The sequence below is a fragment of the Chitinophaga sp. MM2321 genome (assembly GCF_964033635.1).
GTDB lineage: Bacteria > Bacteroidota > Bacteroidia > Chitinophagales > Chitinophagaceae > Chitinophaga.
Genome location: NZ_OZ035533.1, coordinates 1,672,468 through 1,730,138, shown reverse-complemented (window position 1 = coordinate 1,730,138; position 57,671 = coordinate 1,672,468). Strand labels below are relative to the sequence as shown.

Annotated in this window: 49 protein-coding genes (2 of these 49 only partly in view); 13 read left to right on the top strand and 36 right to left on the bottom strand. The window is 45.3% G+C overall.

What is annotated here, in order from left to right; translation table 11 throughout:
• The 3 genes from ABQ275_RS06685 to ABQ275_RS06675 form a co-directional block, all read left to right on the top strand.
• Nucleotides 1-88, top strand: the final stretch of a protein-coding gene (locus ABQ275_RS06685; RefSeq protein ID WP_349317500.1) for a nucleotidyltransferase family protein. 608 nt of this gene lie to the left of the window's left edge; 88 of the gene's 696 nt are visible here — the last part of the coding sequence; its start codon lies off the left edge, out of view; its stop codon occupies nucleotides 86-88.
• A gap of 66 nt (nucleotides 89-154) precedes the next feature.
• A complete protein-coding gene (locus ABQ275_RS06680; RefSeq protein WP_349317499.1) occupies nucleotides 155-676 on the top strand; it encodes an HAD-IIIA family hydrolase in 522 nt (173 codons plus the stop codon).
• Nucleotides 677-703: 27 nt separating this feature from the next.
• Nucleotides 704-1,678: a hypothetical protein gene (locus ABQ275_RS06675; RefSeq protein WP_349317498.1), complete on the top strand. Its 975-nt coding sequence runs from the start codon at nucleotides 704-706 to the stop codon at nucleotides 1,676-1,678.
• 117 nt (nucleotides 1,679-1,795) lie between these two features.
• Here the strand turns inward: ABQ275_RS06675 and ABQ275_RS06670 are convergent, their stop codons facing one another.
• The 8 genes from ABQ275_RS06670 to ABQ275_RS06635 all read right to left on the bottom strand — a co-directional run bounded on the left by ABQ275_RS06670 (nucleotide 1,796) and on the right by ABQ275_RS06635 (nucleotide 14,881).
• Nucleotides 1,796-3,547, bottom strand: a complete 1,752-nt coding sequence (locus ABQ275_RS06670) for a RagB/SusD family nutrient uptake outer membrane protein (RefSeq protein WP_349317497.1) — start codon at nucleotides 3,545-3,547, stop codon at nucleotides 1,796-1,798.
• A 24-nt stretch (nucleotides 3,548-3,571) separates the two neighbouring features.
• Nucleotides 3,572-7,042 (bottom strand): TonB-dependent receptor, encoded by a 3,471-nt coding sequence (locus tag ABQ275_RS06665; protein WP_349317496.1) that lies wholly within the window; start codon nucleotides 7,040-7,042, stop codon nucleotides 3,572-3,574.
• A gap of 172 nt (nucleotides 7,043-7,214) precedes the next feature.
• A complete protein-coding gene (locus ABQ275_RS06660) occupies nucleotides 7,215-8,231 on the bottom strand; it encodes a FecR domain-containing protein (protein ID WP_349317495.1) in 1,017 nt (338 codons plus the stop codon).
• A 62-nt stretch (nucleotides 8,232-8,293) separates the two neighbouring features.
• A complete protein-coding gene (locus ABQ275_RS06655; protein ID WP_349317494.1) occupies nucleotides 8,294-8,887 on the bottom strand; it encodes an RNA polymerase sigma-70 factor in 594 nt (197 codons plus the stop codon).
• 232 nt (nucleotides 8,888-9,119) lie between these two features.
• Nucleotides 9,120-11,651, bottom strand: coding sequence for a DNA gyrase/topoisomerase IV subunit A (locus ABQ275_RS06650; protein WP_349317493.1), 2,532 nt, complete (start codon nucleotides 11,649-11,651; stop codon nucleotides 9,120-9,122).
• Between the two features lie 17 nt (nucleotides 11,652-11,668).
• Nucleotides 11,669-12,073: a hypothetical protein gene (locus ABQ275_RS06645; RefSeq protein WP_349317492.1), complete on the bottom strand. Its 405-nt coding sequence runs from the start codon at nucleotides 12,071-12,073 to the stop codon at nucleotides 11,669-11,671.
• Entirely contained in the window at nucleotides 12,070-12,939 is an 870-nt protein-coding gene (locus ABQ275_RS06640; RefSeq protein ID WP_349317491.1) for a DUF1835 domain-containing protein, read from the bottom strand. Before ABQ275_RS06640 ends, ABQ275_RS06645 begins: the two co-directional genes overlap by 4 nt.
• Before the next feature lie 37 nt (nucleotides 12,940-12,976).
• Complete coding sequence (locus ABQ275_RS06635; RefSeq protein ID WP_349317490.1) at nucleotides 12,977-14,881, bottom strand: DNA topoisomerase IV subunit B; 1,905 nt, start codon at nucleotides 14,879-14,881, stop codon at nucleotides 12,977-12,979.
• 339 nt (nucleotides 14,882-15,220) lie between these two features.
• On the opposite strand from ABQ275_RS06635, the gene ABQ275_RS06630 reads away from it, so the two are divergent.
• Complete coding sequence (locus ABQ275_RS06630; protein ID WP_349317489.1) at nucleotides 15,221-15,370, top strand: hypothetical protein; 150 nt, start codon at nucleotides 15,221-15,223, stop codon at nucleotides 15,368-15,370.
• 383 nt (nucleotides 15,371-15,753) lie between these two features.
• Here ABQ275_RS06630 and ABQ275_RS06625 read toward each other — a convergent pair whose 3' ends face one another.
• Both ABQ275_RS06625 and ABQ275_RS06620 read right to left on the bottom strand, forming a co-directional pair.
• Nucleotides 15,754-16,422 (bottom strand): response regulator transcription factor, encoded by a 669-nt coding sequence (locus ABQ275_RS06625; protein WP_349317488.1) that lies wholly within the window; start codon nucleotides 16,420-16,422, stop codon nucleotides 15,754-15,756.
• Between the two features lie 47 nt (nucleotides 16,423-16,469).
• Nucleotides 16,470-19,541 (bottom strand): triple tyrosine motif-containing protein, encoded by a 3,072-nt coding sequence (locus ABQ275_RS06620; protein ID WP_349317487.1) that lies wholly within the window; start codon nucleotides 19,539-19,541, stop codon nucleotides 16,470-16,472.
• 179 nt (nucleotides 19,542-19,720) lie between these two features.
• Here ABQ275_RS06620 and ABQ275_RS06615 point away from each other — a divergent pair, with 179 nt between their 5' ends.
• The gene (locus ABQ275_RS06615) at nucleotides 19,721-20,812 is read left to right on the top strand and encodes a YCF48-related protein (protein ID WP_349317486.1); all 1,092 of its coding nucleotides are present in this window, start codon (nucleotides 19,721-19,723) and stop codon (nucleotides 20,810-20,812) included.
• Nucleotides 20,813-21,126: 314 nt separating this feature from the next.
• Entirely contained in the window at nucleotides 21,127-23,529 is a 2,403-nt protein-coding gene (locus tag ABQ275_RS06610) for a glycoside hydrolase family 31 protein (protein ID WP_349317485.1), read from the top strand.
• Nucleotides 23,530-23,959: 430 nt separating this feature from the next.
• On the opposite strand, the gene ABQ275_RS06605 is transcribed toward ABQ275_RS06610, so the two are convergent.
• The 20 genes from ABQ275_RS06605 to ABQ275_RS06510 all read right to left on the bottom strand — a co-directional run bounded on the left by ABQ275_RS06605 (nucleotide 23,960) and on the right by ABQ275_RS06510 (nucleotide 44,560).
• Complete coding sequence (locus tag ABQ275_RS06605) at nucleotides 23,960-24,115, bottom strand: hypothetical protein (RefSeq protein ID WP_349317484.1); 156 nt, start codon at nucleotides 24,113-24,115, stop codon at nucleotides 23,960-23,962.
• Nucleotides 24,116-24,283: 168 nt separating this feature from the next.
• Nucleotides 24,284-24,880 (bottom strand): hypothetical protein, encoded by a 597-nt coding sequence (locus ABQ275_RS06600; RefSeq protein WP_349317483.1) that lies wholly within the window; start codon nucleotides 24,878-24,880, stop codon nucleotides 24,284-24,286.
• Between the two features lie 106 nt (nucleotides 24,881-24,986).
• Nucleotides 24,987-25,898 carry a DUF4382 domain-containing protein gene (locus tag ABQ275_RS06595; RefSeq protein WP_349317482.1) on the bottom strand — a complete coding sequence of 304 codons (912 nt, stop codon included), beginning with the start codon at nucleotides 25,896-25,898 and terminating at the stop codon, nucleotides 24,987-24,989.
• Between the two features lie 320 nt (nucleotides 25,899-26,218).
• Nucleotides 26,219-28,156, bottom strand: a complete 1,938-nt coding sequence (gene glgB, locus ABQ275_RS06590; RefSeq protein ID WP_349317481.1) for a 1,4-alpha-glucan branching protein GlgB — start codon at nucleotides 28,154-28,156, stop codon at nucleotides 26,219-26,221.
• A 147-nt stretch (nucleotides 28,157-28,303) separates the two neighbouring features.
• Nucleotides 28,304-30,109 (bottom strand): DEAD/DEAH box helicase, encoded by a 1,806-nt coding sequence (locus ABQ275_RS06585; protein ID WP_349317480.1) that lies wholly within the window; start codon nucleotides 30,107-30,109, stop codon nucleotides 28,304-28,306.
• Between the two features lie 165 nt (nucleotides 30,110-30,274).
• Nucleotides 30,275-31,582: a 30S ribosomal protein S12 methylthiotransferase RimO gene (gene rimO / locus ABQ275_RS06580; RefSeq protein ID WP_349317479.1), complete on the bottom strand. Its 1,308-nt coding sequence runs from the start codon at nucleotides 31,580-31,582 to the stop codon at nucleotides 30,275-30,277.
• A gap of 282 nt (nucleotides 31,583-31,864) precedes the next feature.
• Complete coding sequence (locus tag ABQ275_RS06575; RefSeq protein WP_349317478.1) at nucleotides 31,865-32,743, bottom strand: cupin-like domain-containing protein; 879 nt, start codon at nucleotides 32,741-32,743, stop codon at nucleotides 31,865-31,867.
• 211 nt (nucleotides 32,744-32,954) lie between these two features.
• Nucleotides 32,955-33,917 (bottom strand): signal recognition particle-docking protein FtsY, encoded by a 963-nt coding sequence (gene ftsY, locus ABQ275_RS06570; RefSeq protein WP_349317477.1) that lies wholly within the window; start codon nucleotides 33,915-33,917, stop codon nucleotides 32,955-32,957.
• Between the two features lie 275 nt (nucleotides 33,918-34,192).
• Nucleotides 34,193-34,363: a DUF4295 domain-containing protein gene (locus ABQ275_RS06565; RefSeq protein ID WP_349317476.1), complete on the bottom strand. Its 171-nt coding sequence runs from the start codon at nucleotides 34,361-34,363 to the stop codon at nucleotides 34,193-34,195.
• Nucleotides 34,364-34,435: 72 nt separating this feature from the next.
• Entirely contained in the window at nucleotides 34,436-34,618 is a 183-nt protein-coding gene (gene rpmG, locus ABQ275_RS06560) for a 50S ribosomal protein L33 (RefSeq protein ID WP_074238941.1), read from the bottom strand.
• Nucleotides 34,619-34,649: 31 nt separating this feature from the next.
• Nucleotides 34,650-34,886: a 50S ribosomal protein L28 gene (gene rpmB, locus ABQ275_RS06555; protein ID WP_349317475.1), complete on the bottom strand. Its 237-nt coding sequence runs from the start codon at nucleotides 34,884-34,886 to the stop codon at nucleotides 34,650-34,652.
• Between the two features lie 193 nt (nucleotides 34,887-35,079).
• Entirely contained in the window at nucleotides 35,080-35,667 is a 588-nt protein-coding gene (locus tag ABQ275_RS06550; RefSeq protein ID WP_349317474.1) for a carboxymuconolactone decarboxylase family protein, read from the bottom strand.
• A gap of 161 nt (nucleotides 35,668-35,828) precedes the next feature.
• Nucleotides 35,829-36,383: a peroxiredoxin gene (locus ABQ275_RS06545; RefSeq protein WP_349317473.1), complete on the bottom strand. Its 555-nt coding sequence runs from the start codon at nucleotides 36,381-36,383 to the stop codon at nucleotides 35,829-35,831.
• Nucleotides 36,384-36,803: 420 nt separating this feature from the next.
• Nucleotides 36,804-37,709 carry a serine hydrolase gene (locus ABQ275_RS06540; protein ID WP_349317472.1) on the bottom strand — a complete coding sequence of 302 codons (906 nt, stop codon included), beginning with the start codon at nucleotides 37,707-37,709 and terminating at the stop codon, nucleotides 36,804-36,806.
• 604 nt (nucleotides 37,710-38,313) lie between these two features.
• Nucleotides 38,314-39,042, bottom strand: a complete 729-nt coding sequence (gene bshB1, locus ABQ275_RS06535; protein ID WP_349317471.1) for a bacillithiol biosynthesis deacetylase BshB1 — start codon at nucleotides 39,040-39,042, stop codon at nucleotides 38,314-38,316.
• A 47-nt stretch (nucleotides 39,043-39,089) separates the two neighbouring features.
• Entirely contained in the window at nucleotides 39,090-39,593 is a 504-nt protein-coding gene (locus ABQ275_RS06530) for a hypothetical protein (RefSeq protein ID WP_349317470.1), read from the bottom strand.
• A gap of 125 nt (nucleotides 39,594-39,718) precedes the next feature.
• Nucleotides 39,719-40,342 carry a DUF4294 domain-containing protein gene (locus tag ABQ275_RS06525; protein WP_349317469.1) on the bottom strand — a complete coding sequence of 208 codons (624 nt, stop codon included), beginning with the start codon at nucleotides 40,340-40,342 and terminating at the stop codon, nucleotides 39,719-39,721.
• Nucleotides 40,343-40,435: 93 nt separating this feature from the next.
• A complete protein-coding gene (locus ABQ275_RS06520; protein WP_349317468.1) occupies nucleotides 40,436-41,440 on the bottom strand; it encodes an alpha/beta fold hydrolase in 1,005 nt (334 codons plus the stop codon).
• Nucleotides 41,441-41,559: 119 nt separating this feature from the next.
• Nucleotides 41,560-44,043, bottom strand: a complete 2,484-nt coding sequence (gene ccsA, locus ABQ275_RS06515; protein WP_349317467.1) for a cytochrome c biogenesis protein CcsA — start codon at nucleotides 44,041-44,043, stop codon at nucleotides 41,560-41,562.
• 118 nt (nucleotides 44,044-44,161) lie between these two features.
• Entirely contained in the window at nucleotides 44,162-44,560 is a 399-nt protein-coding gene (locus tag ABQ275_RS06510; protein ID WP_349317466.1) for a cytochrome c maturation protein CcmE, read from the bottom strand.
• Between the two features lie 237 nt (nucleotides 44,561-44,797).
• Between ABQ275_RS06510 and ABQ275_RS06505 the strand changes: the two genes are divergently transcribed.
• The 3 genes from ABQ275_RS06505 to ABQ275_RS06495 all read left to right on the top strand — a co-directional run bounded on the left by ABQ275_RS06505 (nucleotide 44,798) and on the right by ABQ275_RS06495 (nucleotide 47,863).
• Nucleotides 44,798-45,841 (top strand): agmatinase family protein, encoded by a 1,044-nt coding sequence (locus ABQ275_RS06505; RefSeq protein WP_349317465.1) that lies wholly within the window; start codon nucleotides 44,798-44,800, stop codon nucleotides 45,839-45,841.
• A 16-nt stretch (nucleotides 45,842-45,857) separates the two neighbouring features.
• The gene (locus tag ABQ275_RS06500; RefSeq protein ID WP_349317464.1) at nucleotides 45,858-46,445 is read left to right on the top strand and encodes a hypothetical protein; all 588 of its coding nucleotides are present in this window, start codon (nucleotides 45,858-45,860) and stop codon (nucleotides 46,443-46,445) included.
• A 122-nt stretch (nucleotides 46,446-46,567) separates the two neighbouring features.
• Complete coding sequence (locus ABQ275_RS06495) at nucleotides 46,568-47,863, top strand: radical SAM protein (protein WP_349317463.1); 1,296 nt, start codon at nucleotides 46,568-46,570, stop codon at nucleotides 47,861-47,863.
• Nucleotides 47,864-47,866: 3 nt separating this feature from the next.
• Here the strand turns inward: ABQ275_RS06495 and ABQ275_RS06490 are convergent, their stop codons facing one another.
• Nucleotides 47,867-48,787 carry an AraC family transcriptional regulator gene (locus ABQ275_RS06490; RefSeq protein ID WP_349317462.1) on the bottom strand — a complete coding sequence of 307 codons (921 nt, stop codon included), beginning with the start codon at nucleotides 48,785-48,787 and terminating at the stop codon, nucleotides 47,867-47,869.
• 287 nt (nucleotides 48,788-49,074) lie between these two features.
• Here ABQ275_RS06490 and ABQ275_RS06485 point away from each other — a divergent pair, with 287 nt between their 5' ends.
• From ABQ275_RS06485 to ABQ275_RS06475, 3 genes are all read left to right on the top strand, one after another.
• On the top strand, nucleotides 49,075-49,959 hold the full coding sequence (locus tag ABQ275_RS06485; RefSeq protein ID WP_349317461.1) for a hypothetical protein: 885 nt from the start codon (nucleotides 49,075-49,077) through the stop codon (nucleotides 49,957-49,959).
• A gap of 101 nt (nucleotides 49,960-50,060) precedes the next feature.
• Entirely contained in the window at nucleotides 50,061-51,530 is a 1,470-nt protein-coding gene (locus ABQ275_RS06480) for a DUF5723 family protein (protein ID WP_349318790.1), read from the top strand.
• Between the two features lie 9 nt (nucleotides 51,531-51,539).
• Nucleotides 51,540-52,829, top strand: coding sequence for a folylpolyglutamate synthase/dihydrofolate synthase family protein (locus ABQ275_RS06475; protein WP_349317460.1), 1,290 nt, complete (start codon nucleotides 51,540-51,542; stop codon nucleotides 52,827-52,829).
• Between the two features lie 7 nt (nucleotides 52,830-52,836).
• Here ABQ275_RS06475 and ABQ275_RS06470 read toward each other — a convergent pair whose 3' ends face one another.
• The 5 genes from ABQ275_RS06470 to fbp all read right to left on the bottom strand — a co-directional run bounded on the left by ABQ275_RS06470 (nucleotide 52,837) and on the right by fbp (nucleotide 56,470).
• The gene (locus ABQ275_RS06470; protein WP_349317459.1) at nucleotides 52,837-53,388 is read right to left on the bottom strand and encodes an NUDIX hydrolase; all 552 of its coding nucleotides are present in this window, start codon (nucleotides 53,386-53,388) and stop codon (nucleotides 52,837-52,839) included.
• Between the two features lie 16 nt (nucleotides 53,389-53,404).
• Nucleotides 53,405-53,932 (bottom strand): YfiT family bacillithiol transferase, encoded by a 528-nt coding sequence (locus ABQ275_RS06465; RefSeq protein ID WP_349317458.1) that lies wholly within the window; start codon nucleotides 53,930-53,932, stop codon nucleotides 53,405-53,407.
• 12 nt (nucleotides 53,933-53,944) lie between these two features.
• Nucleotides 53,945-54,709 (bottom strand): ABC transporter ATP-binding protein, encoded by a 765-nt coding sequence (locus tag ABQ275_RS06460; protein WP_349317457.1) that lies wholly within the window; start codon nucleotides 54,707-54,709, stop codon nucleotides 53,945-53,947.
• A 154-nt stretch (nucleotides 54,710-54,863) separates the two neighbouring features.
• On the bottom strand, nucleotides 54,864-55,352 hold the full coding sequence (locus ABQ275_RS06455) for a CAP domain-containing protein (protein WP_349317456.1): 489 nt from the start codon (nucleotides 55,350-55,352) through the stop codon (nucleotides 54,864-54,866).
• Nucleotides 55,353-55,459: 107 nt separating this feature from the next.
• Nucleotides 55,460-56,470, bottom strand: coding sequence for a class 1 fructose-bisphosphatase (gene fbp, locus ABQ275_RS06450; protein WP_349317455.1), 1,011 nt, complete (start codon nucleotides 56,468-56,470; stop codon nucleotides 55,460-55,462).
• Between the two features lie 157 nt (nucleotides 56,471-56,627).
• Between fbp and ABQ275_RS06445 the strand changes: the two genes are divergently transcribed.
• Nucleotides 56,628-57,671, top strand: partial view of an aspartate kinase gene (locus ABQ275_RS06445; RefSeq protein WP_349317454.1) — the 5' portion only. 225 nt of this gene lie beyond the right edge of the window; only the first 1,044 of its 1,269 coding nucleotides appear in the window; its start codon is at nucleotides 56,628-56,630; the stop codon falls past the right edge of the window.

The window sequence follows — 57,671 nt, the reverse complement described above, 5'->3', positions numbered from 1 at the left end:
GCTTTACGGCTTCGTAAGCGACACTTATTTTATTGATATTGGCATTCCTGAAGACTACGAAGCAGCCCAAAAAGTGTTGCAGACCTAGTTAATAAACAACAGATTATAAAACGCGACAACCGTTAAAGAATAATAGCTAAAAAGTACGCAATTCATGTATTTGTTCCTCGACAGAGATGGTGTTATAAACGACGAAATACACAACGGCTACGTGTTGCATCCCGATATGTTTCACTTCAGCGAAGGCGTGCTGGCCGCTATGCCATTGCTGGCAAAGCATTTCAAGCGCATCGTTGTTGTGACCAATCAACGGTGCATAGGCCGCGGACTTTTAACGACAGCAGGATTACAGGATATTCATGCCCACATGCTGCAACAAATTAACGCGCATGGCGGGCGTATTGATAACATTTATTTTTGTCCGGATGTAGAAAGCAATAGTCCCTGCCGGAAACCGGCCGGGGGCATGGCCTTACAGGCAAAACAGGATTTCCCGGAGATTGATTTCAAAAAGGCCGTCATGGTAGGCAATACGCTGAGTGATATGCAGTTTGGCAGAAGCCAGGGCATGCAAACCGTATTTATCCCTTCCACACTGCCGGAAACCGTTTTTCCACATCCCCTGATAGATCAACGGTTTCCAAACCTGCTGGCATTTGCACAGGCGATACAATAAATTAATGTCAGAACCGTATTATAGATAATGGTAAAAAAACTACTACTGTCACTCCTCCCCCTGCTTACCGGCCTGTGTGCACTCGCACAAAAGCCGGATGCCGCCGGTTATGCCCGGCTACAAAAAGACCAGGACACGCTGCAATACCTGAGCCAGGAAATATTCAGTGGAAAAGGAGATGAAGGCCGCGGAAAAGCGGTAGACCAGTTTATACCAACACTGGTACGCGCGCTGAAAACACCACATTCCTTCCGGTTTCCCTTCGATTCGCTGAAGGCTGTCTCTATACAATACCCGCAAGACAGCACCTTCCGCATCTTCTCCTGGGCACTGGAAGCCGAAACAGGCTTCTACCGCCACTTTGGTGCTATACAAATGAATACCGCGGATGGACAACTAAAACTCTTCCCTTTATTCGATGTATCTGATTATATCACCAACACGGATAGTATTACCAACAACAAAGCCTGGTACGGTTGCCTGTATTACAACATCATTCAAAGACATTATTTCAACCAGGAATTTTATACGCTCTTTGGCTGGGATGCCAACAATCCCCGCAGTCAGAAAAAAATAGTGGAAATGCTGACGTTCAAAAACGGAGAACCCGTATTTGGCGGGCCTTTCTTCAGTTTTTCAGAAGACAGCGTAAAACAGCCTACCCGCAACCGTTTTATTATTGAATACAAAAAAGAAAGTACGGCTACCCTCAACTACAATAAAGAACTGAATATGATCGTATACGATCACCTGATCTCTGAAACCAACGAGCCGGCAAAAAAATTCACGTATGTATCAGATATGGACTACGAAGGCTTTACATGGAAGGCTGGAAAATGGGTGCACGTGAATAAAATATTTCATGATGCCATCCCGGTAGGGAAAGGCGCCCCCGCTCCTATGCCACTGGATCAGAAAAAGAAAAGCATGACCCACCCCAAGTCTGTGGAAGACTTTAATACAGACCAGCAGAAGGCAAAGCAACCCAGGAAAAAACAATAAATATTTTCGGATTTTTTGATTTACGAATTTAGGGATTTGAAATGCAGCGAAGATTTTCGCGTAGATCTTCGCTGCATTTCAAATCCCTAAATTCGTAAATCAAAAAATCCGAAAATGTTATAGTCCGTCATTCCAGTTCGGATTCTGTGTCAGGTTTTTATTCAGCGTACGTTCCTGGATAGGCACCGGATACAGGTAATCCCGGTTTTCATTAAACTCTTTGGGGATGCCAGGATTAATAACGATTGATCCGCCCGCATTACCGTTTTCCAGGTTTATTTCTGTACCTAATTTCAGGTAGGCAGGACCTTTGGGGCCATTGGGCTTGGTGCCTTCATAGATCACTACGTCTATATTACCATCATTATCCAGGTCGAACTGGCCTACGCCGGGGAAGTACATGCCTTTGAATTGCTTTGTCAGCATCGGGCCTTCTTTCCAGCGGCAGATATCATGCCACCTGAAATTTTCAATAACCAGCTCAATTCTGCGTTCACGGCGTATTTCGAGCAATACACCACTAATTGTTTTATTGTTGTAGCGTGCGGCCTCATATGCATCGGGATGGGCATTGGCTGCGGCTACATCGAGGTTAGGCATGCCTACGCGATCTCTCAGCAGCTTGATGGACAGATCGATGTCGGCCTGTGTAAGCTGGCCCAGTTCTGCTTTAGCTTCTGCATAGTTCAGTAATACCTCTGCATAGCGGAATACCGGCATATCGTTGTCGTTCTTTACATAAGAGTCCTGGGTTTCATCCGTCACATATTTGATCAGCTGATAGCCGGTTACGGCTGCACCAAAATCAGGTACCAGCCTGTTGGTATTGCCAATACGGGTATAGCCCGGTGTACGGATCGTTTGCGCCAGACGTGGATCGCGGTCCTGGCACTCATTATAAAACTGGATCTTATTATAATCAGGTTTATCTGTAAAACGGCTGCCATCCTTCATCAGGTAGCTGTTAACGAAACTCTTTTCCAGGCCGGGCTGACCATAAGACGCCGTTATCGTATAGTAGTTGGCGTTATGATATATCTGCAACGTAGCACTGAATTTTCTGCTTAAAATAATTTCATCGGGATTGGCATCTTTCATAGAAAAAAGTTCCCGGTAAGCGTTGTCAGGTGTACTGGTGTAAAGATGATACTGTCCGCCTGCCATCAACTGCGCTGCTGCATCAGCTGCTGCCTGCAGGAATTTATTTTCATCCGGCAGGTTGAAGTTGGCTTCCTTGTGATACTTCCTGAAGGTGCCTTCGAACAGTCCTATGCGCGATTTAAGCGCCAGCGCCGTCCACTTGGTTACCAGCTCATTACTTTTGGTAGCATCCAGCGATACGATAGCCGAATCAATATCTGCGAGTACAGAGTCCATTATCATCTTACGGGGGTCACGAGCCTTGGTCAGCAATGCTTCGTCATTCACATCCAGCGGGGTATTGTACCAGGGCACATCACCAAACTTCTTTACCATCTCAAAATAAAACCAGGCACGGAAAAATTTAGCAGCGCCTACATATTTGCGGGTAGTGCTATAGGGTAATGTTTTATTGCAGTTCACCAGGAAATAATTGATCTTCCTTAACTCTGTCCAGCCCCAGCCGCCACCGGTAACAGGTACCTGGCGTCTGCCGGTAAGAAATTCTGACAGACTTGATTTCACCACATTATCCAGGTCTTCATTATAAATACCTTCTGCATCAGGCACCATGGAATACATGGAGTTGATATATAATTTCAGATCTTTCTCCGTTTTAAAATAACTTTCAGGAGAAATTTTCGCCATCGGCTCCCGGTCCATGAACTTGCTGCATGAGCTAAAACCCAATACCAGCAAGCAAACTATAAGTATATTAATCTTTTTCATTTTCATTTCGTTTACAGCGATTCATTAAAAGGTGACGTCCAGTCCTATAGCGTATGACTTACTGAAAGGATATACGCGGCCATTGGCATCGGTTTGCACAAGGTTAGGATCGCTGGACAGCTGTTCAGGGTCCAGGTATTTACTCTGTAGTTTGGTGAAGGTGAGCAGATTTTCTCCGCTGAAATAAATGCGGCAACGGGTAAGTTTGATGCGCTGCATGATCGCCATAGGCAGTGAATAGCCCAGTATCAGGCTTTTCAGGCGTATGTACGCGAGGTCCTGTACATACTTATCATTGTTCTCTTTCAGCGAACCGTTGTCGTTCAATGCAATATATCCTCTCAATCTTGGGAAATAAGCATCGGGGTTTTCAGGGCTCCATAATTTGCTTTCAAAATCTGTCGGGATGAACGACATATAAGGACGGGAGAATGGTCCCCAGAATTTATCCGCATTATTGCCCGGATACCAGTTCTGCCGGCCTACACCCTGGAAAAACACGCTGAAATCTATACCATTCCAGTCAGCACCTCCCCTGACACCGAAAGTATATCTTGGCAGTGAGTTGCCAATGATCTTCAGGTCACCATGGTCAGCCAGTGTATTCTGACCTTTACTGATCTTGTTATCTCCATTGATGTCTACAAATTGCAGATCACCGGCGCGGAGCTTACCCCATTCACCTGGTGCAGAGAAGATGTTATTACCTACCTGGGTCTGATCCACTTTCCAGTCAGCTGCATCTTTGTCTGATTTGAAATAGCCAGCAATACTGTATCCCCACATATCACCCAGCTGTTTCCCTTTATAATAATCGCTCAGAATTTGATTGGGGTTATCAAACCTGGTTATTTCTGCTTTAAAATCGCCTACGTTAAACCCAACATTATAGTTCAGGGCTCTACCTGCTACCACTGCACTGTTGCGCCATTCCATATTTACTTCCCAACCCTGAGATCTAAGGTCGGCGGCATTTTGTTTAGGCTCTGCTGCCCCGAAAACGGCCGGTAATGTCATGCCTTTGGTGAGCATGTCTTTGGTATTCCTTACATACCAGTCGAAGGTTACATTCAGGCGGTTGCGCAGGAAGCTCATGTCTGCACCGAAGTTGGTGGAGTTAACTTTCTCCCAGGTAAGACTGGGTGTGATAGGGGTTGGCAGAGATACGTACTGCGTACGTTTTCCGTTGGTGATATAAGACGTAGTGCCTACACCGAGGATGGGGATGTAAGGATAGAAATTATTTTTCACATCCTGGTTACCCAGAGCACCGTAGGAAGCGCGCCATTTAAAGTCGTTCACTACATTCTTTACAGGTGAGAAAAATGCTTCTTCACTCATGCGCCATCCCGCAGATACAGAAGGGAAAAAACCAAAACGTCTGCTGGCAGGGAAGCGGGAAGATCCATCATAACGGCCATTAAATTCTACCAGGTATTTATCAGCATAGTTATAGGCTACACGTCCGAAAGCGCCCAGCAGGGCCAGTTCCTGGTTGTTGCTATTTACGGTGGCATCACCGGTTCCCAGTGCCACTTCATTCAGGTCTTCCGACAACAGATCCGTACGTTCTGAGTACAGCATTTTTTCCCGCTGCAATTCCTGGTTCACACCAGCTGTCAGGTTGAGGGTATGCTTACCGAAATGTTTGTTGTAGTTGCCATATACATTCACCACATGTATCAGCCTGTTATCATCCTGCTGCCACAGATCATCATTATTCACGTAGCTGATCACACCGGGATAAATAGACCACGGTGCTGCTGTTTGCCGGTGGAAGCTGTTACCATTGAGAACAGTGAGCGTATAGTTGGCATTAATATTAAAGTCCGGATTTATTTTAAAGGTAGCTCCCACCGTATTTACCAGTTCAAACTGTTTGGTGGCGCCTTTGCTTTTACCATGCAGCAGATCGGCATAGATACCATCACCAATGGTGTAATTGTTCAGCTCCGTCCGGTAGGTAGCCGTACCATCAGGGTTGACCGGCACGTATGACGGTAACGCATGTACGCTTACGGATACAAAGTTGCTGTTAACCCCGGAACCAGGATACGTATAGTCGTTAGCGTTAAACTGCGTATTACTGGTCAGCACCAGCCATGGCTTTACTTCTGCTTCTACTTTTGCCCGGAAGTTATAGGAATTATAAACATCCTGCGATATCCGCATCATCCCTTTCTTCTGATATAAACGGCCGGATACCATATAGTTTATTTTATCTGTACCACCGCTGATATTCAGGTTATGTTCCAGGGAAGGCATGTTATCACGGAACATTACTTTCCACCAGTCTGTATTACCATAGTACACATACATATCTTTCCCTTTGCGATTCTGCACCACCACAGATGGCAGGGAAGGATCTGTTTTCCTTTTCAACAGCTCTGCATAATCTTCATCGGTGTAGCCAGTGTAAGTCTTCCCCAGCGTGATTTTGAAAGCATCATCATTGAGGATGGCAGCATCATAACCGTTGGTAATAAAATCAGTACTGGTTGTTTGTCTGCTCATGCTATAGTTAGTACCATAGCTCACCTGCATCCTGCCGGCTTTTCCTTTTTTAGTGGTCAGCAGCACTACGCCAAAAGCGCCGCGGGCGCCGTAAATAGCGGCGGAAGCTGCATCTTTCAATACAGATATTGATTCTATATCGCGGGGGTTTACGGTATTAATATTGCCGGGGATACCATCTATCAGTACCAGCGGACCACCACCGGAAATGGAGGTAAAACCACGGATATTCAGCGTAGCAGTACTACCCGGACGACCATCACCAAAATTTACGTTCAGGTTGGGGATAGCTCCCTGTAAAGCCTGGCCCACATTGGCTACGGGGCGGCTATCAATCACAGCGGCATCTACCTGGCTTACGGCGCCGGTCAGGTTCACTTTCTTTTGTGTACCATAACCTACTACCACCACATCTTTTATTTTAGAACGGCTGCTCACTAACGGAATCGTCAGGAAAGCATCCTTTGAGATCACCACTTCTTTGGTTTCATAGCCTACATAGGAGATGATCAGCACATCTCCGGGTTTTACGGAAGCCAGGGAAAATCCGCCACTGGCATTGGTAACGATCCCTCTTTTGGTGCCTTTCAAAAAAACAGTTACGCCTATCAGCGGTTCTTTATTTTCCCCGTCAATAACTTTTCCTTTCAGCCCGAATTCCTGCTCATCCTTACGATATACCACCAGCAGATCCTTTACAACCCGGTACGCCAGCGGCGTGGGGGCCAGTAAGGAATCCAGCAGATCATCCGCAGCACGGGCGTTGGTATCCAGTGAATCCATGTTGTAATTGTCGCTGGCAGCTGCATCGTAAACCAGGTGGTAATGCGTTTGACGCGCCACCTGTATTAATACCTGGTTAAGTGTGGCACCGGAGGTTTTCAGCGTGATGCTTCTTTTTAAATTTTGTCCCTCCAGATTTTTAGCCCACAAGGAGAGACTTACAGCGGCCAAGCATGTTGTCAGTAGACTAAGGCGCATAAGATAACGGATTGTAGAATTTCTTACTACATTTTTCATAAATTTGAACAGTTTTTATTAAGTATTAAAAACACGCTGCCACATCCGGTAATGAGCATTACGGAAAGGATGCTGTCAGCAAAACATTGGACCGGTTATGTTAGCGCATAACCGGTTTTCTTATGTACTTGATTTAATAGATGAAATAATTGTCCCCCTTTTTTTTATAAGTGAGCCGGTGTACCAGGCATAATGCATCTAATACCTCCGTTACAGTGTGGTTGGCACTGAAGTCACCGGAAACACGGTAACGCTCCAGAGCAGGCGTCATCAGGCGGATATGCACCTGGTATTTACTTTCCAGCGCCATCACCACTTCCGGGAGGATATGCTGGCGAAATACCAGCGTACCCCTGCACCAGGAGATAGCAATGTCTGCTGACTGTGAAAAAGTGTGTGTTTTATTGTTCGCTGTGTTTATTTCTATGCCATGGTCGGGGGTGATCAGCTTGGCGCTGTCCAGCCCATGCAGATCTGCTGCCACTTTTACTTTACCGGTTTTCACGACTACCCTGACGGTATTGCCGGGGTGGTTCATTCGAATATTAAAAGAGGTGCCCAACACGCTGGTAGCGGTTTTTCCCGCATATACCAGGAAGGGTTTTGTGGCATTTTTCTTTATCTCAAAAAAAGCTTCTCCTGCATCCAGGTATACTTCCCTGTTCTTATCGCCAAAAGGAAGATGATAATGCAGGCTGCCGGAACGGTTCAGCGTCACCACAGAACTGTCGGGCAATATGATCCTGCGTACCTGTGTGGTGGCAGCAGCTGTCATCCGGTATTGCTTCCCGGTTGCGGCCGGAACGGGTCTGTCTGCTGCTACCGGCAAATTTTTCAATGGTAATGAATGCAGGTAAAACATACCATATATACCGGCAATAAGTGCAATGATAACGGCTATACGTTGTAATGCAGGCCAGAGGCGCCGCACGGGTGTTTCATTCATCTCATCAGGAACAGGCAAATAAGCTGCCTGATCCCGGATATTTGTGAGCATGTCTGCTTTTATTGCCTGCAATGCCTTCTCAGACAGATCCACCGGATCTTTTTCTGTGGCGGCAAACCAATCTTCCAGCAGCGCCTGCTCTGCAGCGGTGGCCTCTCCTTTCAGATACCTGTCGGCAATATGGCTAAGTTCCTGGTTATGCATGGATAGTTTGTGCTGTAGTGAAGCATCAAAAACAAGCAATGAGTACCATGCCCATTTGTTAACTAATTGTTAAGGAAAAATATAATGCCCGGAAGCAAGGCTGGAATAACAGCGGCATCTTTCAGGTGTACACGCAGTCGCAGCAAGGCTTTGGATAACTGATTCTTCACTGTCTGCTCCGAAATACGCAGCTCCGCCGCTATCTCCGCAATCGACTTATGGTAATGCCTGCTAAGCAGATATATTTCTTTCATTTTTTCCGGGAGCCTGTCTACCGCCCCCGCCAATGCCGACCTCAACTCCTTCTCATTCAGCATATCCATTGTGGCCGCGTCCTCCGACAACGGAAGAAGCGCCATATCGTCGCTCCCGGTCGTCTTTTGAGACTGCGCAATATTCTTCAGGACTTCATACCTCACCGCTGTAAACAGGTAAGTACGTAAAGAAGCGGTTAACTGCAACGTAGCCCGGCGTTTCCATAAATTAATAAATACATCCTGCACCGCATCCTTTGAAGGAGCTGCATGCCTGAGACGCTTGTACGCAAATAAAAAAAGTGGTTGCCAATACCTGTTATACAACACCTCATATGCCCCTGCATCATCCACAGCGACAAGTTGTAATAATTCAGCTTCAGTTAAATATTGGTACTTCATTTAAACAATAAAAATATGGAACCGGGTGCAAATTAAACATCAGTATTAAGATAGCGTTTTATTTTATTGTTAAGAGAAAAGGAATAAAAATTTACGGATTTAGGAATTTACGGATTTAGATATTTAAAATGCAGCGGAGATTACCATATATAATGTAATCTCCGCTGCATTTTAAATATCTAAATCCGTAAATTCCTAAATCCGTAAATTCTTTTCCTGAAACAGCTGCTGTTTAGAACAACTCGCCTTGTAGTTGCCCATCTTCGTTAGGGTCGGGGTCTTCATCTTCTGACAAGAGTTCTGCACTTACGAGGTCATCGCCTGCAATCCTTGTCCCTACTGCTTTCCAGCCGGTCACTTCCACAAATTCGGAGAGGTCTATTTCTTCTTCCTCAGGACTGCGTTTCTTACCTGTTTTCAGTAATACCACCGGTTGTGTATGTGTGGTTACCATTTCCAGGTAGTTATGTGCGCCTTCTTTGATAAAGTGGAATTTGTTATTCAGCGTCTGGGTTTCAATACGGAAACGTTTTACATTAAACTGCTTCTTATCCGCATCAAAATAAATGGCTGTTACAATTTTATCGGGGTTGAATTTCTCTATATATACAACATCGTTCGATTCATAACGATTCGTCAGCTCGTAATTGGTGAGTTCGTAAGTACCGTTTTTAAAGGCGGCGAAGATCTTGTCTTCTCCTTCAAAACTACCGATGTATACGCCGCGTTCTTCTGTGTTGAGGCGGCCGGTTTCTGCATCAAACCAGATCTTTTGTCCAGCCAGGGTGGATACGCCTTTTTCCTTGAATTTCACGCTGCGGATCGGGTACTTCGTCACCTGGTTACCCATGGAGATCCTGCCCTTGATAGCAATCGTTTCAAAGAACATGTCAAATTCCTTGTTGCGGGCCGAACAGTTCGGGCTCAGCTTGATCGTCACCACTTCTGCTTCCCCGTTAGGGTTTGCGGAGAAGTAATGTACTTTGGAATTCTTCTCTCCTTTATGCGCCAGTTCGTATTCCTTGTCGCGGGTCACGCCGGTTACGTTAAAACGCTTGGCATAGCTCACACCCGTTTTACCTTCTACATAGATCATGTTATAGGTAGTACGTTCATCATTTTTGCGGAATACATCTACATGAATGATATCCTTTCCTACAAAGGTTTTGTCGGCTACCTTGGTCACCAACATTTTACCATCCCGGCGAAACACGATGATATTGTCCAGGTCAGAACAATCTGCCACGAACTCATCTTTTTTGAGGGAGGTACCGATAAAGCCGTCTGCACGGTTCACATATATTTTGGTATTGGCAATCGCTACCTGTTGTACCTGGATGTTATCAAAGGTTTTGATTTCGGTATGCCGCTCACGGCCCTTGCCATATTTCTTCAGCAGGTTATCGTAGTAGGCTACGGTGTAGTCTACCAGGTTAGCCAGGTCATTTTTCACCTGTTTGATATCCCCTTCAATCCCTTTGATCTGTTCATTCAGTTCATTGATATCCAGGCGGTAAATGCGACGTACAGGCTTCTCCGTTAGCTTCACAATATCGTCGCGGGAAATTTCACGTTTCAACTGTTTCTTATACGGTGTAAATCCTTTGTCTATCGCTACCAGTACAGTTTCCCAGTCTTTATGCTTTTGTTCCAGTTCCTTGTAGATCTGTTTTTCAAAGAAGATCTTTTCCAGGGAAGTATAATGCCATTTTTCCTGTAACTCTGCCAGCTTGATTTCCAGTTCCTGTTTCAACAGGTCTTTGGTAAAGTCGGCAGATGATTTCAGCAGATCCGACGCGGTCAGGAAATGTGGTTTATCGCTGACGATTACGCAGGCATTGGGTGAGATGGAAATTTCGCAATCCGTAAATGCATACAATGCATCGATGGTGATATCCGGTGAAATGCCCGGCGCCAGCTGTACTTCGATTTCCACAACTGCAGCGGTATTATCTACTACTTTCTTGATTTTGATCTTACCGTTATCATTGGCTTTTACGATAGACTCCATTACCTGCGTGGTAGTAACGCCATGCGGTACGTCTTTGATGAGCAGGGTCTTTTTATCTTTCTCTTCAATGTGTGCGCGTACCCGTACTTTCCCACCCCGTTTACCATCGTTGTAGTTGGCTACATCTATCATACCACCGGTGATAAAGTCGGGGTAGAGTTCAAATTTTTTGCCCCTGAGATATTTTACAGAAGCATCTATCAGTTCACAAAAGTTATGCGGTAATATTTTGGTAGATAACCCCACCGCGATACCTTCCGCGCCCTGTGCCAATAGCAGCGGGAATTTCATGGGCAATGCCAGCGGTTCGTTTTTACGGCCGTCGTAGCTAAGCTGCCAGGAAGTTGTTTTAGGATTAAAAGCCACATCCAGGGCAAATTTAGAGAGGCGCGCCTCAATATACCTGGCTGCTGCTGCATCATCGCCTGTTCTTACATCACCCCAGTTACCCTGCGTTTCGATGAGCAGGTCTTTTTGACCCAGGTTTACAATCGCATCACTGATGGAAGCATCCCCGTGGGGGTGATACTGCATCGTTTGGCCGATCACGTTAGCCACTTTATTAAAGCGGCCATCATCCATTTCTTTCATGGCGTGCAGGATACGGCGCTGTACGGGCTTCAATCCATCTTCCACGCTGGGCACCGCCCGCTCCAGGATCACATAGGATGCGTAATCGAGGAACCAGCTCTCATACATGCCCCCAACGTGGATGACATTGTGCAGAGATTCATCTGATGTTATATTTTCCATATCCATGTATAATACACTTACGATTTTTCGTTAATCATTTTTTCAAAATCCTCCCTCCATACACGTACACTGTCTTGCTGTACGTCTGCTACGGAGTTCAGTTCTATAAAGCAGCAATCGGTGACGGCTATCAGTTGATGCCATACATTAATGGGCACTTCCACCCTTACCGGTGCTGTTATTTCCGTAGTGATGATCTCCTTACCTTCCAGCGGGCACCAATGAATGAGTGCTTTGCCGGTGAACAGGTACATCACTTCCGGATTCTTGTTGTCGCTTTTACCTTCGTGGTAGTGCTGACCGCTGCTGCTGCCGGCATGCCGGTAGCACAGCATAAAGTCACCACTTCTGCTGCTGTTCCACAGGTAGTTGCTGCCACGATCATCTTCCCCTACAAGTTGTATAGGCGTTACCGTTATCATACTGTAGCTGGATTTTCTGCGTTTTCACCCGGGAGCTTTACCTCGAAATCACGGATGGTTTTTAATTCTCCTTTGCTTTCCAGCTTCCCTTCCCTGATCAGCTCTTTCAATCGCCAGCCCATGAACTGGTCCATCACAGGGTATTTAAGTTTACCGGTTACCTGCTGCACCACACGCCATGCTTTCACAAATTCCTTCCCGCTTTGCGCCAGTAATTCTTTATCGTAGAAAAGCGTGGGTTCTCCCTTGATCTTCTTGCCACCTTCCAGCATGCGGATGCCTGCATTTTCATTCATCAACCGGAACCACTCCTCTCCATCCAGCTCAAATTCAGCCAGCGAAACAGGACGGGCAAGTTTCTTTGCTTTCAGAAATTCTTTGGGCAGGATCTGATGCAACTGGGTAGGATAAAACACCGCTCCCTTTTCATTAAGGAAAGGCAGGTTATTAAGGTAGATGATATGAATACGGCCTGCATAATCATACAACAGGCTTGCCAGCCAGTAGTAGCCACATACATCCCGGGCATTTTGTCCGGCCCATAACCACACTTCCAGCGCAGGATCTTCTTTAAGTTGTGCTTTCAGGGTGTTAACACGATCTGCATCACCGGGAGGTTCCGCTTCCGGCTCCGCGGCTTCCAGTCCCTGTATTTCCGGTACCGGTTGCGGCTGTGTGCCTGATAATTGCTGCCACCATAGCCGGCGGCTGGCCTGTCCTTCTTTGGTATCCAGGATAAACAGTGGTCCTACAGACAGATCATCTTCAAAATAAAGGATCTCCCCCTGCATCTTCTCATCCATCCCTATGGCTTCTGCCAGCACCGGAACGGAAGGCTGACCGAATACTACGTGTATAAGACTCATACAAACTTTAGTTACGTATTACGGATTTGTAATTGATTTATACTTCTTCAATCAGATCCTTTTCATACCGCAGGTTATTAATAATAAACTCCTGACGGGTCTGGGTATTTTTACCCATATAATATTCCAGCAATTTCTGGATATGAACCTCTTTTGATAAAATGATCGGTTCTATACGGATGTCGTCACCGATAAAACGTCCGAACTCATCGGGAGAAATTTCTCCCAATCCTTTAAAGCGGGTGATCTCCGGCTTATTACCCAGTTTCCTGACTGCTTTCTGTTTTTCTTCTTCTGTATAGCAGTAAATAGTTTGCTGCTTGTTACGTACGCGGAACAGCGGTGTTTCCAGGATGTATACGTGACCATTCTTCACCAGGTCAGGAAAAAACTGCAGGAAGAACGTCAGTAATAACAGGCGGATGTGCATCCCGTCCACATCGGCATCGGTGGCCACCACAATGTTATTGTAGCGCAGTCCTTCCAGGCTCTCTTCAATGTTCAGGGCGTGTTGCAACAGGTTAAATTCCTCGTTCTCGTATACGATCTTTTTGGTCAGACCGTAACTATTCAGCGGTTTACCCCGCAGACTGAATACTGCCTGAGTCTCCACGTTGCGCGACTTGGTAATGGAACCACTTGCAGAGTCACCTTCCGTAATGAAGATGGTTGTTTCCAAACGGCGTGCTTCCTGTTCTACTTTATCCTTACCGGTAAATTCATCGGTCAGGTGAAAACGACAGTCACGCAGTTTACGGTTATGCAGGTTGGCTTTCTTTGCTCTTTCATTGGCCAGCTTTTTAATACCAGCCAGTTCTTTACGTTCACGCTCACTTTGTTCGATCCGCTTTTTCAGTGCGTCAGCAATAGTGGGATTGCGGTGCAGGTAATCATCGAGGTGTTTGGCCAGGAAGTCCAGTACAAATGCTTTTACAGAAGGGCCGCCATCATGAACGATGAGAGAGCCCAGCTTTGTTTTTGTCTGCGATTCAAAAACCGGTTCCTGTACCCTGATAGATATAGCTGCGCAGATAGATGCCCGGATGTCTGTGGCTTCGTAGTCTTTCTTATAAAAATCACGTACCGTTTTCACAAATGCCTCGCGGAAAGCCGCCAGGTGCGTACCACCCTGTGTGGTATGCTGCCCGTTTACGAACGAATAATATTCTTCCCCATACTGACTTTCATGCGTGATAGCTACTTCTATATCCTCTCCTTTCAGGTGGATAATGGGGTAGCGCAGTTCTTCCTCATTGGTTTTGCGTTGCAGCAGATCCAGCAGCCCGTTTTTGGAGATATACTTTTTCCCGTTGAAACTAACCGTAAGACCTGCATTGAGGAAGCAATAATTCCATATCTGGTTTTCCAGGAATTCCGGAATGTAGCGGTAGTTTTTAAAAACCGTGTCATCCGGTATAAAGGTCACCAGGGTGCCATTAGGTTCCGTTGTAGCCGTTTCTTTGTGTTCCTTGAGCAGTATGCCCCGTTCAAACTCAGCCACCTTCATACGCCCATCACGAACGGATTGTACCCGGAAGTAGCTGGACAATGCATTGACCGCCTTGGTACCCACGCCGTTCAATCCTACTGACTTCTGAAAAGCCTTGCTATCGTATTTGGCGCCGGTATTTATTTTACTTACTACGTCCACCACTTTCCCCAGGGGAATGCCGCGGCCGAAATCCCGGATGGTGACATTGTGTTCAGTTACTTTAATATCCACCTGTTTACCGAATCCCATCGTGTGCTCATCGATACAGTTATCAGTCACCTCTTTCAATAGTATATAGATACCATCGTCCATACTGGAACCATCTCCCAGTTTACCTATATACATACCAGGCCGGAGGCGGATATGCTCCCGCCAGTCCAGCGACCGTATGGAGTCTTCCGTATAGGAAGCAAATAGATCCTTGTTATCCGTTTTTTCCGTGTTTGCCATAATATATTAAAGTTTCCTAAATATTTATATTCGTTGGGTCAATCATTATTCTGCAAGGATACTAAATCTTTTAGCAAAATCAGATTATGGGCAAAAATAAAGGATTCAGTGAATCATCCCAAGTATAAGTTATGCACTATGCTTAACTTATTACCCATCAATTAATTAAAGCTTAAAAAAAATGTATGTTGGAGAGATGCTGATCACTTTTTTAAGACCTGGATATTTTTTCAAAAGATATGTAGAATAAATAGCATTTAAAATACACGCTATATTAAAGAATTCATTATATTTACAAAAGACAACGATTTCATCAGTATCCTAACCTATGTCCCTATTATGAAAACACTATGCCTTATCGTGCTAATGGTGATGCTTGTTGCCGCACTCATAGCTACTTATTTTATCCGTAAAGAACAGGAACAAAGTATTGGAAAGAAATTCCTGCAACTCCTCAAGAAATTTGATTCGTGGCAGATGATGCGTTAAGCAACGGTATCACAAACATCTTATAAAATCCCTGACACCTGAAACGGAACTATCCGGGTTCTCATCAATATCATCAGCAAATAATCAGCAGTATGGCCGTGGTCATGGGGGAATATGATGTCCGATTCAACAGATTTATTTATTAATGTATTAATCCCTATCCTATGAAAACTGGCTTTTTATTCAAACTGGCTTGCCTCCTGATTGCTGCAATGGTATTGTCCGTACACCTTATTAAAAGAACATACCAACACCAAGATTAACACCAGGATTAAAAGATTAAAGGATTTTGCCTGATGGGTGTTTTGTTGTTTGAAAATTTTCAAATACTAAAAACAACAAAACACCCATCAGGCAAAATCCTTTAATCTTTTAATCCTGGTCTATCGGTTGTAATATTTATTTACCGCGTCTGTTCTGCTGCGTACATGCAGCTTTTCATAGATATTATGCACATGCCTTCTCACTGTTTCAATACTGATAAACAGGTTGCTGGCAATCTCCTTGTATAAGTAGCCTTTCGACAACTGATCCAGGATTTCTTTTTCACGCGTGGTTAATGCTTCGAGCGCCGGATTAGGCTTTGCCTGTTTCTGGAAAAAAGCAACTACCCTTCTCGCGATCTGAGAACTCATCGGAGAACCGCCTTCGTGTAAATCACGGATAGCTTCCAGCAATTCACCAGGGGAAGTTTTCTTCAGAATATAGCCACTCGCACCTGCTTCCAATGCCATGAAAATTTTGTCGTCATCTTCATATACCGTGAGCATCATAAATTGCATGTCCTGGTATTCCGATTTCAACCGCGCAATACATTCAATACCATTCATACCACCAGGGAGATTGAAATCCATCAGCACTACGTTTGGTAATAAATGAGGGATTTGTTCCAGGGCGGTTTCTCCATTATTGAAAGTACCGACACAGGCGTATCCGTCAGAACCATTAATCAGCAATTCCATAGCCGTGCGAATATCATGGTTGTCTTCTACTATCGCAATAGAAATGATGTCCATGTTATCCTGGGACTTTTTCTTTGAGTATACCGTCATGTTTATAGGAATTATAACACTTATATGTTACTTAAAACAAAAGTATGTTAATTAAGTGGGATATCGAGAAAAACTATTGTACCATTATTCGATGAAATGTCAGCATTACCGCCCACTGCCAGCATTCTTTTCTGAATATTTTTCAAACCATTTCCGAACAACCGAACCTTCTCCTGGTCAAATCCTTTCCCATTGTCTTTGATCATTATCGTCATGTTTTTATGCATTTTCACTTCTATAATTACTTCCGTTGCCCTGGCGTGTTTCATCACATTATGCAACGACTCTTTTACTGCCAGGTAAATGTTTCTGCGTGTACCGCCACTGAGTTTTATATCCGGAATAGCATCCGGAATAAAGAACTGATGTGTAATATGTGCATGCTCTAAAAAGTCGGCCGCAAAACTTCTCATATAGGCGATCAGGTTAGCCAGGGAATCATTGGAAGAATTCATCGCCCAGATGATTTCACTCATCTTGTCAATCATCTCTCCTGCTGTTTCTGAAATCCGCTCTATCTCCTTTGTTTGCGAAGTATCCGGAATTTTTCTTTTGGCAATTTCACTGAGTAAACGGATCGTAGATAATCCCGATCCCAGGTCATCATGCATATCGCTGGAAATACGCGCCCGCTCCTGATCTACTGCCTGCTCTTTTTCCAGCTTCAGTTTCTCATGACGGATCTTGTAATCCAGGTATAAGGTAGAAAAATAATAGGCAATTCCCAGCAACAGTAACAATAATAAAAAACGGAACCACAACGACTGCCAGAAAGGTATCCTGATCAGGATGTCCAGCGAAGTAGGCGTGGTGTTCCACGTATCATCATTATTCGATGCCTTTACTTTAAAGGTATAGCTACCCGGATGCAGATTTGTATAGCGCGCCATCCTGAATGCACCCGCTTCCACCCAGTCTTCATCAGCGCCTTCCAGTTTATACTGCACCTTGTTTTTCAACGGATTGGTATACTCCAGCGGCACAAATTCTATCGCAATCGTATTCTGATTATACGGGAGCTCTACCCGCTTCAGCAAAGAAATGGCCGTATCTGATTCATACGGTTTATCCAGCACTTCCATCCGGCGGATAATCACTTTGGAGTAGAAAGGATTTTTGCGGAAATTTTTTGGATAAAAACCATTCACACCGCGTATACCGCCAAAAAACAATTCACCATCAATCGATTTATAATAGGCGCCGGTATTGAACTCGTTGTACTGTAAACCATCTTCATAATTAAAAGTAGTGATCTCGTTTGTTACCGGATTAATCTGTGTTAATCCTTTGTTGTGGCTCACCCAGATCCTGTCTTTATCATCCAGCAATACGCCATACATATAATCATTGATCAGTTTCGGATAGTCGTAACTGTTATAGTGTACTTTGATATGCTCCTGTGCATCAAAAATATAAAGTCCTTTATTGGTTGCTACCAGCAACTCTTTATGGGGATTTTTATTGATGGCTTTTACCGATGTACCATCGGGTAAATCCACATACTTCCAGCGGGAACCGGAGGCATGTTTTATATACAACGCAGATTTCGTACCCACGTACTGGTTACCCATATAATCTTCGTAATAGCAGGTCAGCAATTCATCCTTGAAATCGTGTACCACCGCTACTTCATACCCGGTGCGGGTATCATCAAAAAGCAGCAGGTAACGTCCGTAGTTGAAATATAACTCTCCATTGGTACGTTTAAACAGGAAAGGGAACGGGTCTGTTTGCGGTGGTAAACCCAATGCCTTTACCTTTCCAGTCAGATCACGGAATGCTTTTGTCTGCACATTGAATAACCCGATATGCATGCCGGCAAAGTGCAGCCACAGATGATCCGAATTTTCGCGGCAGATAGCGCCCAGGTCATTCCCCGGAAATTTGCCCGGATATAATTCATTTGAAATACGCTCCAGGAATTTACCTCCGTCTGCATAAATATTTAATCCATCGCGCATCAGACCTACATACAACTTGCCGTCGTCATGTTTGTATACAGCCTGCACCATGTTATGTGTAATGTATGGAGAGCGGTAAAGATTGAATACTTTTTTATGGGGAGAATATTTTTTGAGTCCGTCACCATCCGTGCCTACCCACATGTTATCGGAGCCATCGCGGTACAACTGGCTCACCAGATTGAAAGAGCGGGTTTCAAAAGTATTGAAACTAACAATATGCCGGATAATTTCATTGCGCGCAATACTGTATACCAATACACCGTCTGTACCACCGATCCAGGCATTGCCTTCGTGATCTATTTCCAGTACATTGGGACGAAAAGGATCTCCCCATTCATTCTTCACATCATAAGCAAGGTCACTGAATTTATTCCTGCGCTTGTTAAAGATGGTAATATGTCCGGGGCTTACAATGATCATGGAATCTGCATTCAGGTTACGCATCACCGGCTGCTCATCTACACCTGGCAGACAATAAGTCTGTAAACGAAGCGTTTTGGTATTCAATGCCAGCAATTCTCCCGGCTCTCCACTCATCCAGATGGTGTTGCCATCCTTCATAACAGCCGACGGCACCATGCCGCGCTGCTGAAACTGTGGTGGATACATGATGATACGCCTGATGGCATAGGTAACATTATCCAATACGTATATTCCTTTCCGTGGGCGCCAGATCCACATGGAATTAGTGGCGGTGTCCTCTCCCAGTATCCGGAACTTCACATTACTATCACGCTCCCCGGCATTTACATTGGAAGTATCCAATAACAGGCTACGGAAATTATTGCGGTATTTATCATAAATACTGATGCCGTTGTTATGCGTCAGCAACAGCTGATGATGACTATCCTTATAAAAAGAAAAACCTTTGTAACCTTTCAGATCAAAACGGTTGATCACCGCCCTGTTGCCATTGGTACCACGGGCAACCAGTTCTCCCTTTCCTTCTCCCGCTTTAAACAGTGAGCTGGGTTTATAACGGTATTCATTAAAGGTATAGCCATCAAAACGATTAACCCCGTCGCGGGTGGCAATCCACATAAATCCCTGGTCGTCCTGTGTGATATCGAATACGGTGCTTTGAGAAAGGCCCTCATTTACGCTGTAACTGTCGAAAATATATGGTTTATCCTGGGCATAAGATATAGTGCCCAAAAGGACCCATAGGCTTAGCAGGATAAATATTTTCAATTTACGGGATAGAAGCACTCTAATAATATTATTGACAGTTAGCTGGTTTAGGCTGTTTTGCAAATATATACTTCTGCTTCACACTTTGTAGCTATTTTGCAATTTTCTTGCAGCTAACACATTGCAAATAAACATTATAACTCATGATTAAACCGTCCGTATATACTTCAGATACTTCACAGTGGACTATTACAGCCCATGCGGGGTTTTGCGGGTTTCCGGCAATAATTATTATTTGTTTTAATATTATTAGCTGTTTCCTGCCGGTACAGGCACAAAACAAGGTGGGAAACTATCATATAAAAATCGTATCCCCCGACCCTCCCCTGAAAAGTATCAGAGGGATCAGTGCCGTAACGGATGATATTGTGTGGGTATCCGGCACCGGTGGTAAAGTAGGCAAAAGTACAGATGGTGGCAATAACTGGCAATGGATGCAGGTAAGCGCCTGTGATAGTTGCGATTGGCGCTCTATCTATGCCTTTGATGATAAAAAGGCATTGGTACTCAATGCCGGCGAGCCGGCACGGCTCTTTCTCACAACAGATGGCGGCAGCTCCTGGCAGCAGGTTTTTTCCGATACCACAAAAGGGATCTTCTTCGACGCCATGGATTTTTTTAATGATAAAGAAGGCATCGCCATCGGCGATCCGTTGCAGAATAAATTCACGATCATCCGCACACACGATGGCGGCCAATCCTGGCAACACGACCGCCCCACCCTTTTGCCGGCCGCCATTCCCGGAGAAGCCCTTTTCGCCGCCAGCGGCACCAGCCTGATCACACTACCCGGCAACAAAGTATATTTTGGTACCGGCGGCACCGTATCACGCCTCTTCCAATCGGGCCAGCAATGGAAGGCCGTCACCATACCCGTCATACAGGGAAAAAGCACCACCGGCACCTTCTCCATTGCCTTCCTGGATGCCAACAATGGCATTGCCGTTGGCGGCGACTATCAAAATGATACCCTCCGGCAGGGCAACTGCATGCTGACCAATAACGGCGGCCGAAGCTGGTTTGCTCCCAGTACCGCTCCAGGCGGATATAAGTCGGGAGTAGCCTATATTACACCGCAGTTACTGATTGCTACCGGCACCTCCGGCACAGACATTTCAAATAATGGTGGCAGGGACTGGCACCGCATCGGTGACGGATTTAATGTAGTTCGCCGCGCAAGAAATGGGAAAAGAGTGTTTTTAGCAGGAAAAAATATCGGACTTTTGACGGACTGAAATAAACAAAATGGATAAATTGAATATGTTATTTTTTGTTTCCGTCTTTGATCATCATTCAATTGATAAATCATGGTCAAAAAAAGGTGCTCCTGGAAAGGCGCACCACGTAAATAGGTTAAAGCAAAAAGTACATTTATTACTATCAAGTTAATGACTAATAAATTCATAATGCTGATTTTTTTGTCAACACGGTGATTTAAACAGTAAACGCGGTGATATCAGCATCAAACGCAAAACAATATAACTACTCTGATTTTTTATGTAATTTAAGTCCACGGTAACGCATTACCAGGCATTCAGAAAAAGAGATTATGCAAGTTGAAACCTCGTCAAGCAAATACGGCGCAAAACACTATCCCGATACGATACGGGAATGGAAAAAAGAAGGAAATTATTTTTGCTTTTATACAACAGAAACCATCCTGGAAGTAAGGGTGGTCGCAGACAAGATCATCCGGTTCAGGTACGCTGCCGAAGGCTCTTTCCAACGTGATTTTTCTTACGCAACCAGCGACACATTTGAAGAAGCGCCGATTACTTTCGGCATAAAAGAATGGGAAGAAACTTTTGAAATATATACAGATGTACTGAAAGTATTTATTGCCAGAGACAACCTCCGCATCACGATCAGCGACAAAGAAGGCCGCGTGATCAACCAGGATGAGATGGGCTATCACTGGCAGCATTACCTCCAAAAAGGTGGCAAAATTGTGTACTGTAGCAAGCTCGTCCAGGAAGGCGAGTGCTTTTACGGACTGGGCGATAAGCCCACAGAACTCAACCTGCGCGGCAAACGCCTGGAAAACTACGGCACGGATGCCTACGGTTATCAGAAAGATACGGACCCGCTTTACCGCAACATCCCTTTTTATTACGGGCTGCACAGCGGTATCGGTTACGGTATCTTCTTCGATAACACCTTCCGCACCATCTTTGATTTCGGAAATGAAAGAGAAGATGCGTGCAGCTTCTGGGCCCGTGGCGGTGAAATGAATTACTATTTTATCTACGGACCCGAACTGCTGGATGTGGCAGCTTCCTACACAAGAATAACCGGTACTCCTGAACTCCCACCCCTGTGGGCTTTGGGCTATCATCAGTGCCGCTGGAGCTACTATCCCGACACAAGGGTCAAGGAAGTGGCGGCAGAATTCCGCAAAAGGCAGATTCCCTGCGATGTAATCTATCTCGACATAGATTACATGGAAGGCTTCCGTTGCTTCACCTGGAATAAAGAATGGTTTCCCGATCCTGTCGGGTTGATAAAAGAACTGGCCTCCCAGGGTTTCAAAGTAGTGGTGATCATTGATCCGGGTATCAAGGTAGATGCCGATTATGCCATCTACCAGGAAGGCGTTAAGAATAATTATTTCTGTAAACGTGCGGATGGCGCGCTGATGGAAGGCGATGTATGGCCGGGCAAATGCGTATTCCCGGACTATACCAATCCTGTCGTGCGGGAATGGTGGAGTACCCTGTTTAAAAGTCTCGCTGAGGTAGGTGTACGCGGCGTATGGAATGATATGAACGAACCTGCTGTATTTGAAATGGGCTCCTTTCCGGAAGATGTACGGCATGATTACGATGGCGAAGAAGTGAGTCATCGTAAAGCACATAATATTTATGGCCACCTGATGAGCAAGGCAACGGCTGCCGGTATGAAAAAATACCTGCTGCCCAACAGGCCGTTCGTTATTACGCGCTCCTGCTATGCCGGTGCGCAGCGTTGGTCTTCCGTATGGACGGGCGACAATGTTTCCAGCTGGGAACATCTGTGGCTAGCCACCGTACAGTGCCAGCGTTTGGCAGTGTCGGGAATTTCCTTTACCGGCAGCGATATTGGTGGTTTCATTGGAGAACCTGATGGAGAGCTGTATACCCGCTGGATTCAGCTGGCTACTTTCCATCCGTTGATGCGTACGCACTCTGCCAGCAATGAAACCGGCTTCAACCAGGAGCCCTGGAGTTTTGGTCCTGAATATGAAAAAGTAGTAACCCGGTTCATCTCCCTCAGATACCAGTTGCTGCCTTATCTATATACCACTTTCTGGCAATATGCCACCAATGGCACGCCTATGCTACGGCCACTGGCTTTTGTAGCGCAGCATGATGCCGCCACCTATAACTGTACCCATGAGTTTATGTTTGGTGATGCCTTGTTGATCAGTCATGTCAGCGAGGAAGGCATGAAAGAAAAATCATTGTACCTGCCTGCGGGCGACTGGTACTATTTCTGGAACGATCAGACATATGCAGGTGCACAACAGGTTACCGTACCTACACCACTGGAAGAAATGCCGCTGTTTGTAAAGGCCGGTGCAGTAGTGCCCAGGTTTCCTGAAATGCAGTATACCCAGCAAACACCCGTTACAGAAATGCTTCTGCATGTGTATTATGGAGAAGAAGTAATGAAAAGTACCTTGTATGAAGATGCCGGTGACCATTATGGTTATAAAAACGGGCAATACAATGTGATCTCCTTTAAACAGGCATCCACACCGGAACAGTTTCTGTTGAAAAAGAAATGCTACATCAACTATGAGGCTACGTATGAAAACCATCGTATTATTTTACATGGTCTTCCGTTCCAGGCGGTATCCGTAGTAGTTGATGGTACAAGCACCGTACTGACCAGTGAAAATTTCTCCGCAGATAATACCATTTCATTTGTGGTACCGCGCGGATTTGAAGAGATCACAATAAAGAAAGGTTAAAATATTATTTTTTGATGTTTGATTTTAAAAAAATTAATGGAGATAAAAATCCGGGCAAAGCGTGCATCCCGACTACTTTTTTAATCCTGAGATCCTGGTAAAAAAGGGCTTCAGATAGAAATCTGGCGCCTGGGTTCTTAACCTATGCCAACTATAGAGATGATAAAAGTAACTTGTAAAGTTCGTTGCACAAAATAGCGAAAGGGGTAAAACGAAGAATGAACAAAATGAACAGGATCGTTCACGCCGGAGGAATGGGAAACACAGCAGGGCAAAGCATCTTACGCCCCTTCATTAATGTGTTGTAACAACTAATACGTATATACGAAAATAAAAGACCGGGTGATAGCCCGGTCTTTTATTTTAATGTACAACCAATAACACACACGAGGTGCAATCAGCTTTATTGTACCCGTATATTTATCAATAATCAGTAAAAAATAGAAAGGAAGAAGATAGACATCAATGCACAAAAAACGAAGAATATAAATATTGCGCGGAACAGGATTTCCATTTTGTCCGTAGTATATTCAATGCCATTAAGTTCATGTTGGTTCTCCCCATGGTTCATTATCAGGTTCTTCATACAAACAAATTAAAAGGATTATACAATAAAAATGTATCGTGAGCTACGGGAGCCGGTATGATCACATCCTCTTTTATGAAAGTACAAAAAAAAAGCTGGAATGGACAAGTCTTTTTGTTCATTTTAGCTTTTATTCCTGTTCATTTTTATTTGCGTTGATTATCAGGGTTATCCCTTTTTTTTGTGCTTACCGGTATGCTCATGCGGCAACTGTAAAGGCGTTGGTTTCACTGCTGGCTGCGGCTCCGTGGTGGTATCCCCCAGCTCTTCCGCAGTAACGGTTGCTCCCCGGTTATAGTATTCCTTTACCATCTTCCCTGATTCTTCATCATACAATTTCCACACCCCATTACGAACGGAATTTCCTTTGCGGATGATCTCCGTGGGAGTTTCTACATCCGTAACCGGATCAATGATCATAATGGTATCCCGTTGTCCTTCAATTTCTGTTGAAATAAATGCGCCTTCTTCACTCTTCTTTCCATCGGGGAAATAATATTTACAATACCCATCCAGTACATTATTCTTAAAAGTTTCCTCGGCTATTAAATTGCCGATCAGAGAAGTTTTCTTCCACACCCCTTCCTTACGGTCGTTTTTGTAAACACCTTCCCAGGTATAACCCGGCTCTCCCCTGAGTTCCGCCACCTGTTCTATCCAATACCCCTGCTTGCGCTGTTGCGCATCCCGCTGGTTATTTTTTGTCTGCCCTATCCCTGTTACGATGATCAATTGCAACAGGATACATAAAAACAGTTTTTGCATATTTTTCGCTTTGTACACAAGTTAGATATTTTAAGTATGTATTGTACATAAAACAGCCGGTGCTTTTTACAAAACCACCGGCTGCCTGTTATAAAACCCTGCGTTACTATTTATGTAATCTGATATCGTCCAGCTTCGTATCCTTACCCCTTTTCACTTCTACGCCGGTAATAGTGGTGTCTTTGTAGCCGTTGGATGCATTTACAAACACATCCCAGGTACCCACCTTCAATCCGCGTACTTTATATTCACCGCCTCTCCAGGGCAATGCATAAAGGGTGTCATTATTGCTGTTAAATACAGATATAACAGGGAAGGCATCTGCGGGTGTAACGCGACCAGACAGACTACCCATCTTCAGGATAGTGAATACATTGATGTAAGGTCTTAAAATAAATTTACCGTTCCAGGTTTTGATGATAGAACGTTGTACGTCGAAATCAAGCCACAGTTGCAGGTTATCAGCAGATACTTCATCCCATTCGCCGTGACGTACTCTCACAATAATTTTTGTTTGTCCGGATACAGACTTCAGGGGGTAAGTAATGGAATCCTTTACCAGTGAATTATTGTCGCCCACTGTAATACGGATCTGTTTAATACTGCCTTTGGGAATCAGTCCATTTGCTAACAGCGTATCCGCGCCATTACGCAGTGTCAGCAGGTCATACACACCCGGAGCAATGCTCAGGGAATCCCATACCTGGCAGGTGTCCTTTTGTTGACGGTCATTATCATGATCATCTTCACCCCAGCTACAACGATCACGGTCACTCCAGTTGTCATCATTTCCCGTGTCTCCACAGGTGTCCACCAGTATTTCTACCTTCCGGATATCCAGTAATACCTTATCAAAAAATCCGGGATCATCTGATAGAAAAAGACTTACTTTTTGTTGATTAGCCGGAATTGGCTGGTTAGAAGCGGATTGATCCTTTGAACAGGAATACAATCCCACTACAGCAAGTACAAAAAGCACCGCTGATATAAGCCCCGGCTTACGGAGAGCGTTTTTCATAAATCGATGGTTTTAAAAGACTAATTAAAAATATGGTTTGATTAGACTGGACCTCTGGTTGAATAATTGACGTATTATAATAAACGTCTGCATCTCTCCTCTTATTGCTATACAGCAGAGACGAGTTATAGACAGCGGAAATGCAGGAAGGTTTAAAGAAAAGGAGAAATTTGCCAGGATAAAATAAATGCTTTGCTACAATGGCTCCAGGAAGGAGTAATATTGTTTTTAACCAAGGGAATATGATTCAGCATCCTCGTTCATCATCTATAAATGCTTTGCTGCGATCGGTCCCTACGGGACCGATCGCAGCAAAGCATTTACTTCACCAATCTCAGTATCGTAGCACCCAATGGTGGTAAACGTAGTGACAGACAATATTCCCTGCCATTGTAAAACTGTTTTGAGGCTTTCTGTAAGCCGGTATTGATCACGCCACTGCCGTAATATTTCGGGTGATCACTATTGAGCACTTCTTCCCAGTTACCGCCAACAGGCACACCTACCAGGTATTGCTCACGGGGAACAGGCGTCATATTTAATACAACCAGCAACATATCCCCTGGCGATTTCCCGCTCCTGGTATAGGCCAGCACACAATTATCGTAATCATTTACAGTAATCCACTCAAAGCCTTCTGCATCAAATTGTTGCTCATACAATGCGGTAGAGCTGGTATATAAGTGGTTTACATCTTTTACAAAATCCTGAAGACCCTTATGTGACGAATATTTCAGGAGATGCCATTCCAGTTCGCTCCGGTAGTTCCATTCACTTGTCTGCCCAAATTCACCTCCCATGAACAACAGCTTGGTGCCCGGATGTGTAAACATATAACTGTACATCAAACGCAGGTTGGCAAATTTTTGCCAGTCATCTCCCGGCATCTTATACAGCAAAGGCGATTTACCATGCACCACCTCATCATGACTGAGCGGTAGCATAAAGTTCTCTCCAAAAGCATATACAAGACTAAACGTAAGATCATTCTGATACCACTTGCGATGTATGGGGTCTTTCTTGAAATAATCCAGGGTGTCGTTCATCCAGCCCATCATCCATTTCATGCCGAAGCCCAGTCCGCCCATAAAAGTGGGCCGGGACACACCGTAATGATTGGTGGAGTCTTCAGCAATCGTTTGTACATCTGGAAACAGGGCATACACCGTTTCATTCATCTTCTTCAGGAAGCTGATCGCTTCCAGGTTTTCATTGCCACCCAGTTCGTTCGGTTCCCAGCCGCCTTTCTCCCGTGAATAATCCAGGTGGATCATCGAGGCCACCGCATCCACGCGGAGCGCATCAATATGAAATTTATCAAACCAGAAAATAGCATTGCTCAACAGGAAAGACCGTACCTCATTGCGTTTATAATTAAAAATATAGCTGTTCCAGTCAGGATGATAGCCTTTACGCATATCGGCATACTCGTAGGTATGGGAGCCATCAAACCGGAACAATCCATGTGCATCATACGGGAAATGTGAAGGTACCCAATCCAGGATCACACCAATTTCCGCGTGGTGAAAGGCTTCCACCATCTCCATAAAATCCTGTGGTGTACCATACCGCGATGTAGGCGCGTAATAACCGGTTTGCTGATACCCCCAGGAGCCATCAAAAGGGTGTTCTGTAATGGGCATCAGTTCCACATGTGTAAATCCCATCTCTTTTACGTAGGGAACCAGCATGTCCGCAATTTCCTTATAGGAGTAAAACAGCTCCGCCTCAGTGGGATCAGGCTTACGCCAGGAACCCAGGTGTACCTCGTATACGGAGAAAGGGCTTTCCAGGCTGTTGCGTGACTTACGGTGCCCCATCCACTTTTTGTCTTTCCAGGTGTGATCCAAGGGATGTACGATAGACGCCGTTTTGGGTCTTACTTCCCAGAAATTGGCATAAGGATCCCCCTTTTGCAGTTCCTCTCCGCTATTGGAGCGGATGAAATATTTATAAAGATTCCCTGCCTCTGCACCGGGAACAAAGCCCTCCCAGATGCCTGAATTATCCCAACGGGGAAACAAGGTATGACTGTAATGATCCCAGCTGTTAAAATCGCCCATAACGGCTACAAATGCGGCATTTGGCGCCCAAACTGCAAAGTAGGTGCCGGACACGCCTTCATATTCCAGGGTATGTGCACCAAATTTTTCGTATAGCCGGTAATGTGAGCCTGCCTGAAATAAGGCAATGTCACCGGAAGTAAAGAGTGAAAATGGTTCTACAGGCTGTGAAGGACGAATAATAACTCCGGTCATAGTAACGTGTGAATTGAATGTCTGGATTAACAAGATAGTTTAATTTTTGTGAATGAGCGGCTACCTGAGGGGTAGATCACAAAAAAAGAAAAGGCGCCCTGAAAGGACACCTTTTCTTTTTATTATTTCAATTCCGTTTGGGCGGAATTAGTATTTACGTTTGTACGGAGGTTTGCTTCCACCGGATGACTCACGTCTGTCGCCACCACTACGGCTTCCACCGCTGCGGCTACCACCACCTTCCGGTGTCCAGCTTCTCTTACGGGGACCGTCTTCCCTGCTGCGGGGACCACGGCTTCCGCCACCGCCGCCGCCACCAAAACGTTTATCGCCATCCTGCGACATTTCAATCCTAACGCTGCGACCGTTGTATTCAACTTTCTTAAAGCTCTGTGTCACCTTTTCCAGCTCTTCATTTTCTACTTCAAAGAAAGAATAAACACCCTTCAGATCGATACGTCCGATCTTGTTACCTTTTAAACCAGTGTTATCACACAGGTAACGGAGCATATCGCCGCGGTTGAAATCATCTACTGAACCCAGGTTGATGAACAGGCGCGTGAATTTGCCATTGCTTCTGCGATCAGGTCTGCTTCCACCATCATCTCCCAATACACGTCTGTCGTCTTTTGCATTCAGATCAGGTGCATTTTCGTAGTACTCCAGGAACTGGTTAAATTCCAGGGAAGCAAAACGTTTGATCAGCTCTTCTTTGCTCATCGCTGCAAACTCTTCATAGATACGTTCCAGGTATGGTTCGATCTGATCATCGTTTACAGTTACGTTATGTACTTTATGTACCAGGCCAAACAGTTGTTTTTCACAAACTGCAAAACCATCAGGAACATCCGTTTTTACAAATTTCTTGCCGAGCACTCTTTCGATCTGGCGGATCTTACCGGTATCACGGCTGCTGATAATAGCAATAGAGATACCTGATTTACCTGCCCTGCCGGTACGACCGCTACGGTGTGTGTAGTTTTCAACGTCATCCGGTAAATCATAGTTGATTACGTGGGTAACATTGTCAACATCGATCCCGCGGGCTGCTACGTCAGTTGCTACCAGCACCTGCAAAGCTCTTTCACGGAAACGTTTCATCACCTTATCACGCTGCTGCTGGGTCAGATCACCATGCAATGCATCTGCATTGTAGCCGTCTTTGATCAGCGATTCAGCAATTTCCTGTGATTCAATTTTAGTACGGGTAAATATGATACCGAAGATATCAGGATTGTAATCCACGATACGTTTCAGTGCTGCATATTTTTCACGGGGACGAACCACATAGTATTCGTGCTCGATATTTACGTTACCGCTGTTTTTATTACCTACTGTCAGTTCAAATGGATCTTCCATGTACTTTTTAGCAATACGACGCACTTCCTGTGGCATCGTAGCTGAAAACAGCCAGGTAGTTTTTTGTTCCGGAGTGTTGGACAGAATGCTGTTGATATCTTCCTGGAATCCCATGTTCAGCATTTCATCTGCTTCATCCAGTATTGCATAACGCACATTCTCAAAGTTGACAGCGCCACGGTCGATAATATCCAGTAAACGGCCGGGAGTAGCTACAACAATGTGTACGCCTCTCTTCAGTTCGCGCAGTTGTTGCACAATGCTGGAACCGCCATATACCGCTACGATACTAACATCGCCAAGGTGTTTGCTGAAATTTTTCAGGTCGTTTGTGATCTGCAGACACAGTTCACGGGTAGGACATAAAATTAAACCCTGCGGTTTATTAAGCTTCAGATCCAGTTGCTGCAGCAAGGGCAAGCCAAATGCAGCTGTTTTACCGGTGCCCGTCTGGGCCAAACCTACGAAATCGCGGTCTCCACTTAACAGAACGGGAATTGCCTGTTCCTGGATGGGTGTTGGGGAAACGAAACCCAGGTCCGTAATTCCCTTTAAAAGAGGCTCTTGTAAGCCCAGTGATTCAAATGTAGTCATTGATTTGCATTAATCAAGCTCCGTCGGGAGCTGTGTAAAGCTTTTAGCTATTAGCTATTGGCTGTTAGAAATATTATTATAGTATTAACTCATAGCTCCATGCTAAAAGATAATATTGTTGTTTGTCGCTCAACTAATAGCTAATGGCTAATAGCTAACCGCTTCTTATATAAGCTCTGCTTCCAGGTCGTAATCAAATGCTTTGGTGATCCTTACCTCCACAAAATCGCCTGGTTTGAGGCGTTTGGTGGTATTGATGATCACTTCATTATCTACTTCCACAGAATCGAACTCAGTACGGGCAAGAAATCTGCCTGATTCTTTTTTATCTACTATTACTTTGAAGACTTTCCCTACTTTCTCCTGGTTTTTTTCCAGGGAGATTTCCTGTTGTACTTCCATTATTTCCTGCGCTCTTCTCTCCTTCTCTTCTTCCGGAATATTGTCTTCCAGCTCATGGGCACTGGTGCCTTCTTCATGACTGTAAGTGAATACTCCTACACGGTCAAAACGCATTCTTTCCAGGAAGCCTTTCAGCTCTTCTACGTCTGCTTCCGTTTCGCCGGGAAAACCTGCGATCAGGGTGGTACGTAAACAGATGCCAGGTACTTTTGCACGGATAGCATGCACCAGTTCTTCTATCTCCTCCCGGGTAATCTGGCGTTTCATAGCCTTCAGCATGGCATTGGAAGCATGCTGTAAAGGCATATCCAGGTAGTTGCAGATGTTTGGGAATTCGTTCATCGCATCCAGGATCTCCATCGGGAATTTGGTGGGATAAGCATAGTGTAAACGAATCCATTCCAGTCCTTTCACACCCGCCAACGCACGCATCAGATCACCGAGGCGACGTTGCTTGTACAGGTCCAGACCATAATAGGTCAGCTCCTGCGCAATGAGCATGATTTCCTTTACACCGGAACGGACCAGCTTTTCTGCTTCCAGTACCAGGTCTTCAATAGGCCTGGATACATGGGCACCCCGCATCAGCGGAATAGCACAGAAAGAGCAGGTACGGTTACAACCTTCTGCTATTTTAAGATAAGCGTAATGGGAAGGAGTGCTGAGCAGCCTTTCTCCTATTAACTCTGACTTATAATCTGCATCAAATTTCTTCAGTAGTTGTGGTAGTTCCATGGTGCCAAACCAGGCATCCACACCGCTAATTTCAGCTTCAAGATCACCACGATACCGTTCACTCAGGCATCCGGTTACATATACTTTATCCAGTTTGCCACGTTGTTTCAGCTCTACCTGATCCAGGATGGTATTAATGGATTCTTCTTTAGCTTTATCAATAAAACCACAGGTATTTATAACAACAATGTTGTGATCCCTTTTAGCACTTTCATGCACTACATCTACATCATTGGCCATGAGCTGTCCGCTCAGGACTTCTGAGTCAACCATGTTCTTGGAACATCCAAGCGTAATAATATTAACCTTGTCTTTCTTTAAAGTTTTCGTCTTCAAGGGCGAATGTTTTAGCGCATGCGGCCAGATAATCTCTGATCCGCTTACCGCCACGAAGACACACAGACACTATATTGTAATAACAGCAGACTTACTGTACGTGACTTGAGCCTTAGTGGGGGTTGAATAAGGAAGGTGCAAAGGTAGTGAAAGAAATGATAATTATGAAATTAAAGATAAGACTTCATTTAGACATTTGATTATTTTATTATTTGGATATTTTATTTCAACACGGTGGTTTTCTATACCGCAAAACATTCAAATAATAAAATAGCCAGATATCTAAATATTCTGGAGGGCTTTTTCTGCGCGTTTGCGCGCCAGTTTACGTTTATAATGATACCACCATTCCGGCGCTACTTTAATCATCAGGTTGTTCATTCCCCTGAGTCCTACGAGATGATAAAGACCATTCAGTTTACCAGTCAGCGTTGGGTCCATTGCCCGGAGGCTCATGGCAAAACCGCCATCCAGGTATTCCATGTGGTGCCAATAGCCTGCCGGCATAAACATCATATCCCCATGTTCCAGGATCGCCGTGTAGCCACGCGCATGGTTCAGTGCGGGGAAGTGTTCGGTATCGAGGTATTCATGCCAGTTTACAAACGTAGCCGCGCTTTCCACCGTGAAAGGCATGCGGTAAATAAAGGGCGACTGGTTGTTTTCCAGCAACAGCACCCGTTTGCGGCCAAGAAATTGTGTATGGAAGATGTGCGACAAGTCGATATCGTAATGCATATGCGCTACCGACCCGGCTCCGCCAACAAACAGCATGGGATACTTTTTCAGGAAGCCGGAGGACAGCTCGTCCGGCCACACAATATCCTGTGCAAGCTGCGGAGCATGCTGGAAAATGTTGAATAAAAAGATGCGTAGCTTAACCGGCCCCTGCCGGATCATATCAATGTAGTCCCCAAAAGCAATATAATCATCCGCTCCGTTCACCAGCGTATTGGCCCCTGCGCGCTCATTGTTATAAACGCCTACTTGTTTGTCTCCTACTATTGATTTGAAATAATCCCAGTTCCATTTATCATAAGCCGGCCAGTTTTTACTAAGTCCAGCTGCTGAAATAATGACGGGTTTGCGTGGTTGGTAATAATTTTTGCGGAATTCCTCAGGTGTGATGTCTTCAACTCGGTCTATGTTTTTTATAATCATAAGTTCGAATTGTTAAAAGCTATGGAAAGATACTACAATTCAAATGTAATAAATGCAGATTATAAACGTAATAACCGAAAAAACAGTGCCACGCTTTTCAAAAAAAAATATCCGGATGCTATAAAAACATCCGGATATTGAATTTACTTAAAGTAAAATTATAGGTAGATGTAATCCAATACATCAAATAACCCACATATTATTTTAAAGATCAGCTATTTAGACTAAATAACGAATCAACAAAAGCTTCTTTATTAAACACCTGTAAATCTTCCATTTTCTCACCAATACCAATATATTTTACCGGTATTTTGAACTGATTGGCAATGGCCAGTACTACGCCACCCTTCGCGGTACCATCCAGTTTTGTGATCGCCATCGCTGTTACTTCGGTAGCAGCTGTAAACTGACGTGCCTGTTCAACAGCATTCTGTCCGGTAGAACCATCCAGTACCAGCAATACTTCATGGGGGGCATCAGGAATCACTTTCTTCATCACCCTTTTGATCTTGCCCAGCTCTTCCATCAAATGCAGTTTATTGTGGAGGCGGCCAGCCGTATCAATAATGATCACATCTACATCCCTGGCGGCGCCGCTCTGCACGGTATCAAAAGCTACAGCGCCGGGATCGGACCCCATCTGTTGCTTCACAATAGGCACGCCCGCCCTTTCGCTCCAGATAGTAAGCTGATCCACCGCGGCGGCGCGGAAGGTATCCGCAGCCCCCAGTAAAACAGACTTACCCGCTTTCTTAAAGTTATAGGCCAGTTTGCCGATGGTGGTTGTTTTACCAACACCATTCACACCTACCACCATGATTACATAAGGTTTTTTACCAGCCGGCACGTCAAAGTCACGGAAACCGCTATCAGGCGCATCTACCAGGATCGTTGCGATCTCTTCCTGCAACATTCTGTTTAACTCGCTGGTGCCAAGGTATTTGTCTTTGGCCACCCGTTGTTCTATGCGGTCAATGATCTTCACGGTAGTTTCCACACCTACATCAGCAGATACCAGGGCATCTTCCAGGTTATCCAACACCTCGGTATCAACGGTCGACTTACCAGCAATGGCACGTCCTATTTTACTCAGGAAGTTGTCTTTGGTCTTCTGTAAGCCCTGGTCGAGACTTTCCTTCTTTTCCCTGGAAAATAGTTTATTGAAAAAGCTCATAGTTAGTTTAATTGGGTACGGAGTGCTATGACTCCGGTCTTTTTTTCAGTTATCCGGCTGCCCTTTAGCAACCTTGTTCCAAACAAGTTGCTAAAGTACATCTTTTGTGTTAAGAAACTCGCGCAGCAGCGCAAAGAGGTGAAGGTTCAGTCCGTGCTTGGTGCTCCTGTTGGTACGGCCGCAGGGAGTGCAGCGTGGCCAGACATGAGGGGTATCAACACAAAAAGCTGTCCGTTTAACGGGACAGCCTTTCAGTATTATTTAGTAAAGCCGAATTACTTTTGGTTAATGTGCTCCTGAACTTTATCCTTGTGCACGATAGCCTCTTTAAAGGTATATGCACCGGTTTTCGGAGAACGCACAGCCTTAATCACTTTAGTCCAAACCTTCGCTTCTGCGGCTGATTTTGCGTCTTTCTTGATCGCGGTTTTTGCTGCTTTTGCCATTTTATTCTATTGTTTTTATGGTCTAATGGCTATTTGGCTATGCAAAACAGCCAGTAACCATCAACAATTTACTTATTTAATTTCTTTGTGTACAGTAACTTTCCTTAAAATAGGATTGTACTTTTTCAACTCCAGACGTTCAGGAGTATTCTTCTTATTCTTGTTAGAGATGTAGCGGGAAGTTCCGGGCTGACCAGAGTTTTTGTGCTCTGTGCATTCCAGAATTACCTGTACTCTATTACCTTTTTTTGCCATTGTGTATTACAAATTAAGTGAGTCTTTAGAATTAAATTACCGTACCAGCTGCACGCAATTCTTTGACTACTGCATACAAACCTCTTTTGTTGATGGTTCTTATTCCATCAGCAGATACTTTTAAAGATATCCACTTGTCTTCTTCCGCCAGGAAAAAACGCTTTTTCTGCAGGTTGGGCAGAAACCTTCTCTTTGTCTTAATATTGGAGAAGGAAACATGGTGACCTGTAATCGGCTTCTTTCCTGTCACCTGACATACTCTTGCCATGATCTAAAAATTTAGGAATGCAAAAGTCCAATTTTTTTGTGGATTTTGCAAATATTATTAAATGAAGTTATTAACATAATCCGTTAAAACTCATTTATAATAGTTCTCCGTTAAAAAACAAACACAATGCAAATTAATGATAATCAATTAATTATGAGACAAATTTCCATCTGTCTGAATGAGGTATATTTTTTTATAATAAAACGATCAAACTACGCAAAACAGCTCCTAATCTTACCGCTTCCAGCACTCTTTGCTGATCAGTTCCATGTTTCAACAGTGCTTCTTCGTGTGAAGTAACACACATTTCACAGCCATTCAGTGCAGACACCACCAGGCTCAACAGCTCAAAAAATTCTTTCCCTGTTACCGGGTTTGCCATAATGCTCATCCGGATACCTGCGGGTGTAGCTGTATAAAATTCCTTGTTCACAAAATGCCTGAAACGATAATACACGTTATTGGCATTCATGAGCGAGGTACAACTGATCACTTCCGCAATTTCCTTTTCATTGGCGCCTTCCTGGGTAGCCAGCTTTTCGAAAGAAGCCTGCAACGCTGCCTGCTTTTCGTTTACCGCCACTGCCACCCCGATCAGGTAAGCTTCTTTCCTGGTCAGCGTAGCTGCTCCAAGAGAATTAGTAACATTTATCTTAATATCCTTCAGGTAACGCGCGTCCGTATCGGCGAGCAACCGTAAGCGTGCTGACAATTCCGTATCAGCCAACCCTACAGTTTCCAGCAATTGAACAGCCGTATCCTGATTAGTACTTGCAAACATAATATGAATATTTAGGAATTTAGAGATTTACGAATTTAGAGATTTAGGGATTTTGAGATTTGAAATACAGCGGAGATAACAACATACGCATAACCTCCGCTGCATTTTAAATCTCAAAATCCCTAAATCTCTAAATTCGTAAATCTCTACATAAAAAATGACTAAGCCGAGAGCGTTGCTTCGCCCTTGGTCCAGTTGCAGGGGCACAGCTCATCTGTCTGCAGTGCATCCAGTACGCGCAGCACTTCTTTCACGCTACGGCCAACAGACAGGTCGTACAGGGAAACCCAACGTACAATACCTTGTGGATCTACGATATAAGTGGCACGGTAAGCTACTTTTTCATTTGCTTCCAGGATACCCAGTTCAGTAGCCAGGGATTTGGATGTATCAGCCAGCATAGGGAACTGTAAGCCACGGAGGTCTTCGTGATCTCTTCTCCAGGCTGCGTGTACAAATTCACTGTCAGTTGAAGCACCGATCAGGACAGCATCGCGGTCGGTGAAATCCTGTGCGTGTTTATTAAATTCAGCTATTTCAGTTGGACATACGAATGTAAAATCCTTAGGCCACCAGAACATAACCATCCATTTACCAGAATTTTTCAGTTCTTCTGAAGATAGTTCATAAAATTCTTTGCCTTTTTCGATAGAAACTACAGCCGTTTTTTTGAATTCGGGAAATTCTGACCCTACGGATAAAATAACATTTTTCATAATACTATTCGATTTTTAATTTACAGACAAGCTAATACTTGTAATTGCCGCCGCAAAGATCACCCTACATTCATTAGTAATCAAATAGATTTTTGGAAATGTGGCATTGAGATTCTCTATATATATGCTTTTATACCGCGATGAGAGGGGTATTGGGGGAAACGCTGCATATAATCAAAAAAATTATCCCGGAGTTAACATTTTCATGCTATTTCTGTAACAATTTGGCACACTATTTAGTTATATAAGCGGATAGAATTAAAATCGAATGGAAATGAAAAAAAAATACTTGCTACTGGTGGTTATAACGATTGGACTAGCTTTGATTCCGTTTATAAAAAACAGCATCATCAAACAGGATGAATTTGACGCTACCCGAGATCTGTTCATCTAGTGTTTAGCCGGTTCCCATTGTGCCGATCAGAATTGCCCCACTCCGGGGTCGGGTTTCCATTTGCTTTTCGGTTCATAATAATGCCAAAGTGCCGCACCCACGTTCCGCAATAATTGCCAGGCTTCATTTTCCCTTGTCCATCGTTGATCCGCATTGTTTTTTGTAATAATGCAATATACATAGTCGCCATGCGGCGCATTTACCATCATCACTTCTGACCTGGATTCATCCACCGCGCCATTTTTACAGGCTGTGCGTATGTTTGGTGGTACCATCAGCAATCCTTCGGTATCCCAGTAGTTTCGGGTAAGGTTGCGGTACATCCGTTCACTCGCCGCTTTGCTGCTCACTTCTCCCTTATAAATCATCTCCATCAGGTGCGCCATTTCACGCGGACTTGTTTGTCCCCATCCGAATTCTTTCCGGTTAGCTTCCCGCCCTGCTGTGCGCGAATTAACGCGGGTATGTTCAAATCCATTATCCTGCAACCACTGATTGATTTGCACGCCACCACCGGCCAGTCCCTGTAGCCAAAGGCTCGCGGTATTATCGCTCATCGTCAGCATCAGCATCATAGCCCTGTCCAGCGCAATCTGCTGACTATCCTTAAAAGATCCGAGCAAATCCTCTCCTGCATACAATAAGGAATCCCTGTAAGTCAGCATCTGCCTGTATTGCAACTCTCCTTTCGCTATTTTATTGAAAATCCCCACCAGGATCGTCATCTTAATCATACTGGCCGTTGGAAACACGCTATCGGCATTTATAGCCACCGTGCTGCCCGTTTTCAGATTATGCACATACACACCGGCCTGCCCGTGATGGGCCGCCAGCATCGGGCTTAAAATAGCAGATAAACGTTTATCGGTTTTCTGGGCTTGTGCAACAATAGACACCAAAACCAGGAGAAGAATGGATAGTGTACTTTTCATGTAAGACAAGATAATAAGAAAAATATTGTCCTAAAGGTGATTTTTAGGATGATTTGATGCGTACTGGTGCGGGACGGAATGCGGTGGTAAGATAAGCGTAGATACTAGATATAAAATACGGGATTAATAGCAGAAAATCATTGGCATTTGCCAAAGGTAAAAATTAGACGCCCAGTTTCTGCAAAACATATGTATCTACCCAAGCCGGAATATCATCGCTGTGGATCGTAATTATTTCCCCATCTTCAATCCCTACCGTTAGGACACATTTTACACACTGTCCTGGGTTAAAACCCAGGACTACCAATATTTTGGCCCTCCGGGCCATATCGAAGCGAAGTGTTCATTTATTGAAATACAGGTAACCGGATTGTCGTGAATTTACAAGGGTGTATCATTACCCCATGTCAGTTTATGGGCTCAACAGATTTTTAATTGCTGGGTTTATTGCATAAATCCAGTGTATTGATAAATGCATATATTCATGTCTCCGGTTCCGGGCAACAAAACACCGGTCCCGGAGGGACCGCATATCGGTAACCCGGGGTTTTAACCCCGGGACCCAGGTGGTAAACTGTAAATCCATTTAATCCTAAAATCCAGGTCAGGTAACCTCATTAATCAGGTCAGCAAAATTCCGGATGCCTATCATTTTTGCTGACGTATAGCCTTCAGCGTACTCCACTCCTACCATTTTACCCAGCATTTTTGCGCGGTATATAACGCTGTCAAAGAAGCCGGCGCCGGAGATATAGGTTTGTGGTTCATGGTCTTTTGCAGCGAGGAATTGAGAGCTGAAAACCTTGATAGCTTCCAGTTTCTTTTCCATAACGGGGGTAATATCCACTACGAAATCAGGTTCATGGTAGCGGTCCTGGAGAAAATGGAATACCTGCCGGGGGCGCCATGCCTGTTGGAGCTGCCCGTCTACAGTGGTTTCCACCTTCCTCAACCCTGCCAGGAAGCAGCTGTCGGCAATCAGTTTGCCGGCGCGGCCATGATCCGGGTGACGGTCATCCATAGCGTTAGCCAGTACAATGTCCGGCTGGTACTTTCGTATAGCCGTGATAATAGCCATTTGTTCGGTGGTATCATTTCTGAAGAAGCCATCGGCGAGACCGAGGTTTTCCCTGACTTCCAGTCCCATGATCTTTGCGGCGGCCAGTGCTTCCGCTGCGCGGAGTTCGGGGGTGCCACGGGTACCCAGTTCACCGCGGGTAAGGTCTACCACGCCTACTTTCATGCCTTGTTGCGCATGCACCATCAAAGTCCCTGCACAGCCCAGTTCTACATCGTCCGGGTGCACAGCTATTGCCAGTATATCCAGTTTCATGTTGTATTAAATTGAGGTGCAAAGATGGGAAATTATTTGGTACTGTATCAATCCTCAGTACTGCTAATGATGATACCGGCATTTTTATCTTTCACCTGGTATTTCTCTTCCAATTGTCTGGCAGATAAGATACTGATGGTCTGAAAAGTCTTTTTATCCAGTGTCATCAGGCGGGTTTCATCTGTAGGGGTAATGGGTTTATCATTTACGATATAATAGAAACTGCTGTCGTTGCCGTACTTGTGCAGCAGGCTGTCGTATGCAGGAGATGCGGCGCTGAGGAGCCTTCCTATACGTCTGCGTGCAAAGGGTTTGGTTTCCACATATACTACACCGTTAGCAGCCTGGCTACCATATTTCAATACTGCTTTTTGCCCTTTGGCGATGGTGATGAGTGCGATCTGATCAGGTGATATTTGTCCCATAGCCGCCTGCGTGGCTACCACACTATCCACCACATATACCGGCGTATCATCTTCTTCAGATTGCGCCACCGCTGCAAACGAAGTAAACAACAGACCGAGAATTAATATTCGTGCTTTCGTTTTCATAATATTTTGGAATTTTTTTATTTAGAGATTTGAAATGCAGCGGAGATCGAAGTTATTTCCATCGCATTTCAAATCTCTAAATAAAAAAATAAGTAAATCCGTAAATTTTTACTAAGATAGCCCAATTAATTATAGGCCCGGTACTGCTGGTAGAGTTCCAGCTCCTGTACAATCACTTCTATATCCTTATCTTCCTGCTTGTCGTAATCACTTTTAAGATTACCACCGAAGAAGAAGGCAACTGTTTGCCATACCCTTGCATTGAAACCACCTTTTAGTTCTTTGATGATTTCAAAGCAGTTCTGACCGGTTTCACGGTCGATGAGTTTCATGAGCACTTTGCCCTGGTATACGGAGAGGTTCTGAAGTTTATCGCCGAACTGGACTTTCATTTCTTTTTCCTTGGAGGCCAAAAATTCTTTGCGTTCCCGTTTGTTAGGAAGGGTGGCCAGCCGGCTGTTTACATCTTTCAATATGCGTGCAGCTGATTTTGCATAGGGATAGGTTACGTAAACGGCGTTCCTTAAACGGCTCCAGCGTTCATGTTGTTTACGTAATGCTCTTGGCATTTTTTCCACTACATCAAAAATAGCGAGGGTAATAACCGGAATGGTATCGTTACCTACCACGATGGCATGCAGGGGAATAACATCAGCGCCATGAGCCTGTTGTGCCATTGCTTTATTACAGCATATTAAAATACTGAGCAACAGGAAGACGGAAGAAATGATTTGTTTCAGGCGACGCATACAACTTTTAACGGTACTTACCTTTGAAATGTTACCACAAGTTATAAAAGTTTTCAGATTCCGTCATGATCAAAATCCTGCCCGGAAAGATGGTTAATATAACGGTTTCATTTTCAATTTATGGATGGCAAAATCGTCGATGGCTTTCGTCACCGCAGGCAGGTCGTGAGAAGTGAGCGCACTGCCTATCACGTGTGCGCCTGCACCCGGAATGGCGATGGCAGCTTTCAGGCTGTCGGGGGTAGACAGCTCCTTTTCCATCTTCAGGATAGCCGATACCCGTACAGTCGGGTCCTGGTGTTGTTCATCTTTATAATAATACAGGTTAAGTACCGGCTGGTGCACCGCTTTAAAGGTAGCGGGCGTCATGGTAGATTCCAGCAGGTTTTCCAGCTGCACCACGGCTTCCAGCCGGTAGCTGTTGCTCCAGTACTGCGCCGTTACCCGGTTGGTGTCATTCGAACGCCGGAAATTCCCTTTGTTAACCAGCCGCGCCAGTTGCAATCCCCAGGGGTCGTTGGCCAGGAAAGCGAGTTTGTCGTTGATAGCGATATTGGGCGACATATTAATGATAGCATACACATCGTCGGGGAAAGCGGCTGCCAGTTTCAGGGCCAGGGTGCCGCCGGTAGAAGTGCCCATCAGGATCACTTTATCTCCCAGCGCCTTTCCAATGCTCAGTGCTTCCATGGCATCGCGCCACAAACCGGTGGCGGTCATTTCCTGTAAAGGTGCGGTGGTATCAATACCGTGGCCATCCAGCCGCGACAGGTACAAATTACAGCCAAAACGGCGGGCAAAGTTGCGGTGCACAGGATTTCCCTCTTCCTGGCTGGCGGAAAAACCGTGGAGATACACAACAGCATAAGGCGTTTTGTGAAACGATGAATCATGCCACACAATCCGGGCTTCATTATCCGGCTTTAACCGGTGCTGCGATTCTTTTTGTGCGATGTAATTGTCAAGCGCCTGTCCCGCGGGAGGTACAACAGGCAGCTCATAGGTGTATACCGGCGCTGCAGGTCTGGGCCCGAGCAGGTACACGATTACCAGGGATGAAATAACGATCAGGGGTATACGCAATCGTTTAAGGTTCATGGGACTATTTTACGAGGCTAAATGTATATAAGAATGCTGAAAACCCGGTATTTATTAAAAGAAAAACCCTTCAACAGCGATGCCATTGAAGGGTTATCTCACAAAAATATTATAAACGGTTATTTTCTTCTTGTTCTGTGATAAATGCTCATACCGGTACCAACGATAGTAATCAGGATACCCAGCCACAGTACATTGATATAAGGGAATACCAATGCTTTCATCACTACGTAGTCGCTAAAGCCGGCAGTTTCTTTCACTTTCAGCTCTATCTTGTTATCAGCAGGCATGATCTTCGAGAAACGTACACTCAGGTTCAGCGGCGACAATGTGTCTTCCACACTGTACTGGTAGCTGCTGTCGCGGATAAAGTAGATCGGTTGCAAGTTAAAGTGGTCATCTGTTTGTGTAAACACTTCCAGTTCCGCACCTACTGCGAGGTCGCCATTCTGCGGCACATAATTTTTGCTTTCAGGTTTGGTGTTCAATCCTTTCAGCACGATAAAACCACGGGAGAAGAAAATGGAATCGCCCTGTTTCACCTCATGTGTTACATATTGTGTGGTATCTCCGTTGGCCTCTTCTGACTTGTTGGGTGCTGCTGACACATACGTGAAAACATCCCTGGTCAGGTAGTGTTTGGAAGCCGGGTTGGAAGACAGGCTATTCTCCTTTTTATTAACGAAAGCATCCGGATACAGGGTGAATTTCTCTTTCACTTCACCAGTCATTTTATCCCTCCTTTCATAACGCATCACGTAGTAGGTTTTGGGATCCCCTTTCGCAGTGGAATCACCTACGTATGTTACGTGATAGTCGCCCATTTGTATCTGCAGATCTTTGGGCAGCATGATATTTTCACGCGGATTCTGTTTACTTTCTTTTCTGAAGAAGCCATCATTCAGCATCTTCATCCGGTCGATGGATATTACTTCCATTTTGGCAGAAGAAATCAGCACGCCCAGCAGCACCATACCAAAACCGATATGCGCTACAGAAGCACCGGCAGATTTGATCTTTCCTTTCAGTCCGATGAAAATATAGGAAATGTTTCCAACGATCGCATAAATGCTGGCAAACAACATAATATAGATAGCGGTGAGGAATCCTGCACCATAAGTATCATAGGTGATGGTACCTTTCCAGGCTATTAACCCGGTGAGCAACACTGCAATCACGGTTGGCAACCATATCTTTTTTGTTAACAGTCCACGTGGCGTATCCTTGTATTTCAGGAACTGTACCACTGCTGTTAATATACCCAGTACAATAGCAATCCAGATCTGGATTTTATTGAAATGGAAGATGGTATCGGATGGAGGCGCCAGGTCATCCAGCTTAAAGAGTCCTTTCAGACCGCTGAGACTGAGCAGTTTGTTCCATACCGGGATAGATGTTGTAAAAGTGATCTGTATAGCCGCTATCAGCAGGACCAGGGAACCTACGAAGAGCCAGAACTCGCGGGAGTAGGTGCTTTCTTCTTTTTTAATAGATGGTATCTCCTTCCTGCGTGTAATGAGCAGGGTGATAGCAGGCACTGTAAAGATCAGCATAGAAATCAACAGCTGACCGCTCATACCCATATCAGTAAAGGAGTGTACGGAAGTATCTCCCAAAATTCCACTCTTTGTCAGGAAAGACGAATAAAGGATCAGGACATAGGAAATAAAGAAGAAGAACATGGTGGATTTCAGTGCATGTCCCGTATGCTTATAGGCCAGTAGGGTATGCAGACCGGCTACCATGGTAAGCCATGGCACGAGAGAGGCATTTTCTACAGGATCCCAGGCCCAGTAGCCGCCGAAGTTGAGTGATTCATACGCCCAGGCAGCGCCCATCATGATACCGGTACCCAGTAACATAATGGCAAAGAGCGCCCAGGGCAGTACTGGTTTTACCCAGCTGGTATAATCGCGGGTCCACAGGCCGGCGAAAGCAAAGGCAAAAGGAATGATCATGGAAGCAAACCCCAGGAACAATACCGGCGGGTGGATCACCATCCAGTAGTTTTGCAGCGTTACGTTCAGTCCATTACCATCGTGGATATGCTGCATATAGTCTGCCGTCTGGAAGATAGGAGCAGCCAGGTTTTCCGGCGCTTCTCTCAGCAACGTGAACGGATTGCTACCAATTTTATACCCAAAGATGAAGATACCCAGCAACATACTGGCCATTACCAGCTGTGCGAGGGAGAATATCGTCATTACCGGCGCTTCCCATTTTTTGGAAGTACGGATCAATATAATACCCAGGATACTGTTCCAGATACTCCAGAGCAGGAAGCTGCCTTCCTGGTCGGACCAGAGGCTGGAGAGCAGGTATTGGATAGGCAGATCACGGGATGTGTTGCGCCAGGCATATTTATATTCAAAGAAGTGATTATACAGGATATAGTACAGGCAGCTGAAAACGGCGATCACCGCGGCAGACTGGATAATAAAAGACCAGCGGGCCAGTTTTTTCCATGACTCCTGCAAGGCAGGCTCTTTGGCCTTAACAACCCTGTAATAAGCCACAGTGGCTACCATCGATGCTACAAATGCCAGTACGGCAAAGAAATGACCCAGTTGGCCCGGCAATAAGTGTTCCCCTACAAATTTCATGAGAGTCGTATAGATTTAGGGATTTTCGTATTTTTTGATTTTGAGATTTAGTTTCCCGGCGAAACCCATTCCCGGAAATAAAATTCGAAAATCAAGAAATTCGAAAACCTGACAATTTTTAAAGTTGTTTGCTGCTCATTGCTACCTGGTCGTCTTTGTATTTAGACGGGCATTTCATGAGGATTTTGCTGCAATGAAATTCGTTGCCTTCCATTTTTCCGGTCAGCACTACGGATTCAGCTTTCTCAAAGTCGGTAGGTTTTGCGCCATAGAAAACTACTTTGCGCGTTTCGCCTGTTTTATCATGTACGTAGAAGCTGAATAGATTAGCATCTTTCATCGGGTCATATTTCATGGCCTGTAAGGTATCCAGCTTTCCGATTACATGGAACTCCTTTCCTTCTTTCTCACGTGCAGTGGCAAATGTTTCATAGGTACTGAAATCGCCAACCATGGTTACGATTACACCAATTGCAACAGCAATTACCACCAGCAGAATAATATTTGTCTTTTTCATATGAAAATTATCTTCCCTATTGTTGTGACTTAAGCCGCAAATCCTTTACCAGCACCACTCTTTCATTTCACCTTATTTGCCTGTATTGATCTCTTCCCAAATAACGGGGCAAAATTAACTTAAAATGCCCTTCTTACGGCAACTTTTATATAAAAGGCAATTCTTTTTATCAGAAGCAGGGCTGTAAGTAAACATAATCCTATCTTTGCGCGGAATTTAGAAAAGTAAGATTTCATCATGACTGATTTATCTCAATTTGATCCTAACTCAGTGGGTCTTTTGTCTAACAATGTTTTTGGCTTACCCTTTTCGGAAGAAGAAGCAAAATTAGTATTGCTGCCTGTTCCCTGGGAAGTAACGGTATCTTATCGTAATGGCACTGCCCGCGGACCGGAACATATCTTCAGGGCCTCTTTCCAGGTAGACCTGTACGATGCAGACGTTAAAGACGGCTGGAAACAGGGTTTCTTTATGCGGGAACCAGATAAACACCTGCTGCTTCGCAGCGATTATCTGCGTAAAGAAGCGGAGTTATACCTGAAATTCCTGATAGAAGGTGGAGATATCTCAGAAAATGAGTTTTTGAAGAAAACGGTCGTAGACGTGAATAACGGTACCCGCGCCATGAATGAATGGGTGTATACCCAAACCAAAGGATTGCTGGAAAAAGGCAAACTGGTAGGTCTGGTAGGCGGTGACCATAGCACTCCACTGGGCTTCTTTAAAGCTATTGGCGAGCACAAGGGCGATTTTGGCATCTTGCAAATCGATGCCCACTGCGATCTCCGCGACAGCTACGAAGGGTTCAAATACTCACATGCCTCCATTATGTACAATGCCCTGGCGGAAGTTCCGCAGTTACAGCAGCTGGTACAGGTAGGTATCCGTGATTACTGCGAAGAAGAAATAGATTATATCAATAACAGCAATGGCCGTGTCACCACTTTCTTTGATAAGGATCTTAAAGAAAGACAATTTGAAGGGGAAACCTGGAAGGCTATCTGCGAAAGTATTGTAGCTACCCTGCCACAACAGGTATATATCAGCTTTGATATTGACGGCCTGGATCCTAAATTGTGCCCGCATACCGGTACGCCGGTAGCCGGAGGCTTTGAAGCAGAGCAGATCTATTACCTGTTCAAACAGGTCCTGGCCAGCGGCCGCAAGCTGATCGGCTTTGACCTGAACGAGGTAAGCGCCTCGCACGACGACTGGGATTCCAATGTAGGCGCCCGTGTATTGTTTAAACTCTGTAACCTGTTGATCAGTTCCAATTCCTAACCAGTCCGTTTTACCCATGTATAAATTGCGCATCTTACACCCTAATGCAGCCAGCAGGCTCCGGTTATTGCCCGCTATGCATGGGCTTACCGGCATCCTTTTCCTGTTCAATGCCATCGGCGTTTACCGCGGACCGCAGCCCAACTGGATACTGGCAGGCTTTTTCCTGGCACTCGGCGGCGCCTCTTTACTGTTCCCTTTCCGGATGAAACGGTTTAAAAAGTTTGGCGAGGCCAACAGTGTAGCAAGACTGGTACAATCATTCGTTTGCCTCACCGCCAGCCTGTACTTTTTATCGCATGCACAGGTAATAACCGGCCTGATAGTGTTTGCAGTGGGACTGGGACTGGCGTACATCGGCTGGGCTGAATACAAGACCTTCCAGGCCGTATTTGTAAAAATAGATATGACCGGCATCAGCGTACCCACCTCCTTTTCAGAAAAGCTCATTGGCTGGAACGAACTGAATAACGTAATTTTGCGCAACGACCTGCTCACAATGGATTTTAAAAATAACAGGATCCTGCACCTGGATGTGCTGGATGAACCAACGAAAGAACAATGGGAAACCATGAATGCGTTTTTCCAGAGCAGGGTGAAATAGATTTTCGGATTTTTTGATTTTGGGGTTTTGTTGCAGGTATTTATCTCCCTAAAATTTCAACTTATAAAAATCAAAAAATGCGAAATCAAAAAATATAAAAATCAAAAAACACGAAAATTTAAATGTTGGATCAGACACCTTACATATTATATTCTGACGGTAAAGGAAATATTTTCGAAGATACGACCATGCATGTAACCGGCCGTAGTGGCTGGGATGCGGGTCCAGTAGATCCCGAAGAGTGGATTGAGTTACCGGAAGGAGGTAATTTGTATGAGCTGCCTGGCCGTCGCGGTATAGGTATAGACGCTACTACCGGCGATATGCAACTATGTGATAAAGGATGGGCAGTAGCGGCTTTTATTCCGCCCGCTCATACCGGCTTTTACCTGGCTGCCTATGAAACCATGCCGGATGCGCCCACCCTGCCTTTGTTTTGCTACACAGCAGTGGGCTGGCTGGATGGTAAATTTTATGTACCTGCTACCCGTATTGAGGCGGATATCCGCCAGGAATGCGCAGGTTTTGATGATAAAAAAGTAAAACAAGGCGTAAAACAGCTTACAGAAGCCTACCCGCATAACAGGCTGGTACAGCATCTGGCAGAAAACTGCGCCCTTACCTACGAATGTCCTGCTGCGCGTAATTATTTTATGGGAAGATGGGAATGCCCGATTCCGTCCTCTCCCGCCTGCAACGCTAACTGCGTGGGATGTATTTCCTTCCAGCCGGAAGAAGAAAGCATTGTATCCACCCAGGACCGCCTGCGTTTCAAACCTACTGCACAGGAAATAGTGGAATACACCGTACCTCACCTGGAAACAGCCCCCTTCCCGATCGTCAGCTTTGGCCAGGGTTGTGAAGGCGAACCGCTGCTCATGTGGGAAACCATCCGCGAATCCATTATAGAAATACGTAAACATACGCCCAAAGGCAGCATCAACATCAACACCAACGGCAGCAAGCCGGATGCGGTGCGGGCATTGTGTGAAGCCGGTCTTAATAGTATCCGTGTGAGCCTCAACTCTGCACAGGAGAAATACTATACACCATACTACCGCCCCAACAACTACGTATTTGAAGATATTATTGAAAGTCTGAAAGTAATGCGTGAGTTTGGTGGCTGGAGTTCCATCAACTACTTTGTATTTCCGGGTATGACAGATAGTGCAGATGAATACGAAGCACTGCGCAAACTGATCCGGGAAACAGGACTGAACATGATCCAGTGGCGTAATTTCAATATTGATCCCGACTGGTACCTGGGTAAACTGGGCGTTACCGAAACCGGTGAGTGCTTAGGCGTAAAACAGCTACAGGAGCTGATCCAGGAAGAGTTCCCGGACGTTAAGTTTGGTTACTTCAATCCACCGATGGAACGGATCAACGGAGATTACATGGCAGATTTTGCCCACTAAAAACTATTCTTCCCATTCAACAAGCTGGCCACTCCTGTGCGCGCTGCCCTGCCCGAAACGGTATTGGCGCGCATAGGCAGATGGCGACATCCCCGTTACCTTTCTGAATACCCGGTTAAATGTGATAGGGTTGTTATATCCCGTAGCATATGCCACCGAAGCAATACTATCCGCATCCCCGTTAATGATTTTCTTACAGGCAGCGTTGATCCTCACCTCATTTAAAAAACCCAGGTACGTTTTGCGGGTATGTTTCTTGAAATATTTACAGAAGGCATAAGTCGTTAAATGTGCAATACCCGCAATCCTGGCCAGCGTAATGTTTTCTGCATAATGTTCCAGGGTATACTGGTAGATATCATTCATCCGCAATCCTTCCGACTCGCTGTAAACATGCCTGGAGAAGCCGGTTGACAGCGATTTCCAGTCCTTTACCTGTTTAGAGAACCAGGTGAGCATCGTCATGAAAGCAAATAACCTTTCTGCGCCTGTCAGCTGGCGGAGGCGCAGGATCTCTGCTGCCGCCTTTTCCTCATGGATAGCGGGCAGTTGTAAGCTGAAACGGGTAAGCTCCAGCCATTTCCTCACCGGTTCCAGTTCCGGCAGGGAGATCATTCCCTGTAAGGCTTGCTCATGGTCAAAGAAGATGTGAATGGCATGGATATTTTTCTCCTGGAGATTTTCAAAATACCGGGCATCGCCTTTAAACATATGCGGTTGGTTGGCACCAATCACATACACATCCCCCGCTTTGAAAGGCTGCGTATAGCTGCCGGCAATCAGGGTACCTTCCCCCTTTATAATCAGTGTTACCTGTGCTTCCTTATGGCGGTGGAGGTAGTTATAAAAGTAAGGCAGGATATCTTCCTGGATCACAACAGACCCTTCTGATGCTACAGGAACTGTAAATTGTACTACTTTCATTTACCAATTTTACTCCTTTTTCCGCATAATCAGCATTTATAGGACAATAATTGTATATAGATGAACAATTTTTGTTACCCGCTATCATTTGGTAACAAATGCCAGGGATGCCAATAAAATGAATAATAAACCGTTAGAGAGAACAAACCCCGGAATTGAACCGGGTTAACACAAAGGGATTAACTGCATGGTTTTTGCAATGATGCGATATTCACTTTTTATCAGGAGCAGCATTTTTTGAATCAAAAGATTAACTTTGATTTCAACTGGCGCTCAACTAGGCTATCATGGAGGAAAAAAACGGCAAAAAAAATATTAAGGCATTTGGAGTTACCATCGGCGTACATGCGCTGCTGTTAGTGGCATTTTTATTTGCCGGATTTTCCGCACCACCGCCCCTGCCCGATCAGGACCTGGGCATGGAAGTAAATCTCGGCACATCAGACGAAGGGATGGGAGATGTACAACCTCTCAACCCCAATCCACCCAGTGCTGCCGCGCCTACACCAGTTCCTGCTGAAAGCAATACCGCTACTGCAAAAGATAATAGTGAACAACAGGACATTGCAACACAGGATGATGAAGAAGCACCGGAAATAATCAGGAAACCGGAAAAACCGGTAGAAAAGCCTAAAGAATTTCCTAAAAAATTAGATCCCAAACCAACTACCAAACCGGTTAAGAAACCAGCTGATAATCCACCCACACCTGCGCCTCCGGCACCCAAGCCAAAGGCAGTATATGCAGGCGGTACCAACACCGGCGCCAATAGCGGCAATGGAGCCAACGGTTCCAACAATTCTACCGGTGAGGGCAATACCGGCAAACCCGGCGACCGTGGACAGATCAATGGTGATCCTAACGCAAAAGGATACACGGGTGGTGGACTGGGCGGCGGCCGCTCCGATTTCCACCTGAACGGCAGGAATCTTATCAGCAGACCACAGGTTACTTTCGACGGTACAGAATCCGGTTATGTAGCTATTAATATAAAAGTGAACCAGCAGGGAGATGTGATCTCCGCTACCTTCAGTATGAAAGGCTCAACACTCAGTAAAGCCCAGTTGATCGATATTGCAAGGAAAGCTGCCACACAACTGAAATACAATGCCAACGCAGAGGCACCGGAAGAACAATTCGGTACCATCCGCTTCTTTTTCAAAGCACAATAATAATACGCTTGATTTACGGCCTACAATCTCCCCTATGAATAAAGGAGCCAATAAGCGCATGATATTTGCGTTATTCAGAGAAACCTATCTTTTAGCCAGTGATGATTGTTATTATTAACCGTATCTTTTTAAGCACTGTATTATTGCTATTGCTGGCAACTGCCGCAATAGCCCAATCCTTTCCAGGTTATCATACCAGCAACTATGCAGGTATCTATGGCGTTCTTTCCAACCCGGCAAGTGCCGCAGGATACCGTTATAAATGGGATGTAAACATCATTGGCGCCGATGCTAAAGGCGGTAATACTTATGTACGTATACCCAAATCCGTTATATTCAACAGACCCGATTCATTTCGCCGTAACCAGGATTACTTTGTAGATACCGCCGCCCGCCGTAATCAAAATGGCTGGGAGATGGCGGAGATCATGCTACCATCTGTATTGTATGCCATTGATGAAAAGCAATCCGTTTCCTTTGTATGGCGTATGCGCAGCAGTAGCAATGGTGGTAATCTCCCAACGCCACTGGCTAACTTCTTCGGTAATGATTTTCCCAATATGCAATACAGTGGCACCAACTACACCATGGAGCATGGCGCCGTATCATCACATATCTGGCATGAACTGGGTTTCAGCTATGCGCGTGTGATAAAGGAAACTTACAGCGGCAGATTGAAAGCCGGTGTGACCCTAAAGTTGCTGAGTGGCGTAGCTGCCGGCTATGCAGCCGTACGTAATGCCAACTTCCGGCTCAACAACAAGCGCGATGCCACCATCAGTAGCGGTGTACTCAACTATGGCTACAACCAGGAGCTGGACAACTGGCAATCACCCGACATCAGCAACGTACAACTTTTCAATAACAACGGCATCGGTATGGACATCGGCGTTATTTATGAATACCGGCCGGACAACGGCGGATTCGGAGCTTATGAGGGAACAGATGCCGATGAATATAAATTCCGTATAGGCGTTTCCATTACCGATATCGGGCGGATCAAATATAACAAGGGAGTAAACAACACGGATCTTGATATTACCAAAGATAATGTCAACCCAAAAGATGTGAACTACCGGAAGGATGAAAGCCTGAAACAATATTCGCAGCGGCTTAATAATTATTTCACCCCAATCGCCTCTCCGGACGATTTCAATATGACATTGCCCATGGCTGTGAACCTGATGGGTGATTACAATATCGACAGCCGTTTCTTTGTAAGCGCCAACGCCGTAATCGCCCTGAATACAGGCAGAAAAGACCTCACCAAAACCTATGCGATGACGCAGGTGATGCTTACACCACGGTATGAAACGGACATGTTTGGCGCCTACCTGCCGCTGGTGATAAATCATAATGGGCAGGCAGATGCTGGTGTGGGGATACGTTTTGGTCCGCTGGTATTAGGTTCCTACAGTATTTTTTCCAACCTTTTTCAACATAACATCGATCATGCTGATGCTTTCGTAGCTTTGCGTTTAAATTCAGCTATGCTGAAACGGGGTGATGGCAATGGCGGCGGTATCTTCAGGAAACGCAAAAGCCAGCTGGGCTGCCCCGTGAATGATTAATTCACCGCTATGAACGCATACAACGAAACGCTGGAATATCTGTATAAGCAACTCCCAATGTTTACAAAACTGGGCGCCGATGCTTATAAAACAGATCTTCATAATACCGTTGCCTTATTAAATCTGCTGGATAATCCGCAGCATCATTTCAAAACTATTCATGTTGCCGGCACTAATGGTAAAGGATCTTCCAGTCATATGCTGGCAGCCATTTTCCAACAGGCAGGCTATAAAACAGGCTTGTATACCTCCCCTCACCTGCTCGACTTCAGGGAGCGGATCAGGATCAACGGACAGCCGGTAACAGAAGAATTTGTTGTCAGTTTTACCAATCAGCTACGCCCGCATATTGAAGCGATCTCGCCTTCTTTTTTTGAAATGACGGTAGCTATGGCTTTCCGCTATTTTGCACAGGAACAGGTGGATATCGCCATCATTGAAGTGGGACTCGGCGGCCGGCTCGACAGCACCAATGTGATCATGCCGGAACTGGCGCTGATCACCAACATCAGCTATGACCACAAAAATATCCTGGGCAATACTTTATCCGAAATAGCCACCGAAAAAGCCGGTATTATCAAAGCCAATATACCAGTGGTTATCAGTGAAACGCAATCGGAGATCCAGGAAATCTTCCTTCAGAAAGCCGCCGCATTGCAGGCGCCTATCCATTTCGCCGACCAGGAATGGATGGTAGATGGCAGCGTTATCGCCAACACACACATGGAACTAACGTTGCTGGATACACGCCAACAGCAGATGCATCAAATCAGACTCGATCTGAATGGTCAATACCAGGAAAAAAATGTGATGGGGGTATTATCTTCCGTAAAAATATTACAACAGCAGGGCTGGAAAATTACACCCGCACATATTACGGCTGCCCTCTCGCATGTAAAGAAGATCACCGGCCTGAGAGGCCGATGGGAGGTCGTGAGTCAGCATCCTCTCACCGTGATGGATGTAGGTCATAATGAAGCCGGCATCCGCGAAGTAATGCAGCAACTGGGCCATGTCAATTACCGGCACTTACATATTGTAACAGGATTTGTGAAAGATAAGGAAGTGGAAACCGTGCTTACCCTCTTTCCGCCAACGGCCACCTATTATTTCTGCAAGGCGCAGATCCCCCGTGCGCTCGATGAAGTAACACTGACTGAAATGGCCGCGGGCAAAGGCTTGCAGGGCCGCGCCTATGCCACCGTACAGGCGGCGCTGATGGCAGCCAGGCAACATGCCCAACCTGATGATATGATCCTCGTTTGCGGTAGTTTTTTTATTGTGGCAGAAGCGATCTAGGCAACCATTATTTCATCTCCATTTTGCCGAGGTGCAGCAAAGCGTAGCAAATACAGGTAACATGCAGACTTTGCAGGATCTTATTTTCCAGTATTAATTGCTGCAGCGTGGCGAGGGGCATCAGTTCTATTTCAATTTCCTCATTATGATCCAGTTGCTGCTCCTGTATCTTACGGCCACCGGTAGCGAGAAACATGTATGTAAAATTATTACTGGAGGCAGGATTTGGTGCGATAGATCCCAGTGAGATCACTTCTTTAAATTCATAGCCGGTTTCTTCCAGCAATTCCCGCTGCATCGCCTCCAGGGGAGAAGTGTCCGTGTCGTCCATCGTACCACCGGGAATTTCGAGCAATGTTTTGCCAATGCCCTGCCGGTACTGGCGGATCATGATTACTTGTCCGTCTTCTGTTAATGCCACCCCATTGACCCAGTTATTATATTCGAGCACATAATATGGTTCGATAATCTTACCGGAAGGTGTGAGGCATTTGTCTTTGCGTGCAGTTAACCAATCGTCTTTAAACAGGTATTCCGATGAGAGCAGTTTCCAGTCCATATCCATAATAATTACTTTACCATTTCATTCTTTCCTTCAGCCCTTCTATATGGGCGAGGTGGTGTTTTCCATGCCAGGAATAGTTGGCAATATGTGTTTTGAGATTAAATACTTTTCCCTGACCGGGGTGGAAGAAAGTCCGTTCCCATTGCGTGTCAGTGAGTCCTTCCATCAGTGCAGCCCAGCGGGTATGCAGGGCGTGTAACAGCGTAATGGAAACATTGACAGGCGTATTGGCTACGTCCGGCAATACTGCCCATGCCGCTTCCTCATAAGGCTTGATCGTGGGCTCGTCTTCTGTCAGCGCCAGTTTCACACGAATGCAGCCGTTCATATGACTATCGGCCAGGTGATGCACTACCTGGGCAACCGTCCAGCCTTCCGGTCTGTAAGGCGCTTGCAGCTGGTATTCATCGAGGTGTTGTACGGCCATCTCCACCAGGGTGGGCAGTTCGCGGATGTCGTCGATAAAGCCTGCCAGCATCTCCGGTGAATAGTCCGGTAATGCTTCGAAGCGGCCTATCGGGTATTGCAGTGTTTCCATAGTAAGGATTGACTATTCTTCCCGAAGATCTTTACCGGTGAGATGAATAAATACATCTTCCAGGTTAGCTTTCTTCACTTCTTTATTTCTTTCAAAGCCCTGTGCTACAAGTTTATCTATCAAAGTATCCGGAGAATCTATGGCGATGATCTTTCCGCTGTCTACAATGGCGCAACGGTCGCATAAGAACTCTGCTTCATCCATGTAATGCGTGGTGATGACAACGGTGGTACCCTGTGCCCGCACTTGCTGGATCAGGTCCCAGAGGTTGCGTCGTGCCTGTGGATCGAGGCCCGTTGTAGGTTCATCCAGGAAGATGATCCTGGGCTTGTTGATCAGTGTGGTAGCAATGGAAAAGCGTTGTTTTTGTCCGCCGGAAAGCTCTTTGAATTTAGCTTTGGCCTTATCTTCCAGGTTGAAGAGTGCCAGTAATTCCAGCGGTTTCACAGGCTGGTTGTACAGGCCGCCAAACATTTCTATCAGCTCTACCAGGTTGAGGCCGGGGTAATAACCGGAACTCTGCAACTGTACACCGATGATCTTTTTTATATTGTTGGGGTCTTTGTCGAGATCAAATCCACCTACATTTACCTGTCCGCTCGTCTTTTCCCGCAGTGTTTCTATGATCTCCAGCGTAGTGGATTTACCGGCGCCATTGGGGCCCAGCAGGCCAAAGATCTCATTTTCATATACCTCAAAGCTAATCCCCTTTACAGCGGTAAACTCCCCGTATTTTTTCACCAGGTCAGTTACCTCAATGATCTTAATCTTTTCCATGACACCAAAAGTAACAACATTTAGGGATTTTGTGATTTTGGAATTTTGTGATTTTGTGGTTTGATTATGTAGGTTCAGTAATAAGCCCGCTCTAAAAACAAAATCGCAAAATTCCAAAATCACAAAATTCCTAAATATCCAAGTCTATAAATGGCTACTGCTTTATAAACACCTGCGTAAAGAAAGTGATCCTTCCTTTATCGGCAGTTCCAATACCGATGAGGGTATAGTCTCCCAGCATATTCCGGCGGTGACCGGGGCTCTTGATCCATCCGTTTACCACGGCTTCTGCGTCGAGGGTACCATAGGCCACGTTTTCGGCGGCGGCACCTACACGTCCCATTTTTTTGGTAACAACGGCTACGCGGTCTTCGAATCCTTCATGCCCGAATCCTGTGCGGCCACTGGCCATATCGCGGCTATGGCGGCGCGCCTGCTGGCTGATGGTTTCATCCAGTTGTAATGGTTTCAAACCTTTGGAGTGACGGAATTTGTTGGTGTAGTAGAGGATCTGTTCATCCATGCTTTTCCCGCCGTTGGTGCTGTCTACACGACTGGTGGCACGTGAACATGCGCTTACCTGGAATGCTGCAAACACCACAAGCAGGAATGCCAGGACCCTGCGGCTTTTCAAAATTGACATAGCAATAAAACTGGTTAAAAAATAAAACGATTGATAGGATATAGCGTAAGCAAGTGTTGTACCAAAAAAATCAGGAATTACGAAGTGCGTAATTCCTGATTCCTTTTTTATTTATTGACGATCTGTTTCCAGGTATCCATCATCGTTTTGGAGCCGATGAAAATAGGGATACGCTGGTGCAGCTGTACCGGTTTAAGTTCCAGGAGTCGTTGTTTGCCGTTGGCCATAGAGGAGCCCCCGGCTTTTTCCATGATAAACGACATGGGATTGCATTCATAGCAGATGCGTAAACGCCCCGCAGGATAATTACCATAGGCAGGATACATAAAGATCCCTCCCTGGATTAAAGTACGGTGTATTTCAGCCACCATACAGCCGATAAAGCGATGGCGGTAGATACGGTCTTTTTCATTTCTGGCCATAAAATGATCGATGGCATGACGGACCTTTTCTTCGTACAGATGGTAGTAGCCTACGTTTACAGAGAAAATATCACTGTCCGGCGGGCATTTCAGGTTGGGGTGCGATAAACAGAACTCGCCGATAGAAGGGTCCAGGGTGAAGCCCTGTACACTGCGACGGGTGGCGTATACCATCATGGTAGAAGAACCATAGATAATGTATCCGGCTGCAATCTGCTGGGTACCCGGTTGCAGGAAATCCTCCAGCACACACTCCGTTCCTTCCGGAGAAAGCCGGCGGTACACGGAAAAGATAGTACCGATAGATACATTGACATCGATGTTACCGGAACCGTCCAGAGGATCGAGCAGTACCACATACTTTGATTTCTTGGAAAGTTCGTCGGTAAACGGAATGAAATGTTCGTTTTCCTCCGAAGCTACCCCACAGCAATAGATGCTGCTTTGCAGGGAACTAATGAACTGGTCATTCGCAAATTCGTCCAGCTTCTTTACGGATTCTCCCTGTACGTTGGTTTTGCCGACTTCTCCTAAAATATCTGCAATGCCGGCCTTATTCACTTCCACATTAACTCTTTTCGATGCCAGGCCAATGTCACGCAGTAAGCCCGACAACTGCCCTGTTGCACCCGGATAATTGCGTAACTCCTGGATAGTAAATTCATCCAGGGTCATTACTTTTTGTTTGAGGTTCATAACGTTGATTGATCAGTTTATCAGACGAAATTACAGGAATTGACTTTATTTTAGCACTATTTTAGCAGAAATTGTCATCAATCTGTAAACATATTTTAAAACAATTCTAAACTTACCTTACTTTGCCAAATAATTTTTCAGATAAGACATCTATTATATGAAGGTTTTCAAGTTTGGTGGCGCAAGTTTAGAAAGTGTTGATCGCATACGGCAAGTGGCGCAAATAGTACAATCGTTTCCGGACGAAAAACTGCTGATCGTTATTTCCGCCATGGGCAAAACCACCAATGAGCTGGAAAAGATAGCGCAGAACTATTTCCTGCGTAAGCGGGAAATTGCCGCCCGCCTGCTTTATAATGTGGAGCAACAACATCTTAGCATAGCTGAAATCTTGCTGGGAGGCAGGGATCATCCCCTGTTTACCCAACTACAGCAATTCTTTACCGAAGCAGAATGGACGCTGGGCGAAAAGCCGATGCGTACCTACGACTATTACTATGATCAACTGGTAGGACTCGGTGAGCTGCTCAGCACCGCCATCGTGAGCGCCTACTTTAATACAGCCGGCCTGAAAAATACCTGGCTGGATGTAAGAGATGTCTTCCGCACGGATGATAACTTCCGCGACGCAAATATAGACTGGGCCTATACGCAGAAACAGGTCACCGAAAAAGTGGTTCCCCTGTTCAACAATACCAATATCGTCATCGCGCAGGGCTTTATCGGGAGTACCGATCAAAACGAAAGCGTTACACTGGGCCGGGAAGGCAGCGATTATTCCGCTGCGGTATTCGCCAATATGCTGGATGCGGAAAGCCAGACCATCTGGAAAGATGTGGAAGGACTCAAAAACGCCGATCCCAAGCTGTTTCCCAACACCGTCAATATTCCGGAGATCAGTTATGGAGAAGTCATTGAAATGGCCTACTATGGCGCCCAGGTGATCCACCCAAAAACCATTAAGCCATTACAGAACAAACAAATCCCGCTGCTGGTAAAATGTTTCCTGGATAAGAATCTGCCGGGTACCATTATCCAGGAAGAAGCAGATGCAAAGCAGCTACCACCCATCATCGTACTGAAAAAAAACCAGGTATTGCTGAAGATCACTTCAAAAGACTATTCTTTCATTACGGAAGATAAGATCAGTGATATTTACGAAATCTTCCACAAGTTAAAAGTGAAGATCAACCTGATGCAG

Excerpts from the sequence above, each read along its gene's own strand:
- ABQ275_RS06640 (WP_349317491.1), bottom strand. The coding sequence starts at position 12,939 with ATGAGTCTTATACACGTAGTATTCGGTCAGCCTTCCGTTCCGGTGCTG.
- ABQ275_RS06540 (WP_349317472.1), bottom strand. The coding sequence starts at position 37,709 with ATGAAAAGTACACTATCCATTCTTCTCCTGGTTTTGGTGTCTATTGTT.
- rpmG (WP_074238941.1), bottom strand. The coding sequence starts at position 34,618 with ATGGCAAAAAAAGGTAATAGAGTACAGGTAATTCTGGAATGCACAGAG.
- ABQ275_RS06665 (WP_349317496.1), bottom strand. The coding sequence starts at position 7,042 with ATGCGCCTTAGTCTACTGACAACATGCTTGGCCGCTGTAAGTCTCTCC.
- fbp (WP_349317455.1), bottom strand. The coding sequence starts at position 56,470 with ATGAACCTCAAACAAAAAGTAATGACCCTGGATGAATTTACTATCCAG.
- ABQ275_RS06675 (WP_349317498.1), top strand. The coding sequence starts at position 704 with ATGGTAAAAAAACTACTACTGTCACTCCTCCCCCTGCTTACCGGCCTG.
- ABQ275_RS06520 (WP_349317468.1), bottom strand. The coding sequence starts at position 41,440 with ATGAACCTTAAACGATTGCGTATACCCCTGATCGTTATTTCATCCCTG.
- ABQ275_RS06495 (WP_349317463.1), top strand. The coding sequence starts at position 46,568 with ATGTTGGATCAGACACCTTACATATTATATTCTGACGGTAAAGGAAAT.
- ABQ275_RS06550 (WP_349317474.1), bottom strand. The coding sequence starts at position 35,667 with ATGTTTGCAAGTACTAATCAGGATACGGCTGTTCAATTGCTGGAAACT.
- ABQ275_RS06465 (WP_349317458.1), bottom strand. The coding sequence starts at position 53,932 with ATGGAAACACTGCAATACCCGATAGGCCGCTTCGAAGCATTACCGGAC.
- ABQ275_RS06510 (WP_349317466.1), bottom strand. The coding sequence starts at position 44,560 with ATGAAAAAGACAAATATTATTCTGCTGGTGGTAATTGCTGTTGCAATT.
- ABQ275_RS06530 (WP_349317470.1), bottom strand. The coding sequence starts at position 39,593 with ATGAAAACGAAAGCACGAATATTAATTCTCGGTCTGTTGTTTACTTCG.
- ABQ275_RS06505 (WP_349317465.1), top strand. The coding sequence starts at position 44,798 with ATGACTGATTTATCTCAATTTGATCCTAACTCAGTGGGTCTTTTGTCT.
- ABQ275_RS06485 (WP_349317461.1), top strand. The coding sequence starts at position 49,075 with ATGGAGGAAAAAAACGGCAAAAAAAATATTAAGGCATTTGGAGTTACC.
- ccsA (WP_349317467.1), bottom strand. The coding sequence starts at position 44,043 with ATGAAATTTGTAGGGGAACACTTATTGCCGGGCCAACTGGGTCATTTC.
- ABQ275_RS06625 (WP_349317488.1), bottom strand. The coding sequence starts at position 16,422 with ATGACGGTATACTCAAAGAAAAAGTCCCAGGATAACATGGACATCATT.
- ABQ275_RS06605 (WP_349317484.1), bottom strand. The coding sequence starts at position 24,115 with ATGAAGAACCTGATAATGAACCATGGGGAGAACCAACATGAACTTAAT.
- ftsY (WP_349317477.1), bottom strand. The coding sequence starts at position 33,917 with ATGAGCTTTTTCAATAAACTATTTTCCAGGGAAAAGAAGGAAAGTCTC.
- ABQ275_RS06655 (WP_349317494.1), bottom strand. The coding sequence starts at position 8,887 with ATGAAGTACCAATATTTAACTGAAGCTGAATTATTACAACTTGTCGCT.
- ABQ275_RS06650 (WP_349317493.1), bottom strand. The coding sequence starts at position 11,651 with ATGGAAAATATAACATCAGATGAATCTCTGCACAATGTCATCCACGTT.
- ABQ275_RS06660 (WP_349317495.1), bottom strand. The coding sequence starts at position 8,231 with ATGCATAACCAGGAACTTAGCCATATTGCCGACAGGTATCTGAAAGGA.
- ABQ275_RS06615 (WP_349317486.1), top strand. The coding sequence starts at position 19,721 with ATGATTAAACCGTCCGTATATACTTCAGATACTTCACAGTGGACTATT.
- glgB (WP_349317481.1), bottom strand. The coding sequence starts at position 28,156 with ATGACCGGAGTTATTATTCGTCCTTCACAGCCTGTAGAACCATTTTCA.
- ABQ275_RS06630 (WP_349317489.1), top strand. The coding sequence starts at position 15,221 with ATGAAAACACTATGCCTTATCGTGCTAATGGTGATGCTTGTTGCCGCA.
- ABQ275_RS06680 (WP_349317499.1), top strand. The coding sequence starts at position 155 with ATGTATTTGTTCCTCGACAGAGATGGTGTTATAAACGACGAAATACAC.
- ABQ275_RS06575 (WP_349317478.1), bottom strand. The coding sequence starts at position 32,743 with ATGATTATAAAAAACATAGACCGAGTTGAAGACATCACACCTGAGGAA.
- ABQ275_RS06475 (WP_349317460.1), top strand. The coding sequence starts at position 51,540 with ATGAACGCATACAACGAAACGCTGGAATATCTGTATAAGCAACTCCCA.
- ABQ275_RS06490 (WP_349317462.1), bottom strand. The coding sequence starts at position 48,787 with ATGAAAGTAGTACAATTTACAGTTCCTGTAGCATCAGAAGGGTCTGTT.
- ABQ275_RS06460 (WP_349317457.1), bottom strand. The coding sequence starts at position 54,709 with ATGGAAAAGATTAAGATCATTGAGGTAACTGACCTGGTGAAAAAATAC.
- ABQ275_RS06645 (WP_349317492.1), bottom strand. The coding sequence starts at position 12,073 with ATGATAACGGTAACGCCTATACAACTTGTAGGGGAAGATGATCGTGGC.
- ABQ275_RS06545 (WP_349317473.1), bottom strand. The coding sequence starts at position 36,383 with ATGAAAAATGTTATTTTATCCGTAGGGTCAGAATTTCCCGAATTCAAA.
- ABQ275_RS06595 (WP_349317482.1), bottom strand. The coding sequence starts at position 25,898 with ATGAAAAACGCTCTCCGTAAGCCGGGGCTTATATCAGCGGTGCTTTTT.
- ABQ275_RS06480 (WP_349318790.1), top strand. The coding sequence starts at position 50,061 with ATGATTGTTATTATTAACCGTATCTTTTTAAGCACTGTATTATTGCTA.
- rpmB (WP_349317475.1), bottom strand. The coding sequence starts at position 34,886 with ATGGCAAGAGTATGTCAGGTGACAGGAAAGAAGCCGATTACAGGTCAC.
- ABQ275_RS06455 (WP_349317456.1), bottom strand. The coding sequence starts at position 55,352 with ATGTCAATTTTGAAAAGCCGCAGGGTCCTGGCATTCCTGCTTGTGGTG.
- ABQ275_RS06610 (WP_349317485.1), top strand. The coding sequence starts at position 21,127 with ATGCAAGTTGAAACCTCGTCAAGCAAATACGGCGCAAAACACTATCCC.
- ABQ275_RS06525 (WP_349317469.1), bottom strand. The coding sequence starts at position 40,342 with ATGCGTCGCCTGAAACAAATCATTTCTTCCGTCTTCCTGTTGCTCAGT.
- bshB1 (WP_349317471.1), bottom strand. The coding sequence starts at position 39,042 with ATGAAACTGGATATACTGGCAATAGCTGTGCACCCGGACGATGTAGAA.
- ABQ275_RS06500 (WP_349317464.1), top strand. The coding sequence starts at position 45,858 with ATGTATAAATTGCGCATCTTACACCCTAATGCAGCCAGCAGGCTCCGG.
- ABQ275_RS06585 (WP_349317480.1), bottom strand. The coding sequence starts at position 30,109 with ATGACTACATTTGAATCACTGGGCTTACAAGAGCCTCTTTTAAAGGGA.
- ABQ275_RS06565 (WP_349317476.1), bottom strand. The coding sequence starts at position 34,363 with ATGGCAAAAGCAGCAAAAACCGCGATCAAGAAAGACGCAAAATCAGCC.
- ABQ275_RS06600 (WP_349317483.1), bottom strand. The coding sequence starts at position 24,880 with ATGCAAAAACTGTTTTTATGTATCCTGTTGCAATTGATCATCGTAACA.
- ABQ275_RS06670 (WP_349317497.1), bottom strand. The coding sequence starts at position 3,547 with ATGAAAAAGATTAATATACTTATAGTTTGCTTGCTGGTATTGGGTTTT.
- ABQ275_RS06635 (WP_349317490.1), bottom strand. The coding sequence starts at position 14,881 with ATGGCAAACACGGAAAAAACGGATAACAAGGATCTATTTGCTTCCTAT.
- ABQ275_RS06470 (WP_349317459.1), bottom strand. The coding sequence starts at position 53,388 with ATGGACTGGAAACTGCTCTCATCGGAATACCTGTTTAAAGACGATTGG.